This window comes from Bartonella sp. HY328 (assembly GCF_025449335.1).
Lineage (GTDB): Bacteria > Pseudomonadota > Alphaproteobacteria > Rhizobiales > Rhizobiaceae > HY038.
On the sequence record NZ_CP104883.1, the window covers coordinates 315001 to 372500 of the forward strand.

Annotated in this window: 35 protein-coding genes, 1 tRNA gene, 2 rRNA genes and 1 other RNA gene (2 of these 39 only partly in view); 24 read left to right on the top strand and 15 right to left on the bottom strand. The window is 41.1% G+C overall.

What is annotated here, in order from left to right:
* The 3 genes from N5852_RS01295 to N5852_RS01305 all read left to right on the top strand — a co-directional run.
* A 23S ribosomal RNA gene (locus tag N5852_RS01295) occupies window positions 1-1190 on the top strand; it begins 1623 nt to the left of the window's first position.
* 75 nt (window positions 1191-1265) lie between these two features.
* A 5S ribosomal RNA gene (rrf, locus tag N5852_RS01300) occupies window positions 1266-1380 on the top strand.
* A gap of 152 nt (window positions 1381-1532) precedes the next feature.
* Window positions 1533-1609 (top strand) — tRNA-Met (locus N5852_RS01305).
* Between the two features lie 720 nt (window positions 1610-2329).
* Here N5852_RS01305 and N5852_RS01310 read toward each other — a convergent pair.
* Window positions 2330-3067 carry a hypothetical protein gene (locus N5852_RS01310; protein ID WP_262098578.1) on the bottom strand — a complete coding sequence of 246 codons (738 nt, stop codon included), beginning with the start codon at window positions 3065-3067 and terminating at the stop codon, window positions 2330-2332.
* A gap of 1617 nt (window positions 3068-4684) precedes the next feature.
* Between N5852_RS01310 and N5852_RS01315 the strand changes: the two genes are divergently transcribed.
* The 4 genes from N5852_RS01315 (at window position 4685) to addA (ending at window position 13466) form a co-directional block, all read left to right on the top strand.
* The gene (locus N5852_RS01315) at window positions 4685-5833 is read left to right on the top strand and encodes an SGNH/GDSL hydrolase family protein (RefSeq protein WP_262098579.1); all 1149 of its coding nucleotides are present in this window, start codon (window positions 4685-4687) and stop codon (window positions 5831-5833) included.
* 214 nt (window positions 5834-6047) lie between these two features.
* A complete protein-coding gene (locus N5852_RS01320) occupies window positions 6048-6773 on the top strand; it encodes a nucleotidyltransferase family protein (protein ID WP_262098580.1) in 726 nt (241 codons plus the stop codon).
* Window positions 6774-6866: 93 nt separating this feature from the next.
* Window positions 6867-9965 (top strand): double-strand break repair protein AddB, encoded by a 3099-nt coding sequence (gene addB, locus N5852_RS01325; RefSeq protein ID WP_262098581.1) that lies wholly within the window; start codon window positions 6867-6869, stop codon window positions 9963-9965.
* Between the two features lie 3 nt (window positions 9966-9968).
* Window positions 9969-13466: a double-strand break repair helicase AddA gene (gene addA, locus N5852_RS01330; RefSeq protein WP_262098582.1), complete on the top strand. Its 3498-nt coding sequence runs from the start codon at window positions 9969-9971 to the stop codon at window positions 13464-13466.
* Between the two features lie 77 nt (window positions 13467-13543).
* On the opposite strand, the gene N5852_RS01335 is transcribed toward addA, so the two are convergent.
* The gene (locus N5852_RS01335; RefSeq protein ID WP_262098583.1) at window positions 13544-14545 is read right to left on the bottom strand and encodes a hypothetical protein; all 1002 of its coding nucleotides are present in this window, start codon (window positions 14543-14545) and stop codon (window positions 13544-13546) included.
* A gap of 487 nt (window positions 14546-15032) precedes the next feature.
* Here N5852_RS01335 and N5852_RS01340 point away from each other — a divergent pair, with 487 nt between their 5' ends.
* Both N5852_RS01340 and N5852_RS01345 read left to right on the top strand, forming a co-directional pair.
* Entirely contained in the window at window positions 15033-17507 is a 2475-nt protein-coding gene (locus N5852_RS01340; RefSeq protein WP_262098584.1) for a TIGR02302 family protein, read from the top strand.
* Window positions 17508-17702: 195 nt separating this feature from the next.
* Window positions 17703-18209, top strand: a complete 507-nt coding sequence (locus N5852_RS01345; RefSeq protein ID WP_262098585.1) for a TIGR00645 family protein — start codon at window positions 17703-17705, stop codon at window positions 18207-18209.
* A gap of 161 nt (window positions 18210-18370) precedes the next feature.
* On the opposite strand, the gene trxA is transcribed toward N5852_RS01345, so the two are convergent.
* The gene (trxA, locus tag N5852_RS01350) at window positions 18371-18694 is read right to left on the bottom strand and encodes a thioredoxin (protein ID WP_262098586.1); all 324 of its coding nucleotides are present in this window, start codon (window positions 18692-18694) and stop codon (window positions 18371-18373) included.
* Between the two features lie 769 nt (window positions 18695-19463).
* Here trxA and N5852_RS01355 point away from each other — a divergent pair.
* Together N5852_RS01355 and N5852_RS01360 are read left to right on the top strand one after the other, a co-directional pair.
* Window positions 19464-21560: a transglycosylase domain-containing protein gene (locus N5852_RS01355; RefSeq protein ID WP_262098587.1), complete on the top strand. Its 2097-nt coding sequence runs from the start codon at window positions 19464-19466 to the stop codon at window positions 21558-21560.
* A 624-nt stretch (window positions 21561-22184) separates the two neighbouring features.
* Window positions 22185-24122 (top strand): ABC transporter ATP-binding protein, encoded by a 1938-nt coding sequence (locus tag N5852_RS01360; protein ID WP_262098588.1) that lies wholly within the window; start codon window positions 22185-22187, stop codon window positions 24120-24122.
* A gap of 65 nt (window positions 24123-24187) precedes the next feature.
* On the opposite strand, the gene nth is transcribed toward N5852_RS01360, so the two are convergent.
* Window positions 24188-24892: an endonuclease III gene (gene nth, locus N5852_RS01365; RefSeq protein ID WP_262098589.1), complete on the bottom strand. Its 705-nt coding sequence runs from the start codon at window positions 24890-24892 to the stop codon at window positions 24188-24190.
* A gap of 472 nt (window positions 24893-25364) precedes the next feature.
* Between nth and pdxY the strand changes: the two genes are divergently transcribed.
* Together pdxY and N5852_RS01375 are read left to right on the top strand one after the other, a co-directional pair.
* Entirely contained in the window at window positions 25365-26225 is an 861-nt protein-coding gene (gene pdxY / locus N5852_RS01370) for a pyridoxal kinase (protein WP_262098590.1), read from the top strand.
* A 100-nt stretch (window positions 26226-26325) separates the two neighbouring features.
* Window positions 26326-26988: a carbonic anhydrase gene (locus N5852_RS01375; protein ID WP_262098591.1), complete on the top strand. Its 663-nt coding sequence runs from the start codon at window positions 26326-26328 to the stop codon at window positions 26986-26988.
* A 675-nt stretch (window positions 26989-27663) separates the two neighbouring features.
* Here the strand turns inward: N5852_RS01375 and N5852_RS01380 are convergent.
* The 7 genes from N5852_RS01380 to ffs all read right to left on the bottom strand — a co-directional run bounded on the left by N5852_RS01380 (window position 27664) and on the right by ffs (window position 34440).
* Window positions 27664-28875: an acetyl-CoA C-acetyltransferase gene (locus tag N5852_RS01380; RefSeq protein ID WP_262098592.1), complete on the bottom strand. Its 1212-nt coding sequence runs from the start codon at window positions 28873-28875 to the stop codon at window positions 27664-27666.
* A gap of 182 nt (window positions 28876-29057) precedes the next feature.
* Window positions 29058-29699, bottom strand: a complete 642-nt coding sequence (locus N5852_RS01385) for a 3-oxoacid CoA-transferase subunit B (RefSeq protein WP_262098593.1) — start codon at window positions 29697-29699, stop codon at window positions 29058-29060.
* 2 nt (window positions 29700-29701) lie between these two features.
* Entirely contained in the window at window positions 29702-30409 is a 708-nt protein-coding gene (locus N5852_RS01390; RefSeq protein WP_262098595.1) for a CoA transferase subunit A, read from the bottom strand.
* A 390-nt stretch (window positions 30410-30799) separates the two neighbouring features.
* Window positions 30800-31252, bottom strand: a complete 453-nt coding sequence (locus tag N5852_RS01395; RefSeq protein ID WP_262098596.1) for an SH3 domain-containing protein — start codon at window positions 31250-31252, stop codon at window positions 30800-30802.
* Window positions 31253-31674: 422 nt separating this feature from the next.
* Window positions 31675-31998 (bottom strand): YbaB/EbfC family nucleoid-associated protein, encoded by a 324-nt coding sequence (locus N5852_RS01400; RefSeq protein WP_262098597.1) that lies wholly within the window; start codon window positions 31996-31998, stop codon window positions 31675-31677.
* A 47-nt stretch (window positions 31999-32045) separates the two neighbouring features.
* Window positions 32046-34178: a DNA polymerase III subunit gamma/tau gene (locus N5852_RS01405; RefSeq protein WP_262098598.1), complete on the bottom strand. Its 2133-nt coding sequence runs from the start codon at window positions 34176-34178 to the stop codon at window positions 32046-32048.
* Window positions 34179-34343: 165 nt separating this feature from the next.
* Window positions 34344-34440, bottom strand: an RNA gene (gene ffs / locus N5852_RS01410) — signal recognition particle sRNA small type.
* Between the two features lie 69 nt (window positions 34441-34509).
* Here ffs and N5852_RS01415 point away from each other — a divergent pair.
* The 3 genes from N5852_RS01415 (at window position 34510) to N5852_RS01425 (ending at window position 36969) form a co-directional block, all read left to right on the top strand.
* Window positions 34510-34935: an HIT domain-containing protein gene (locus N5852_RS01415; protein WP_262098599.1), complete on the top strand. Its 426-nt coding sequence runs from the start codon at window positions 34510-34512 to the stop codon at window positions 34933-34935.
* Window positions 34936-35257: 322 nt separating this feature from the next.
* Window positions 35258-36181 carry an NAD(+) diphosphatase gene (gene nudC, locus N5852_RS01420; RefSeq protein WP_262098600.1) on the top strand — a complete coding sequence of 308 codons (924 nt, stop codon included), beginning with the start codon at window positions 35258-35260 and terminating at the stop codon, window positions 36179-36181.
* 173 nt (window positions 36182-36354) lie between these two features.
* Window positions 36355-36969, top strand: coding sequence for an inorganic diphosphatase (locus tag N5852_RS01425; RefSeq protein WP_262098601.1), 615 nt, complete (start codon window positions 36355-36357; stop codon window positions 36967-36969).
* A 189-nt stretch (window positions 36970-37158) separates the two neighbouring features.
* On the opposite strand, the gene N5852_RS01430 is transcribed toward N5852_RS01425, so the two are convergent.
* The gene (locus N5852_RS01430) at window positions 37159-37905 is read right to left on the bottom strand and encodes a MipA/OmpV family protein (RefSeq protein WP_410004240.1); all 747 of its coding nucleotides are present in this window, start codon (window positions 37903-37905) and stop codon (window positions 37159-37161) included.
* 622 nt (window positions 37906-38527) lie between these two features.
* Between N5852_RS01430 and N5852_RS01435 the strand changes: the two genes are divergently transcribed.
* The 4 genes from N5852_RS01435 to N5852_RS01450 all read left to right on the top strand — a co-directional run bounded on the left by N5852_RS01435 (window position 38528) and on the right by N5852_RS01450 (window position 41905).
* Window positions 38528-39100 (top strand): hypothetical protein, encoded by a 573-nt coding sequence (locus tag N5852_RS01435; protein ID WP_262098603.1) that lies wholly within the window; start codon window positions 38528-38530, stop codon window positions 39098-39100.
* 893 nt (window positions 39101-39993) lie between these two features.
* A complete protein-coding gene (locus N5852_RS01440) occupies window positions 39994-40755 on the top strand; it encodes a DUF4424 family protein (RefSeq protein WP_262099651.1) in 762 nt (253 codons plus the stop codon).
* Window positions 40756-40891: 136 nt separating this feature from the next.
* Window positions 40892-41287, top strand: coding sequence for a hypothetical protein (locus N5852_RS01445; protein WP_262098604.1), 396 nt, complete (start codon window positions 40892-40894; stop codon window positions 41285-41287).
* A gap of 132 nt (window positions 41288-41419) precedes the next feature.
* Window positions 41420-41905 (top strand): DUF8617 domain-containing protein, encoded by a 486-nt coding sequence (locus N5852_RS01450; protein WP_262098605.1) that lies wholly within the window; start codon window positions 41420-41422, stop codon window positions 41903-41905.
* Window positions 41906-42085: 180 nt separating this feature from the next.
* Here N5852_RS01450 and N5852_RS01455 read toward each other — a convergent pair whose 3' ends face one another.
* Complete coding sequence (locus tag N5852_RS01455) at window positions 42086-46864, bottom strand: NAD-glutamate dehydrogenase (protein ID WP_262099652.1); 4779 nt, start codon at window positions 46862-46864, stop codon at window positions 42086-42088.
* 920 nt (window positions 46865-47784) lie between these two features.
* Here N5852_RS01455 and N5852_RS01460 point away from each other — a divergent pair.
* Window positions 47785-51009, top strand: coding sequence for an autotransporter outer membrane beta-barrel domain-containing protein (locus tag N5852_RS01460; RefSeq protein ID WP_262098606.1), 3225 nt, complete (start codon window positions 47785-47787; stop codon window positions 51007-51009).
* Between the two features lie 261 nt (window positions 51010-51270).
* Here the strand turns inward: N5852_RS01460 and upp are convergent, their stop codons facing one another.
* The gene (gene upp / locus N5852_RS01465; protein WP_262098607.1) at window positions 51271-51900 is read right to left on the bottom strand and encodes a uracil phosphoribosyltransferase; all 630 of its coding nucleotides are present in this window, start codon (window positions 51898-51900) and stop codon (window positions 51271-51273) included.
* Window positions 51901-52452: 552 nt separating this feature from the next.
* On the opposite strand from upp, the gene ubiE reads away from it, so the two are divergent.
* The 3 genes from ubiE to coaBC all read left to right on the top strand — a co-directional run bounded on the left by ubiE (window position 52453) and on the right by coaBC (window position 56135).
* Entirely contained in the window at window positions 52453-53250 is a 798-nt protein-coding gene (gene ubiE, locus N5852_RS01470) for a bifunctional demethylmenaquinone methyltransferase/2-methoxy-6-polyprenyl-1,4-benzoquinol methylase UbiE (RefSeq protein ID WP_262098609.1), read from the top strand.
* Window positions 53250-54830, top strand: a complete 1581-nt coding sequence (gene ubiB / locus N5852_RS01475) for a 2-polyprenylphenol 6-hydroxylase (protein ID WP_262098610.1) — start codon at window positions 53250-53252, stop codon at window positions 54828-54830. Before ubiE ends, ubiB begins: the two co-directional genes overlap by 1 nt.
* A 63-nt stretch (window positions 54831-54893) precedes the next feature.
* Window positions 54894-56135, top strand: a complete 1242-nt coding sequence (gene coaBC, locus N5852_RS01480; protein WP_262098611.1) for a bifunctional phosphopantothenoylcysteine decarboxylase/phosphopantothenate--cysteine ligase CoaBC — start codon at window positions 54894-54896, stop codon at window positions 56133-56135.
* 105 nt (window positions 56136-56240) lie between these two features.
* On the opposite strand, the gene N5852_RS01485 is transcribed toward coaBC, so the two are convergent.
* Window positions 56241-57500, bottom strand: partial view of a M23 family metallopeptidase gene (locus tag N5852_RS01485; protein ID WP_262098613.1) — the 3' portion only. Its footprint extends 705 nt past the window's final position; only the last 1260 of its 1965 coding nucleotides appear in the window; the start codon falls outside the window, past its right edge — the gene reads right to left on this strand; the stop codon is at window positions 56241-56243.

Below are 57500 nucleotides of genomic sequence, written 5' to 3' on the forward strand. Positions count from 1 at the left end.
CGGCAAATTGCACGCGTAACTTCGGAAGAAGCGTGACCCTTTAGCGGGCAACCGTTAGGGGGTGGCACAGACCAGGGGGTAGCGACTGTTTACCAAAAACACAGGGCTCTGCGAAGTCGCAAGACGACGTATAGGGTCTGACGCCTGCCCGGTGCTGGAAGGTTAAGAGGAGATGTGCAAGCATTGAATTGAAGCCCCAGTAAACGGCGGCCGTAACTATAACGGTCCTAAGGTAGCGAAATTCCTTGTCGGGTAAGTTCCGACCTGCACGAATGGCGTAACGACTTCCCCGCTGTCTCCAACATAGACTCAGTGAAATTGAATTCCCCGTGAAGATGCGGGGTTCCTGCGGTTAGACGGAAAGACCCCGTGCACCTTTACTATAGCTTTACACTGGCATTCGTGTCGACATGTGTAGGATAGGTGGTAGACTTTGAAGCAGTGGCGCCAGCCATTGTGGAGTCTTCCTTGAAATACCACCCTTATCTACATGGATGTCTAACTGCGTTCCGTTATCCGGAACCAGGACCGTGTATGGTGGGTAGTTTGACTGGGGCGGTCGCCTCCTAAAGAGTAACGGAGGCGCGCGATGGTGGGCTCAGAACGGTCGGAAATCGTTCGCTGAGTGCAATGGCATAAGCCTGCCTGACTGTAAGACTGACAAGTCGAGCAGAGTCGAAAGACGGTCATAGTGATCCGGTGGTCCCGTGTGGAAGGGCCATCGCTCAACGGATAAAAGGTACGCCGGGGATAACAGGCTGATGACCCCCAAGAGTCCATATCGACGGGGTTGTTTGGCACCTCGATGTCGACTCATCGCATCCTGGGGCTGGAGCAGGTCCCAAGGGTATGGCTGTTCGCCATTTAAAGCGGTACGTGAGTTGGGTTCAGAACGTCGTGAGACAGTTCGGTCCCTATCTGCCGTGGGTGTAGGAATATTGATAGGATCTGTCCCTAGTACGAGAGGACCGGGATGGACGTATCTCTGGTGGACCTGTTGTGGCGCCAGCCGCATAGCAGGGTAGCTATATACGGAAGGGATAACCGCTGAAGGCATCTAAGCGGGAAACCCACCTAAAAACGAGTATTCCCATGAGAACCGTGGAAGACGACCACGTTGATAGGTCAGGTGTGGAAGTGTGGTAACACATGAAGCTTACTGATACTAATCGTTCAATCGGCTTGATCGTTCCCATTACCTATATCCAGTTAATAAAACAGCAGAAAATCAAAACCAGCTTCAATTTGTTCATGCCTTTCGCCGACCTGGTGGTTATGGCGGAGCGGCTGCACCCGATCCCATTTCGAACTCGGCCGTGAAACGCTCCAGCGCCAATGGTACTTTGTCTTAAGACACGGGAGAGTAGGTCGCTGCCAGGTCTGCAAAATGCATGAATGAATATAATCTCTTCACCATCAAAACTCCGTATTTATTCTTATCTGATCTTCCTTAAATAACCGTTCTAAACGCTTAATCAGATAAGGTCCTTTGCTCGAGCAACATCATTACTTCAAGCAAAGTCTATAGGTGACGCGGGGTGGAGCAGCCCGGTAGCTCGTCAGGCTCATAACCTGAAGGTCGTAGGTTCAAATCCTGCCCCCGCAACCAAATCCCCAGCAAAAATTTATAAACAGTGTTAAAACCTATTGTAATAACCGCCTCAGAGCGGTCTTTGGCGTTTATACATATAGGGTTACACTCGCTTAACTAGCGAAAAGATCCTATCTGCACTCGAAAAGCCTAAATACCCCCGCCAAAAACAAACATAACATCATCGTCGTCCGTCAAAATCAGCTCCGCTCAACAAAATCCAATCAAATTAGAAACAGCATATATCATAGCCCCAAAAGAAGCGGTCTGGCGGTCCTTGGTGTTTAAAAGGCTAAAGTGGAAATGTTAGCTAAATAACGGCGTAGTAAAGCGCCTAACCTTCCCATCAACAATGATAACTTCAACCCTATACGTGATAGGTGAGCAATGCGTATAAGTGCGATAGCTTTATCGAAAAGCTCATAATATATCGATATGGGGGGCAAAACCAGGCAATAAACAAACTTTCTTTTAAAAAATTTGACGCTAATCATAGAAATTGGCAAGATCATACAAGTGTCCGGTATTTTGCGCTCTAGTTCTATGGTGTATTGGATTTCTTAGGGGAATTTATTAACGTAGCAGAGTGATTGATAGTGTAATATTCAATATGCTTTGCAAAGATGCAGGGCAGAAAATAACCGTGCCACGGTGGTTTGTCTAGTTTTTACCTGTGATTTGCGGTATAGGATTTAGGTTGAAAGGCTAAATTTTACTTGAAATCCTGTTACTGACCTATCATTCGCTTTGATAGGCAAAATCGTTTTGGTAGTCGTAAACTTTTAAACAATGTTGATGAAAATTAGGGTTTAAAACTTCTAAATAGTATCCCAATTCTAGTCCGTAATTGACCTCAAACTCGTATTTTAACGGCCCTAGTATTAATGCACTTGTAAAACCTGTGGGTTGTCTGTGAAGTGGATCCACCAAAATGCTGAGACCACCATGGTACGCAAATTGTATTTGTTCCATTACTCGGCAATATTCGTCCGAATTAATAAATATGTTAATTGAGCATGTATCCGATTTGCCAATGGCAAAGGCCGACAATGTGGGTATAGAAAAACCACAAGTTTGGGCAATATGGCAGCATAATAGTTTTGCAAAATAGCGCTGCATATTTAGTTCGGCCGAAGGGGTAATACAAGCGATTCGCCAATTTATAATAGCGTTTAAATTTTCATACTTATGATATAGTGACATTAAGTCGTTATGGAAATAGTCAAAGGCAAGATCCGCTGGCTGGGTTAAATTGCCGTTACATGTAGCACAAATCGGGACTGTAAAATGGAATTCCTTTGATTTTGGACCCTGTGCGATCCTGTAACCATCGGCATTCGCAAACGTCCCGATCAACATTTGATCCTTACCAAAAATTTTTTTGATGCCTGAAGCTTTAATTTTGTGCTCGTGCGTCAATTGGTATCGTGAACCACAAAGGCAACACATATTGCTTGTATAGGTTTCGATAAGCATTTTGATCAATCCCCTCATCAAGTTAGAAGAAGTTGCACTATGCTAACACAAAATTGAACAATATTGATCATTCAATTCTAAGAAAAATAAGCAAAATCATTTTACAGCTAACACCTGGATGTATCTGACGTAGTGCCTTCCATGTATGTAAGGTAATGTACAATAACAATAAATGAGCAATTAGAAGTTACGAGAGGTTTCATTGCTAATTCAACCGTAAAAACTGCAGAATCGGTTGGTTGTCATCCTAATGCAATCGCTTGTGTTCTGCGTAATTATTGTATTTAATTGTGGTCAATTAACAAGATTGGGTGGCTCAATTTATAGGTGAGATCCGACTAGATGACAGTTATTTTAATGGTTGTCGCAAAAAAATGTATTTTAAAAATTGCCCTAAAAATACTAACTTACATTATTGCTTAATTTGTTAATGAAGAAAATCATATGAGCGAAATTAAAAACTTTTGACCTGCGCCAAATGACATTTTGGAAAATGCAATGTAAGCGTCAAAAGAGCATTTTAATGTATTCTTAAAAAAATACGAATTCAATGAAATACCCGAGCATCTAGATGGTGACTCAATGACCTAAAAATTATTCACAAATTATGGTCTAAAGTATTAGTGTTTACTTATCTTAAAAGTTTTAGCGGCTGGCATCGATAGCTAAAAAACTACTGGTGTGAAATGGATAAGCTACAGCTTAAAAGTTGCCTTTCACAAGTAAAACAAGTTGAACCTATCTAAATATTTTTTTTTGAGGTTCAGCGGCGGTTTTAGCAGGGGTAAACAGCAATACAGCTCCCCTTTATGTCCACGAGCTGCAATCGGAAGTAGCTTACTACCTTGAACACGAAGCGGCTGAGCTTAGGTGCGGTAAAATTAAACTAGATGAGAGTTATTTTATTGGAGTGTGTAAAGGCAAAAGAGGGCTTGGAGCTGGCGGAAAAATACCCGTTTTGGGATCATCAAAAAGCAATGGAAGTTCATGGTTTTCTTATCCCAAATGCCCGTACTGAAACGCTTTTACCGATTATTATACAATCAACTAAACTAGATTCCATTATTTATCGAAATACGCTTTTCTGCTTATGATGTTCTTGATGTATCTGCGTTTCACCATGAGAGGATCAACCATACAAAACCTTTGGGAAAAAATCTTTGTGGATGATCGAAATTATACCAATGGGAATAAAAACTTCTGGAGCCAAGCGCCATATGCGTCGTTTAAATAGCTCCCAAAAAAGCCCTTTCACCTTTACTTAAAGGCGTGTGAGAGATGTTTTAATCATCATTCAACACAGAACTTGATTAAATTATTACCAAGTTGGATGAAATAATTATACTTAACCCTTTTCTATGCCAGTCCCCACAATTTATACTTGGCTAGGCAAGACCATTTTATCATAAAATGACGCTGCACGATTTTTCTACCGCCAATGTCTTTGGTTAGATTTAGCCATTGGCGAGATTGGTGTTATTTTATCGGCTATGCAGTATAAAGACTTTTCTCTATGCAGTTGTGATGATAAAAGGTTAGAAAAGATGTTTGGCGTTTGGTTATAATAGCATTTTAATTACTTTGATAAGGTGCGATGTTGAAGAGGCGGCGGGAAATATGACTAATAAGAGCAGATTTTTGATATTGCTTGTTGCCTTGTTATGGATCCCAAGTTTGGTTCTAATAAACACTGTATCCATGGCTCACGCGCAAGAAAGAAAAACATTATTTGATTTACTTTTCGGCCCGAAGCAAAGCGCACCACAAGCTATACCAAAAAATAACAACCAGCCTATGCGCCGAAAGCCGGTCAACAAAGCACCACAAAAAACAAAGCCCATCGCTGTAACATCTATCGTAACGCCGCAGATTGAAAAATCTCCCGATGCAAAAAAAATTCTATTTATTGGCGATTTTGTTGCTAGCGCAATGAGTGACGGACTTAGCGAGCTTTATGCAGATAATTCCAATTTTAGAATAATAAAGCGGACAGATGGCTCTTCAGGCTTGGTAAGAGAAGATCATTATAATTGGCATGATAATATCAGTAAAATCGTTGCAGAAGAAAATGCAGATATCATAATCTTTGTTATTGGTGCCAATGATCGTCAATCTATAAAAATAAACAAAAAAACGCTGGAATTTAATAGTGAGGATTGGAATAAAATCTATCAAGAAAGGGTTGCGCTTATCGCTAAGGATTTAGAGGCAACACAAAAGCCGTGGCTTTGGGTGGGCTTGCCTAGCTTTGGTAAGTTGCAACTACATCAAAGTTCAGGCCGGTTTAATGCCTATTACAACGCAGCTATTGGTAACACAAATGGTCAATTTGTCGACATATGGAGCGGATTTGTCGACGACAAGGGGAGTTTCGCGCTTTCCGGATATGATATGAACGGGCAAACAGCGCGTTTGCGTACCAATGACGGCATTGCTTTTACGCCGGCCGGGCGGCAAAAACTCGCCTTTTATGTTAAAGCTGCAATTGAAGCAATCTTTAATGAGCAATCCGTTCCATCGCTATTAGACCAAGGCAATGAGCACATTGAAGTAATCAACGCTCCGCAGGTGCCAAATGCTCAGTCATTAGAGGTTGTTGCCCCACGTAAAAAAATTGAACGTATCCCCCCGACTAATCTAACCGATTTTTCTAAAAATAGTACGGAGCTATCTGGGAATACTAAAAGCGGCAGCCCAATTGCCAAAAAGCAAAGGGAGGCATATGAAGAGCAACGTGGACGCGCTGATTACTTTGCCGCACCATAAAAAATAGACGATAGCACCGGCACCATTTCGCTTGGACATATTCTATTTTTATAGCAAAAGCCGCAAAATTCTCTGTTAAATTTCCTGTAAATATGACCGGATTTTTAAATAATTTGCCGATCATATGTATGCAATTGATTATTGGATATTATATTGCCTTATATCTTTACGTTGTTTAAATAAACACAAAAAATATTATTAAGTGAAGGCTATTATGTCCAAGATTGAAACTGCAATGATATTGGCTGCAGGATTTGGCACACGTATGCGGCCGTTGACCCTTACGACGCCAAAACCCTTGGTAGAAATATTTGGCAAACCGATGCTGTTGCGCAATTTGCAGATATTGCAAAATGCAGGCATTAAAAAAGTCATTGTCAATATTCATTATCTTGGCGAAAAAATAGCAGATTATATCGCACAGCAAAAATTTGATGGTATGGACATCATCATTTCCGATGAACGCGAACAATTGCTTGATTCAGCTGGCGGTATAATCAAAGCATTACCCCTATTAGGTGACCAGCCATTTTTTGTCATGAACTCGGATTCATTTTGGGTTGACTATCTCCAATCAAATCTTTTGCGGCTAGCCGATTTTTTTGATGGCGATAAAATGGATATGGCGATGTTGGTTGTGCCGCGCCTTGCCGCGCCAGGCAATGAGCGAGGCGATTTTTTAATTGATGATGATAGTAGACTTAAGCGCGCGCCTGCTTTTGTTGATAATTCGGTTATTTATCCCGGTTGCTTTATTCTTAATCCGCAAATATTGGATAGAGGTAATCTTGAACCCCATTCATTAAACCATTATTTTGATAAGGCAATTGCCAATAACCGACTTTACGGACTGCCGCTTCTTGGCGATTGGTATACGGCTGGCACAATGGATATGATTAAAGTAGTTGAAGATTTGATGAAAAGCCGTCATCAAGGTTAAATATGGTCGCTAAGCCATAGATAATAGTTTGCTTGTTTTGCATATCTATTAATGTAAAATAATGCATAATTTATAAAGTTCAAAGGTGAAGATATGCGAAAGCCTAGGCTTTTTTCAATTGCGTCTGGCGTGCCATTTCTTCCAACCTTTGTTGATGCCTTAACCAATGGCACATTGCTTGACGGCGATAAGATTGATAATCCGTTAAGCCTTGCCAATGTTACCATTTATGTGCCAACGCGCCGTGCTGGTCGTGCGCTTCGTGCCGCTTTTGTCGAAAAAAATAAAACAACAGCCAGTTTTTTGCCTATTATTCGCCCATTGGGTGATGTTGATGATGAGGGGCCTTTATCGCTTTTATCAGGCGAAAAAATATTGGAAAAAGCGCCGCCTATCTCTACCATTGAACGACAATTATTATTAGCGCGCCTTATTCGTCCATGGCGTGAAAATCTACCCCAGCATTTACGCCAATTATTCGGCCGTGAAGATATTACTATTCCAGCCAATACTGCTGATGCCATCTGGTTTGCTGGAGATCTTGCTAAATTAATGGATCAAGTAGAAACTGATGAAGCAGATTGGGCAGGCCTTAAAGATATTTGTCCCGACCTTGTTGCTGAATGGTGGCAAGTAACGCTTGATTTTTTAAGCATCGTCACAGCAAGCTGGCCTGAAATTTTGAAAGAACGCGGCCAGTCTAATCCTGCTTGGTGGCGCAATCAAATGATCCGCGAACATGCTTTAAGCCTTAAAAATAATCCACCCAAAGGCCCCGTTATAGCGGCAGGCTCAACGGGCTCTATTCCAGCAGCGGCAGAACTTTTAAAAGTCATTGCCCATTTGCCTAATGGTGCGGTGGTTTTACCGGGGCTTGATCGCGACCTTGATGACAAAAGTTGGAATTCTTTAAGTGATACCATTTCCGATCCATCAATCTTTGGTAATCCACAATATGGTTTGAATTTACTCTTGCAAAAAATTGGTGCATTGCGTGACAGCGTTGAGCATATTGGTGAGATCAGCATCGACAAACGCGCAAGAGAATATATTGTTGCACAAGCCTTTCGCCCTGCTGCGACCACCGACCAGTGGTCAAAACTCAACTTAAATTTGGTTGAAGAAGCTTTTGCTAATTTCTCACTTGTGGAAACCGCAAGCGAGCGTGAAGAAGCGGTTACCATTGCCGTTGCTTTGCGTGATGCCATCCATGAGCCTGATAAAACCGCTGCCTTTGTGACTGGTGACAGAAATCTTGCCCGCCGTGTTGCGGCAGAATTAAAACGCTTTGGCATTTATGCCGATGATTCTGGCGGCAAGCCATTAAGTGAAACGGAACCTGCCGCGCTCATTCGCTTATTGTTGGATTGTATTTTCTCTCCCGGTGATCCGGTGGCATTTTTGTCATTGTTGAAGCATCCGTTAACGCGGCTTGGTAAACCACGCCATCAATTACGCCGCATGGTTGAGCGCTTTGAGCTTTTCGCCCTGCGTGGCGGTACAGGACGCATATCTTTGGCCAATTGCCCTGCTTTTATTGCCGAACGCTTGCTTAAAATGACCGAGCTTGATAGCCATAATTTTGATCGGATTGATCCCTTATTAATTGAAGAAGCGCAAAGTTTTGCTGGTCTTTTGATGGAAGCTGCAAAACCACTTGCTGATTTTGCCAAGATGGAAGGGGAAGTCACCATCTTACAAGCAGTCGAAGCAACTATTGCCAGTTTTGAAAATTTCGGCCGTGATGAAGATGGAACGATTGAAAAACTATATGATCGCGAAGCTGGGCAAGGTCTTATCAATTTTATGCAAGAATTAGTGGCTGACCGCTCGGGTCTTACATTTCAAGCAGCAGAGTGGCCAGAAGTTTTTGCGGCAATTGGTGCAACAATTAGTGTGCGTATGCTACAAGGTGGCCACCCGCGGCTTTATATTTGGGGTGCGTTAGAATCGCGCTTGCAAAATGTCGATACTATGGTGATTGGTGGCCTTAATGAAGGTGTGTGGCCGGGTTCTACCCGTAATGACCCTTTCATGTCGCGGCCGATGAAAGCCACTATTGCCCTTGATCCGCCAGAGCGCAGCACCGGTATTGCCGCCCATGATTTTCAAATGATCCTTGGCAGCGAGCGGGTAATTATGACCCGTTCAGTTAAATTGGATAATGCGCCATCAGTGCCATCACGCTGGTTGCAGCGGCTTGAAACGGTGATAGGCCAAGCAGATATGATTAAACTGCGCGCGCGCGGTGCCAAATATCTTTATTGGGCAAGAAAGCTTGATGAAGCCGATGACGTGCCGTTTATTGAGCGGCCAAATCCAAAACCTTTATTAAAATTACGGCCCAAACATTTTTCAGTAACTGAAGTCGAAACACTGCGCCGCGATCCTTATGCTATTTATGCCAAGAAAATTTTACGGCTAAAACCCCTTGATCCGCTTATTCGCGATCCTTCGGTCGCAGAACGCGGTACGCTTTATCATGCCATTGTTGCAAGTTTTAGCGAGCATGTTCCAGTGCTTGATAGTGAATTAATGATCAATATGCTGAGTGATATTGCCCGTGAAGAATTTGATAAAATGCAATTACCGCTTGATGTTGAAGCGATTTGGTGGCCGCGTTTTCGTATGTTAATGCCGCAGCTTATTGCGTTTGAACAAAATTTATCACCGCGCAAGCGCTTACCAGAAATTAAAGCACGCGCGGTTGAGATTAATGGAAGCGGCATTAGCCTTTCAGGACGTGCCGACCGTATTGATATGCTAGATGATGGCGGCGCAGAAATTTTAGATTTTAAAACAGGATCTACCCCGTCAATCAAACAAGCCGCAACCCTTATGGCACCACAATTAGCCCTTGAAGGAGCTTTATTGCGGCGCGGTGCTTTTAGTGAATGTGAAAAAGACAGTGCACCAACTGATCTTATTTATGTGCGTTTAACCGGCAAAGGCGAAGTGGAAGCGCAAACTATTTTAAAAGATGGTGATAAAACAGCTATGGAACTATCCGAGCTTGCATGGCAGCGATTGCATCAATTGGTCTTACTTTATTTGGATGAAAACCAAGGCTATTTATCGCGTGCTATGCCGCCATTGGTTAATTATGTTGGTGATTATGATCATCTTGCCCGCATTTGGGAATGGTCTGCAAGCGGCGATAGCAGCCTAGACACCGATGATTTGGGGAGTTAGGCCATGAAAGCAACAAGTAAAATTTCCGGCAAAATCCCCACCAAAGCCTTGGAAGCACAAGCGCAATCATCTGATCCCAACACCAGTGTATGGGTGTCGGCCAATGCTGGTTCTGGTAAAACCCATGTTTTGACCGAGCGTGTCATTCGTATCTTGCTTACAGGTACTCCGCCATCACGCATATTATGCCTTACTTATACCAAAGCGGCGGCGGCGGTAATGCAAACGCGTATTTTTTCGCGCCTATCGCAGTGGACGCGCATTAGCGACGAGGAACTTGGCGAAGCACTGCAAAAATTAGAGCATAAAAAGCCTGATGCATTGCGCATTACAGCCGCACGCAAATTATTTGCCCATGCGCTTGAAACACCGGGCGGTTTAAAAATACAAACCATTCACGCTTTTTGTGAAGCACTTTTGCATCAATTTCCCGTTGAAGCCAATATTGCTGGTCATTTTGAAATGATTGATGATATGCGCCAAATCGCCCTTATTGGCGAAGCAAAGCGCCTTATCCTTGAAACTGCTTATAAGCGTAATGATGAGGCATTAAGCCAAGCTTTTGATCTTATTTTATCAACAGTCGGTGAGTTTGGACTAGATCGCTTATTGAGTGAGGCAATATATAAACGCCAATCCTTAAGCGAACCACTTTTACGTTGGCGTGAACAAGGAATTGAGTTTTTTCGTCAAATTTTTGGAGTTAAAGCCAGCGATAATCTTGAAAATTTAAGCTATGCTTTAAAAGAAGCCGCTCTTTATTCGCCCGACCGCATTGCTTTGTTTTTAAGCGCTGGCGGCAGCAATATGGAAAAATTTTGTGATCGCATCGAGGCTTTGGCAAATGAGACCAATTGGCGAAATTTCAAAGATCTCGCTCATGATATTTATTTTACTGGTCAAGGTAAGGCTCGCAGCCCAAAAACAATTTTTACCAAAGCCGTTCAAGCTGTCGCACCAGACGCAATAGATGAATTTGGCGAAAAGCATGACCATGTGTTGCAGCTCATCGATGCCATTTGCGCGGTTGATCTGGTGGGGCTTAATCAAGCGGCCTATGTGCTAGTGGACGCCTTAAACAGTCTTTATAACCGCCTTAAAAAGCGCCGTGGCTTTTTGGATTTTGATGACCTTATCTATAAAACCGTTGCAATGCTTAAACGCAAAGGCGCAGGCGAATGGGTACAATATAAGCTTGATCGCGGTATTGACCATATTTTGGTTGATGAAGCGCAAGATACGAGCCCAGCACAATGGCAAATAATTCGGCTATTATCAGAAGAGTTTTTTTCTGGCACAACTGCCCGCAATGAACGGCGCACCTTATTTGCGGTGGGCGATGAAAAGCAATCCATTTATTCTTTCCAAGGGGCAATACCTGAAGACTTTGCCCAAAATGGCCGTGCGGTTGAAAAGCGCGCCCTTGCTGCCAAGCTTGGTTTTAAAAAATTGCGGCTCGATTTTTCTTTCCGCTCAACTGCTGATGTTTTAAACGCGGTTGATCATGTTTTTGAGCATCCACAAAATTATCAAGGCTTAAGTGCTGAAAATGAAAAGACCATTCATGAGCCAGTGCGAAAAGATGAACCCGGCGAGGTTGATGTTTGGGAAGCCTTAACGCCTGATGAGGTAAGTGAGCCGGAAGATTGGCGCGAGCCAGTCGATCAATTGGCGGCTCCCGCTATTAAATTAGCGCGGCAAATGGCTTTAACCATCAAGCATTGGCTTGATAATGGCGAGGTTATTGCTGGCAAAAACCGCTTGATTACACCGCGTGATATTATGGTCTTGGTGCGTAAACGCGACCAATTTGTTCATGCGCTTTCTCGTGAACTTAAAAATTTGCATATTGCCGTTGCAGGGGCGGATCGTTTGCGCCTTGCTGATCATATTGCCGTTCGTGATCTTGTTGCCTTGGGGCGGTTTGTTTTACAGCCCTATGATGATCTATCATTGGCCGCAGTGTTAAAAAGTCCAATTTTTGGATTGAATGAAAATGATCTTTTAAAAATTGCAGCAGAACGCAATGACCTACTCTATCGCGCATTAGAACAGCAAGCGGGCAATGACTCCAAATATCAACGCGCTTATGATTTATTGGAAGAATTGCGCGGCCTTGCTGACATTACTCCGGTTTATGAATTTTATAGCCGTATTTTAAGTGAGCATCATGGGCGGCGTGATATTTTAGCGCGTCTTGGCAATGAAGCCAGTGATGTGCTTGACGCTTTTATGGATTATACGCTTGCTGTGCAAAAAACTGGACTTCCGGGCCTACAAGCATTTTTGGAAACCTTAGCTGAGGCACAGCCTGAAATTAAGCGTGAAATGGATCAAAGCCGCAATGAAGTGCGTATCATGACAGTACATGCGGCCAAGGGTTTAGAAGCAGCAGTGGTTTTCCTTGTTGATTCTGGCAGCCGTATTTGGAACAGCCAGCACGAGCCAAAATTGATCGAGGTGGATAGCACAGCCAAAGGGCAAACAATTGAGCCGGTTTTATTGTGGCAACCATCAAGTGATTATAAAACCGCTTTAATTGGTGAAGCTATTGATGGACTTAAGCAACGGGCTGCGGAAGAATATCGCCGTTTGCTTTATGTTGGCATGACAAGAGCTGAAGACCGTTTGATTGTTTGCGGCTATAAAAGTAACCGCCCAACCACAGGCACATGGCTTGATCTTGTAAAAGATGCCTTGCAAAATGAAATGGTAGAAATTTCTTCGCCCGTTGACGGGATAACCGCCTATCGCTATCAAATAACACCGCCGCAGCTTGGCATGTATAATAAAGAAAAAGTGGTGGAAGAAGTTATACAGCATTTTGATATGCCCGATTATCTTTTGCAACGCGCACCAGCAGAACAAGGCTTGCCGCGCCCATTATCACCATCAAAAGCTAGTATTTTGATTGAAGATGCGCCCAATATCGATCCTCATGGCATGAGCATTTCACCAATTTTTCAAAAAACTGCGCAAAGCCAAGTGCCAACGAGCTTAGAGCGTGGAACACTTATCCATAGTCTATTGCAATATTTACCTGATGTTGCAGAGGATAAAAGGCGCACACTCACGCAAAATTATCTTGCTAAACAAGCAGGCCATTTTGACGAAAAGTCACGGCAAAAAATGGAAAAAATGATTTTCGATGTATTGGATAATCCACAATTCAAGCAGCTTTTTTCTCAGCAAAGCCAAGCTGAAGTTGCCTTAATGGGCGTTGTTGATGTGCGCGGTAAACCGCGTCCTGTTTCTGGCCAGATTGACCGTTTAGTGGTTGATGACGCACATGTTGTTTTTGCTGACTTTAAAACTGGCCAAGTACCAGATAGCATAAATGAAGTGCCAGATGGATATATTTTACAAATGGCGCTTTATCGTAAATTGCTCGGTGAAATTTATCCCAATAAGCAGTTTAAAGGCTTGCTGATCTATACTAATGGCCCTGTTGTTTTTGAAATGGATGAAACGCAAATGCGCGATATGGTAGATAAATTATGATAATTTTATAATTTTTGAAACACCAAATATTTTACCGCAGCACTGCCATTGCATCCATTAATATTGTGGTTTTCTTACTACGGGCAAGATTTATAAAGCCGTCTCTTATCTTTTTCACTTTTATTTACTAAATCCGTTTCATCGCTATTTAATGTTTTATCACTGCTACCGGTAAGTGGCGGATAATATAGCCAGATGATCTCTTGATCAGATAACATTTTATTATAGATTTCTTGCCATTTTTCCCTTTGTTCGTCGTCATATTTTATGAGAGCACGAATAGAAGGGACGTATCCCTTTTCAGCGTTTTTTCGCATAACAGCGAAAGCTTGGTCGCGTGTCATTCTCCATTCTTCATAGGTTTTTATATCACCTTCTATTGTTATAGCAGCCTTCATATGAATCGCCTGTATGTTTCCCGTATTGGCAGCTAGGTTGATAAGCTTGATAGCTTCTTTTGGTAATTCTATTTTTTGAGAACCAGTATTGGCAGCAAAAGCTTTTACAAGTAACGCTTGCGGAAATTTACCATCAACTGCTTTTGCTAAATACATTTTAGACTTGGCGCTGTCTTTGAGTTGAGGATCATCTATATTATATAGCTCCGCCAAAAGGAAATTTCCCTGATTGGGTTCGATCATACGCAATTGCTCTGCCCAATAAATTGCTTGATCTGATAATTTTTTGTCAGCTACGCCTTGATTAGGCAAATAACCGTTTAAGCTTTGCTGTGTTTCCATAAAATAAAGCATTGCCAGATGATAGGTGGTTTCTCTATAAATGGGATCATTTTCAAGATATTTATATGGGCTTTGGCTCGCCATTTTAAAATATTTTATGGCCTCCGGTATATCTACATTATTGCGCATAAAATTGATGTTCGTAACATTCCAATAGTCAAAGGGAAATGGTTGATACAAAAATTTAGCTAATTCAAGGCTGGCCGCTAAATCACCTTGATTGGCCTTTACCTTCAAAGCACAAAGGGTAGTTTGGTCATATTCCTTACTGGGTTGATCTGCCTTAACGCAATAAAGTGAAAACAGTAATAATATGACAGAATAGGTAATTTGTCTCATAATAACCCTCGTTTAAAGAGCGCCCTAAGCCCTTGGCTGCTTTCTTGTGATGAAGTCTTTATCGCTCTTTTTTCGATATTATTATAACTTATCGACGATCATAAAATAAAAATGCAATGCAATTTCAAAAACTATACGCTGTCAGGGTGAGTACTTATTAATTTGAACGACATGATATGAGTTTAATTTTGAAATAATTTCTTTGCAACCTGTCGGTCTACCCCTATCATGCAGCTTATCATTGCTATTGGCAAAGGGTAAAATAGCGAATATCGGCTAAATAATATCCCTATTGTTAAACTGGTGTTTTTCCATCACTATAAGGTCTTTGATGTTGCCTCTATCGGCAGCAAGAAATAAGCTTTAAAAAATAAAAGCATAATGTTTGTCTTTTTAAATCAAACTTAAGACAAAAACTTGTATAAAGACTGACTTTGATACTTCTTAGCCATGTTACATGGTGAAATCATGCCATACGGATGGAATTATGACCGCAAAAGTTGAAAATCAGGATTGGCAAGCAAAACTGGCGCGCGTGCGCCGGCTGACCTTTGCAATTATGATTTTTGAGCGCTTATGGCCGCTGATTTTGCCGATTATTTTAGTGGTTTTGAGCTTTTTTGCGCTTTCATGGTTTGGCATTTTCAAATTGGCTTCCGGCCTCATGCAATTTGGTATGCTCTTTATTTTTGCGTGTTTACTCTTTTGGTGCTTGCTAAAATTATTTAAATTTAAATCACCCAGCCATGGTGATGTTGATAAACGTATTGAAGAAGCAAGTGGGCTCAATTTTCAGCCAATTCTCGCGCAATATGATGCGCTACCGCCAACAAGTGATAAAGTTGCGCAAATATTGTGGCAAGCACATCGCCAACGCTTGGTTAAATCTTTAAATAATTTACAAAGTGGCTATCCATTTCCCAATATTCCGCGCCAAGATCCTTATGGTTTGCGGTCAATTATTGTTTTGGGTTTTGCTGTTGCTTTTGCCTATAGTTTTAGTCCATCCTCTGGGCGCATTGATGATGCATTTTATTTTGGCAAACATGCCGATTGGTCCAATATGCGCGTTGATGCGTGGGTTACGCCGCCTGAATATACTGGGCGCGCTCCGATTTATTTAATCGAAAACAATACATCTTCAGAAACTGACGGGCAGTTTGATGTGCCAATTAATAGTATTGTTAATTTGCGTATTAGCAGTGCTGATACGCGCTTAAAACTTACTGCCAATTGGCATGATGGTAACAATACGCCTAAAAGTGAAGACATTGCGGCGAACGCCGATGATAATAACGATGTTATGGCCTTTGATGTCCAATTAAGCAAAGCCGTTACGCTTTCCTTGACTGGGCCGCATACTGATTTAAGCTGGAATTTTAATGCAATTGCCGACCAACCACCACGCATTAGCTGGGATGGTGATCCCAAAAGGGCAATTAATGGTTTGCTTGATTTAAGCTATAAAATTGATGATGATTATGGTGCGGTTAAAGCTTGGGCAACGATGGAACTCGCAAAAGATGATGAGGGCAAGATCCCATTATCTAAAGGGCATCAGCTTTTCCCAGTGCCTGATATTATTTTAACTTTACCGCGCAATGGTAAGGGAATTACTCGCACATCGAAAGATTTTGCCGCAAATCCTTGGGCAGGCGCGAAGGTTTATATGACGTTGCATGCACAAGATGCGGCCGGTAATATTGCATCAAGTGAGCCTAAGGAGTTGGTTTTGCCGCAACGCAGTTTTGGCAATCCACTTGCCCGCGCTCTGATTGAGCAGCGCGGCCTATTAATTGCTGACACTGCCAATAAAGATCATATTCTTGATATGCTTTATGCCGTGCAAATTCGTCCAAAAGATACGATTAAGAACGCCACAACGGTGATAGCTCTTGCGAGTGTTAAGCGTCGCCTTGCCAATGCTAATAATGACGAAGAATTTCGCAATATTGCCGATTATTTATGGGATATTGCCGTTGGTGTTGAAGGTGGCAGCTTAAGCGCAGCAGCGCAAAGACTAAAAGCTGCTCAGCAAGCCTTGCGTGATGCGTTGCGTAATGGTGCAAGTCAAGAAGAGATTGAGCGTTTGATGGCAGAGTTGAAAAATGCCATGTCCGCTTATATGGATGAGCTTGCGCAAAGTGGCCAAAAATTGCAACAACAGCCCGGTCAACAAATGCAAGACTTGAGTGAAGATGAATTGCAAAAGAAGTTAAAGGAACTCGAAGACCTTGCCAAAACCGGAAATCGTGCTGCGGCAGAGCAATTATTATCTGAACTTGAAAAAATGATGGATAATATGCAAGTCACCCAAAGTGAGGGTGGCAGTGGTAGTGGTAAGGGCGAGAATAAAGATAGCGCAAAGCAAGAAATGCAGAAAAATATCGATAAATTATCGGATTTAATGCGCCGTCAACAAGAAATGCTTAATGACACCAATAAGATGACTGGCGAACATCAACGTGGTGAAAAATCTGACGAGGATTTTGCTAAAGATCTTGATGATTTGAAAAAGCGCCAACAGGATTTATCCAGTGATTTAAAAAATCTGCAAGAGGATTTAAAAAAGCAAGGCATGAAACAAGGCGAGGGTCTTGATGATGCGGGACAAGCGATGGAGCAATCGCAGGAAGCGCTAGATAATGAAGATGGCGAATCGTCAACCCAAAGCCAAGCCGATGCTCTTGATGCCATGCGTAATGGTGCGCAGGAAATGATGGCTGAAATGCGCGAAGCTTTGAAGAAAAAAGGTGAAGGCGCACCCAATGACGACCGCCAGATTGACCCATTGGGACGCGAGATGGGCGGCGAGCAAAACCAGCATGGTGATAATGCTATTCCAAGTGAAAGTGATATTCAAAAAGCACGACGCATCTTGGATGAAATAAGGAAACGCCTTGGCAATCTCACCCCAGAAATGGAACGCCAATATCTTGAACGCTTATTGAACTTTGATTAAATAGGTTTAGGGCACATCTATTTATTGCTGAAGTGCTATGTGCTATGAATTTTTGTTTTAGCAAATTGAGGTGACGCAAAAGTCAATTCAATTTTTGTAGGAAATATTGTAACGCTATTGAGTGGATAAATTTTATATAATATCAAACAAAAGCAATGAAATGGTCATTCATTGCCATAATAAACGGGATAGATAATGAAGCGCATCGAATTATTAATTGAAGCAATTATTTTAGCCTCGCGCTGGTTGCTGGTTGTTTTTTATGTCGGGCTTGCCTTTGCCCTTGCAGTTTACGCGCTTTCTTTTGCAAAGGAGCTATTTTCATTCGTTCGCCACGTCTTTATCTTGAACGAAAAAGCAACCATTCTTGAAATGCTAAGCCTTATTGATGCCGCGCTTATTGCTAGCCTTGTGGTAATGGTCATTATCTCTGGTTATGAAAATTTTGTTAGCCGCTTTGATGAGGGCGAAAATGATGTCCATTGGCTTGGCACAATTGATGCTGGCTCATTAAAGGTTAAGGTTGCTTCGACCATCATTGCAATTTCTTCTATCCATTTGCTGCAAATATTTCTCAACCTGCCTTATGATTTTAATAAAAACCATGTTAAATGGTACACTATTTTGCATATTACCTTTATTGTTTCCGCGCTATTTCTTGCCTATATTGACAAGCTTACCGCTAAGAAAGATAAAAAGTAAAACTTATATTTGCAAAATAGCAAAAAGATTTTACTGGTTTAATGGTGATAACAATAATAAATCCCATTGCAATATTGATTGCAATGGAATTTAATTTTTAATGAAGACCAATCACTTAGCACAATATGATATGCAAAAAATCAGCCTTTTAACTGCAATTTTTATGCAATCGATGATTTAATCCAATCAGCAAGACGGCTTTTAGGAGCAGCACCAACCATATTTGATGTCACTTCGCCATCCTTGAACATTAGTAATGTAGGAATAGAACGAACACCAAATTGAGTTGCGAGTTCAGGGTTTTCATCAATATTAATCTTGGCAATACGGACTTTGCCTTCTAATTCTTGTGAAATCTCATCAAGAGCTGGAGCAATCATTTTACATGGTTGACACCATTCAGCCCAAAAATCCACAACAACTGGCTCATTTGACTTTAATACGTCGCTTTCGAAATTTGTTGTATCCACGGTTACAGTTGTCATGTTGATATCCTTATATAGGCCTTGATCTTTCGGAAAGGTTTAAATCAGTTCATCTTTATAAAAAAGAGCGAACGGATTAATTTTTATATTTTCATGCATTTTTGCACGGTTAAATGCATATTTAAATCCATGAATCTAACATCCTGCATCTAATATTGCGATAGCCAAGAACTAATAATGGCTGACCGCAAGTCTTGCGTCAAGACCAAGCTTGTCGCATTGCTGGCATAAACGACGTTCTAAGAAAAATTAGATTTTACAATTATTATAGTATAACATGGATTTGAAATTTCCCTTAGAATTATTTTCTACTTTTAATTCTAGTCTATATAAATAATTATATAATTTAGGCGTTTTGGCAAAACAAATATTCGTCAATGCATGATAGTCGCAAAACCATTCTATGAATTATCAATGTAATTGCGAAAATATTGCAAAATAATGCTGAATGATGGTAGTTTTTAAAAAAATTTATAATGTATTTAAAACTGTAAATGAACTTGATGACCATATTAAAAAATTATAATCTTTGCCATATTTTGCCGATAAATTGCCCTTAAGACATTTTAAAATATGAAAAGAAAGATTCTTTTGCTTTACGACTTGCGTTAACTGGTTTAGGCATCACGTCAAGTTTTGACGATTACTTATCTTTATCAGACTTTACGCTTTTAAAATTTTTATGCTCTATCATCATTTTAGGAAATTAACTCTGTGACATTAGCAATAACCTTTAAATATCAATTCCAAATCACAAAAAGGTGGCCTAATGCACATTTCTGAGGATGATCGTGTTATAAAGCTAACAACAAAAAAAGGCAAAAAATCCAAAACAAGTGGTGGAAAATCATCATCACCAAAGCGGCGTAAGTCAAAAAAACAACGCAGTTTTTTTGGCAGAATTTTTTATTGGAGCTTTGTCTTAGGACTATGGGGCGTTATTTTTCTTGGCGCTTATATAACCTATGTCTGGCTGAGCATGCCACAATTATCCACTTGGACAATTCCTGATCGCCCACCCAATGTGCGTATTGTTGCGCGTGGTGGCGAGTTGATTGCTAATCGTGGTACAACCGGTGGTGAAGCTGTCACGCTAAAAAATATGAGTCCGTGGATTGGCAAGGCGGTTGTTGCAATCGAAGATCGGCGTTTTAATTCCCATTATGGTGTTGATCCGGTGGGTATTGCCCGTGCAGTTTATACCAATGTTACCAATGGTCGTGGTAAGCAAGGTGGTTCAACCCTCACGCAGCAATTGGCGAAGAACCTGTTTTTGTCGTCCGAGCGCACGCTTGATCGTAAAGTTAGGGAAGCGCTTATTGCTTTGTGGCTAGAGCAAAAGCTGAGCAAAGATCAAATTCTCGAGCTTTATCTTAACCGTGTTTATCTTGGCTCTGGTGCTTTTGGCGTCGAAGCTGCTTCACGACGTTATTTTAATAAATCGGCTAAAGATGTAACCTTGTTGGAAGCTGCAACTCTTGCTGGTCTCTTAAAAGCACCGTCCAGTCTTTCGCCAGCGCGCAACCCCGAAGCTGCCTATGCACGCGCTAAACTTGTGCTTGCAGCTATGCGTCAAGAAGATATGATTAATGACACGCAATTGCAAATTGCTCTTGCGGAACCAATGGTCAAAGCTGCGTCTTATTGGTCGGGCGGTGAAAATTATGCGGCTGATTATGTGGTAAGCCAATTGCCATTTTTAATTGGTGAAGCTGACCGTGATATTATTGTTGAAACCACTATTGATTATGGTTTTGAAAAAGCCGCTGAAAAAGCAATTACTACACAATTATCAGCGTCTGGTAAAAAGAATAATGTTTCGCAAGCCGCGCTGGTATCGATTGATAAAAGCGGTGCAATCCGCGCATTAATTGGCGGTGCAAATTATGCTGACAGCCAATTTAATCGCGCCACCGATGCGCGCCGTCAGCCCGGCTCAACTTTCAAGCCTTTTGTTTATCTGGCAGCGCTTGAGCAAGGGCGCACGCCAAATTCGGTTCGCAATGATGCACCAGTAAAAATTGGTAAATGGACACCGCGCAATGCTGGCGGCAAATATATGGGGCAGGTCACACTGACAACGGCACTTTCCCACTCGTTAAATTCGGTTGCCGCGCAATTGATTATGGAGGTTGGCACCGATGCGGTTATTGAAACCGCGCATCGTCTTGGTGTCCATTCTGGCCTTAATGATAATGCATCAATTGCCCTTGGTACGTCAGAAGTTAGTCTTATTGAAATGACCGGTGCTTTTGTTCCATTAAGCAATGGTGGTTATAAACCGCAAATTCATATTGTTCGCCGCATTACCGATACTAAGGGCAAAGTGCTTTATGATATTGGAGAATTAAGTGGCAGCCGTATTATTGAACCGCAAATTGTTGGCATGATGAATGCCATGCTTGAACAAACCATTTTAACAGGAACTGCGAAACGCGCTAATATTGGCAGGCCTGCCGCCGGTAAAACCGGTACCAGCCAAAATTCGCGTGATGCATGGTTTATTGGCTACACGGCGGATTATGTCACTGGTGTTTGGTTTGGTAATGATGATGGCAAGCCGATGAAGGGGGTAAGCGGAGGTGGGCTTCCGGTCAATGTTTGGAAAGACTATATGGGGGTTGCCGAAAAAAATATGCCGATACGGGATCTCTTGGCAAGTTACCAAATTGAAAATGCTGTTCCTGGTGGCAATGATCTCTTACCTGATGATAATGATATCCCATCACCCTATAATGAAAATGGCTATCATTATGGTGATAGTGATGATAATTTTCCACCACCACCCGCCCCTATCAATCCGCAAGCGAACCAAAATGTCGAAATCAAGAATAAAAGCTTGATGGAAATATTGCGGGAGGAATAAGGAATATAATTTGTAAATGCGTGGTGGCTAAGGCTTCAAGGCTAATCTAGCAACCACGCTTTTTTAGTGTAAACAAGATTTTTAAGGTAATATCGGTTAAGGTAAGTCGGATTATGACAAGATAAAGGGATGTCTTAAAAAATATAAATCTAGAAAATAGTTAAAGACTGCCTATATAAATATGGATAATGATCCGCTCGCCTTTTACTTTATAAATCCGTAACAAGCATACTGCTTTTATAAATGAGTTATTTAAACTCCACGCTGTTTGGGTCTTTAGCCATTAAACGCATTGTTATATAGGGTAAAACAAGATTTGCGATTAATTAATTCAAAAAGAATTAGAATCGCAAGGATCAATTGTTCTTAAGTGTCACTTAAATTATTTTTTTCTAAAATTTACATAAAAATTCATCTAATAGATGAGCATAATCTTGTTGTGAGTCCCTTAAGATATAGTGATTGTCGTTACAATAAAGGCGAAAAAACAATTAATTAGCCATATTTTAAGACCTCAATCAAATAAAAGACTTGATCGGTCTTGATTAACTCATGCATGGCTTGAAAGTTGAACGCATTGCCGATAAAATGCGCCAACAGAAATAAAAGGGTATTTTGACCAATATGGTAAAAAGAACACAAAAATTGTCTGAAAATGATATTAAATTGATTAAGCGCTTGCTCACTGAAAATTTCCGCAAGCATTTCTATAATTATTTTTTGGCAATTGTTGCTATGCTGGTTATTGCAGCAGCCACTTCTTATAGTGCTTATATTATGGCCCCGATGGTAAATGGTCTGATTGTTGATAAAAATAAAGGCCATGTTTTCATGGTGGCAGTTTTTATAGCTTGCCTTTTTATTGTAAAAGGTTTTGCAACATTTTTTAATTCACTTTATCTGGCGAAAGCAGGTAATAGTGTTGTTGCTGAACAGCAAAAGAAGGTCTATGCACGCATTTTATCGCAAGGTGTTTCTTTTTTCCAAAAAAATCCACAAGCAGATTTGCTCATGATGGTTACCAATTTTTCACAAATGGCTCGTGGCGTCATTGATTTATTAGTAACAACTTATGTACGCGATTTGGTATCAGTTGTCGGCCTATTAGCCGTTATGCTTTATCAAAATTGGCTTTTGACAACAGTATCTCTTGTTGTCGGACCTTTAGCGTTTTTGGGAGTGCGCGTGCTAACCAAAAAAGTAAAAAAAATCATGGCTAAGGAAATGGCATCGTTAACCGCTATTATCCAAATCATGCAAGAAACTGCAGTTGGTATTCGCGTTTTAAAAGCTTTTGCGCTTGAACCAAAGATGCAAGCACGGATGGATAGTGCCATTAGTGACGTAGAATCGAGATCTAATTCTATTGCATTTTATAGTGCGGCAACAGCGCCAGTGATGGAAACCCTTGCCGGTATTGCCATTGCAGTAGTTATTGCATTTTCGAGTGTAATGGTGATTGACCATGGTGCAAAACCTGGTGAATTAATGTCGTTTATTACCGCGTTGCTTCTTGCTTATGAGCCAGCAAAACGCGTTGCTAATACCCGAGTCAAACTCGAGACTATGATGATTGGTGTGCGAATGCTTTATGCTGTTATGGATCATCCCTTAACTTTGACGGAAGCAAAAGACGCAAAGACTTTGACCGCATCAAAAGGTGAAGTGTGTTTTACAGATGTAAAATTTGCTTATCCTGATGGCGATGACGTTCTTCATGGCATTAATTTAGCAATTCCAGCTGGCAAAATGACAGCATTGGTTGGACCATCGGGCTCTGGTAAGTCCACAATGATTAATTTGATCATGCGTCTTTATGATCCAACGCAGGGGAGAATTACAGTTGATGGTCAAGATATCAAGGATGTAACCTTTACTTCATTGCGTGATGCAATGTCTTATGTCGGACAAGATACATTTCTTTTTAAAGGCAGTGTAAAACACAATATTAGTATGGGGCGCCCAGATGCGAGCGATGAAGAAATCATTGCGGCAGCCAAAGACGCTAATGCCCACGAATTCATTATAAAATTGCGTGATGGTTATGATACGGATATTGGCGAAAATGGCGGCAACCTTTCCGGTGGCCAACGTCAGCGTATTGCCATTGCACGCGCTATGCTGCGCAATGCACGCATTCTCATTCTTGATGAGGCAACTAGTGCTCTTGATTCTGAATCTGAAGCATCGGTGCAACAGGCTTTAGATCGCTTGACTGATGGCCGTACCACAATCGTTATTGCCCATCGTCTTTCGACCATTGCCAATGCTGATCAAATTGTGGTTATGCAACACGGCAATATCATTGAGCAGGGGACACAGGGCCAATTGCTCGCCAAGGAAAACGGTGTATATGCACGACTTCATGAATTGCAATATCGCAATGGTGGCATTGGTAGCAATGAAAGTTTGGAAGATCTTATTAACGAAAGCGATGACCTATCAAAAATAGAAGAATATAGGTTGACAACGGCAGATATTGACAAAGAAAGAGCCGAACAGGATGATCTTCAAGAGGCGCCAATTGGCACACGCGGTGGGCCGGCGATCCAACGTGGCTAAACGTTGACAGGAGGTAAAACTTAAATTTCCATTAAGGGGTGTTTTGTTCAAATACAAAATACCCTTTAATTTATCACCACAATAGGTGCGGGGATTGCGTTTGTCTTTACCGAAGCTTGGCAAATATCAGCTATAATACATGCTTTACAATCAGGTGTTCGAGCTTTACACACATAGCGGCCATGCAAAATTAACCAATGATGCGCATTTTTTAAATAGGCTTTTGGAATAATTTTTAATAATTTTTCCTCCACCTCATCAGGCGTTTTTCCCGGCGCAAGACCAAGGCGATTAGCAATACGGAAAATGTGGGTATCGACAGCTAAGGTCGGCTTGTCAAAAATAATATTTAACACTACATTGGCGGTTTTTCTGCCAACGCCAGCAAGGGTGGTCAAAGCATCAAGGCTATCTGGCACTTGACTATGAAAATTGGCAATCAAAGATTTAGATAGAGCTATTACATTTTTAGCCTTGCTACGCCAAAGCCCAATGGTACGAATATAATCGCCTAAACCTTCCTCACCAAGATCAACCATTTTTTCTGGTGTATCTGCAATCTTAAACAAATCCTTGGTTGCTTTATTTACACTAATATCTGTAGCTTGCGCTGATAGCGCAACCGCAACAAGTAAGGTGTATGCATTGGTATAACGCAATTCACTTTCGGGATTGGGGCGCTGTAGTGAAAAACGATGAAATATTTCTTCAACTTCTTTTTTGGTATATAAAGAGCCAGCAATACGGCGCGCTTTTTTAACTATGGTCATTATAGAATAATTTCAATCTCGGTGGAGTTATACAACTTTATTTAAACTTAAAATATAAAAAATCAACAATAACATATAATGATATTTATCATATCCAGAAAGGCGAAGACGTCGTCTGTAAGTTTATGGTGCTATGGTTTTCATTAAAGTTGAATAAATTTATATAGCTTGCACCACAAATTGCAGATTATTAAAAAGCCGCGCAAAGCATTAATAAAATCAAATGCGATATCATATTAATTGGGGGGAGCGACTTTGGTTATCAGAACTCTTTTAATTTAAATGCGGATAGAATTTGCGAATTTAAAAATATTCTAGAAAAGGCTTTTATCTCGCGATATATTCTGGCACTAATAGGTCTATGATAAAATAGGACTCAATAATAAATCAGAATACATATTTATTCTAACATGAACTAGACATGCTCTCAAATAATGGAATAGCGACAAATTTTTAAACAGGAGCACAAAATATGGAAGTGATTGATCAGAGTAAAACCATATTGCTCATTTCAAGTCATGTCATTCGCGGTACGGTTGGTACGCGCTCATCTGGTTTTGCATTAGAAACGCTTGGCCACCATGTTTGGTCATTTTTAACTGTAACAATGACTTGGCAGCCCAGACATGGGCCAGCTCATCGTTTGAATATTCCAATAGAAGATTTTGCTACATTTGCAAAAGATATTGCCAATAATCCCCATTCATCTGAAATTGATGCGGTGATGACAGGTTATTTCGCCTCAGCCAAGCAAGTAGAAATTGCAGCCCAATTAATAAAACAATTAAAACAAAAACGGCCAGATTTAACCTATTTATGTGACCCAGTCATGGCTGATGAGCAAGGACTTTATGTCCCTGAAGATATAGCTAAAGCAATTAAAGCGCATCTTATCCCACTCAGTGATATTTTAAAACCTAACCGTTCTGAGCTTGAATGGTTGGTTGGGCATAAACTTGATACCAATGATGATATTATTAAAGCCGCGCGCGAAACAGGTGTTGATATTGTCTTAGTAACATCTGCAGCCGCCATGTTAAAAAATGCAACAGCTAATTTGCTAATTCATAGCGATGAAATATGGCTTGCCGAGCACCGTTTGGTTAAAGATCCAGTGAATGGCTTAGGTGATCTCACATCGGCTCTTTTTTTAAGCCATTATCTTGCCGGCATGGGCGTTAAAAGTGCTTTACAATTTACAACCGCTTCTGTGTTTGATTGCCTTTGTGCAACTTTGCAAAAACATTCAAATGAATTAGTGCTTGAACAGACCTATCCATTATTCATGGGTCCCCACTCGCAAATTAACCTGCGCGCTTTATCAATGGTATAGATAAAATGGTGGAACCATCCGATGAGTGTCGGCGTTTACAAAATGTTTATGATTTGACACCATGAAATCGTCCAGAATTTGAAAAGATATAGAGGCAAAAATGAACGCGTTTCCAGAACATTTGCTAAATGGTTATAAAAATTTCGTACAAACGCGCTTTAGCAGTGAGCGAATCCGTTATAGAGAATTAGCTGTTGAAGGGCAAAAGCCCGAGGTTATGATGATTGCTTGTTGCGATTCACGAGCAGCACCGGAAATCATTTTTGATACAGATCCTGGTGAAGTATTTGTCATGCGTAATATCGCAAACCAAGTGCCACCTTTCCAACCTGATGGTGAATATCATGCAACATCAGCAGCGCTTGAATTTGCTGTGCAATCTTTAGAGGTGAAGCATATTGTCATTCTAGGGCATGGCCGCTGTGGTGGTATTCGTGCAGCACTTGACATGGATAGCAAGCCTTTGTCGTCAGATGATTTTATTGGCCGCTGGATGGGCTTGTTAAAGCCATCGGCAGAGGCAGTGAGCGGTGACAAGTCAATGACTGCGGCCGAGCGACAAACTGCGTTGGAACGCATTTCCCTACGTTATTCGCTTGCTAATCTTTCTACTTTTCCGTGGATTGCTAAGCGTCAAGAAGCGGGACTATTGCAACTTCATGCTGCATGGTTTGATATTCTGTATGGTGAATTATGGGTGCTTGATAAAGAAAGCGGACATTTTATAAAGATTGAAACGGACGAAGTGCTTTTAAGCGCTTAACACTGTTATAATACTGAGTTTATTGGTTTAAACTATGTTTCTGCATAGTAGAGGCAAAAATGTGCTTTTGCCTAAACATTTTATAATGCTAACTATGTAGCCGCTATATCTTGCTTTTTAAATCTATTTTTATTGAGAGTCGTTTCCGACGAGCTGTTTTGAATATCTGCTCATCGGAAACCTTTCCCCTGCCACAACATGATCTTCAATTTTTGTATGAACGCCCCCGAAATATACAAATCCTTAGCAATTAAGTTCAAAGAGCTCTTTTGCTATAAGTGATGATGATTATGTTTGCTAAAGCCTATAAGAAACTATTAAAGTACCATTGTCTATCACTGAAATTGGGTATTTTAAACTAAATCGTAGTTAAATAGAAAGAATTTTAGAGAAATAAAGCTAAATTTATAGTTTAACTGTAATTAATTATATACTTAATTACTAATATTATTAAAATATTTATTCAAATATTGGAGTTTAACCTGTTTAAACGAATTTTAGCCCTATTGCAAATTCTAAGTGGTTGGGCTTCGTATCGAAAATAACAAGATGGAACAAGGTTGTTTAGTTTTTATTTAAATTATAGTTTAATGGAAAATATGCGGCGAATATTTTCCTATATGTTGACCAGAATATAGTTTTGGTCAACATATAGGTTTTAAAGCAAAAGTGATTTTATCGCTCAATACACATGGCAATGCCCATGCCACCGCCAATGCATAAGGTGGCCAAGCCTTTTTTGGCATCACGGCGTTGCATTTCAAATAATAATGTATTTAAAATACGTGCACCTGATGCCCCAATGGGATGGCCAAGTGCTATTGCACCACCATTGACATTGGTTTTTGCATTATCAAAACCAAGGCCGTTGCAAACACTTAAGGCCTGAGATGCGAAGGCCTCATTCGCTTCGATGAGATCAAGATCATTAAGAGTCCAGCCGGCACGCTGTAAGGCTTTTTGCGTTGCAGGTATTGGTCCTGTACCCATAATTGCTGGATCAACACCAGCGGTTGCCCAAGATATAATGCGGGCGAGCGGGGTTATATTGCGGCGCTCTGCTTCTTCAGCGCTCATAAGCAATACCGCTGCTGCGCCATCATTAATCCCAGAGGCATTCCCTGCTGTTACCGTACCTTGTTTATCGAAGGCAGGACGTAATTTTTGCAACTGCTCAATTGTTGCACCATGACGAATATATTCATCATCGCTGACAATTGTATCTCCTTTGCGACCCTTAATTGTTACTGGTATAATTTCATCTTTGAAACGACCAGCATTTTGGGCAGCTTCTGCCTTATGCTGCGATTTTAAGGCAAACTCATCTTGTTGTTCGCGGCTAAAGTTAAACTGGCGGGCGATATTTTCTGCAGTAATTCCCATATGATAATTGTGAAAGGCATCGCGTAAGCCATCATAAATCATTGTATCGATAAAGGCTCCATCGCCCATTTTTATGCCTTGCCGTAAATGAGCAGCATGGGGTGCCTGAGACATGGATTCTTGTCCGCCCGCAATAATAATATCGGCCGCACCGGTTGCAATTTGTTGCATGCCAAGCGCCACGGCGCGAAGTCCCGATCCACAAAGCTGGTTTATTCCAAAGGCGGTACTTTCTTGGCGAAGTCCAGCTAAAAGAGCAGCTTGGCGCACTGGATTTTGACCGCCAAGAGCGGTTAATACCTGTCCAAAAATAACTTCATCAACCGCTTCGGGGGCAACATTTGCGCGCTCCAATACCGCTTCAATGACAGCCTTGCCAAGTTCATGGGCCGGTAGTGAAGATAAAGCACCATTAAACGATCCGACTGGTGTACGAGCGGCGGATGCAATCACAATAGAAGAGGCTGGAGAAGAGGCCGGAGAAGAGGCCGTAAACTTTGTCATAAAACACTCTTTTCTGCGTAAAGCTATAGGGAATTAGCATAGGTTCGAAACTTAGAGCACTTTTGTTTTCCCTTGGGGTAAAAAATGCTCTAACTAATATTATTTGATAAAAGTCGTAAAATTTGTTTGCAAAAATATTTTAAGATTAAAATGAGTAAACAATTTCATCTTAACGCTAATATTTAAAGTGCAACGTCAAATTCGGCTTCTGTTTTGGCTTTTATTTCATCAATAGACACGTCATCAGCAAGTTCAATTAAGGTCATTTTAGCGGCGCCGTGGCGGGCAACTTCAAAGACACCAAGGTCGGTAATTACCAAATCAACACAGCGTGCACCCGTCAAAGGTAGGTTGCACTGCTTTAATAATTTGGGCTGGCCTTTGGCTTCGTGTTCCATAACGACTACAACGCGTTTTACGCCTGCCACAAGATCCATTGCGCCGCCCATACCCTTGACCATTTTGCCAGGAATCATCCAATTGGCAATATCGCCGCTTTGTGAAACTTGCATTGCACCAAGGATCGAAAGGTTCATATGACCACCGCGGATCATGGCAAAGCTTTCAGCGCTTGAAAAATAGCTGGTGGTTGGTAGCTCGGTTACGGTTTGCTTTCCAGCATTAATAAGATCGGCATCCTCTTCTCCTTCAAACGGGAATGGCCCCATGCCAAGCATGCCATTTTCACTTTGAAGCTGCACATCCATACCAGCTGGAATGTAATTGGCAACAAGGGTTGGAATACCAATACCTAAATTAACGTAAAAGCCATCCTGCAATTCTTGCGCCGCACGTTGAGCCATTTGTTCTCTTGTCCAAGCCATATTTATGCTCCTTCCCGTGGGCGAGTGGTTCTTTGTTCAATATGCTTTACTGGATTTTTTTCATAAACAAGGCGCGATACATAAATACCGGGGGTATGAATGTGATCTGGGTCAATATCACCAGCTTCAACAAGATGCTCAACTTCAGCGATGGTGATTTTAGCAGCTGTTGCCATCACGGGATTAAAATTGCGTGCAGTCTTGCGGTAAACAAGATTACCTTCTTTATCACCAGTATGGGCATGAACAAGCGCAATATCAGCAAAAAGACCGGTTTCCATGACGTAAGTTTCGCCATTGAAATCCTTAAGCTCTTTACCTTCAGCAATTATAGTGCCAACGCCAGTTTTGGTGTAAAAGCCAGGAATGCCAGCGCCGCCAGCGCGGATACGCTCAGCAAGTGTCCCTTGCGGATTAAACTCAACTTCCAATTCATTGTTAAGATACTGTTCAGCAAAAAGTTTGTTTTCACCAACATAAGAGGAAATCATTTTGCTAATTTGTTTGGTCTCTAGCAGTCGACCAAGACCAATACCATCTACACCGGCATTATTAGAAATAACGGTTAGATTTTTTACTCCCGATAATTTAACTGCATCAATAAGAGTTTCAGGAATACCACATAGCCCGAAGCCACCACACATTAGCGTCTGGCCATCGGATAAAAGCCCTGCCAGTGCTTCAACAGCATTTGGATAAAGTTTTTGCAAATCAACCTCCTGGCTTTATTAGCCTAGATTTAAAAACACCCTTTATTATTATGACTATCTCAACACTTTTGGCAATCTACATTTCGTTAAAAAGATAAGATTTTGCTTAAGGTTAAAAGCTATCATAGTGAAGGTATTTAAAATAATGCAAAAAGGATTAAGTCGTATTCTAAACAGTTTATTCAATTAAACTTCAAAAAATTTTGCGATTCATCATAAAAATAAATCATAGTATAAATTTAAAATTTAAGTTTACTAAGAAATATGACTTTCAAAATCTAAAAGAAGATATTGCGGACATCACATACAAAAAGACCTATCTGATCGATCATGAAATCAGATAGGCCAAGTGGTTAGCTTTATTATAGCTAACGGGGATAAAAAAAATTCTTAACGCAAATGTTGTGGTGCAATTTTAGCAACATTGATGCGATTGTGATTAGCAGCTTTTGCTTCTGATTGTTCAGGAACAATAGTGATTGAGATGTTTAAGCCAGCAGAAGCAGTACGGCCACCTGTTGCGCCCGCACTACCAGTTGCACCACCCGCACTCATTGAACGAGCTTGGCTATTTGCTGCAGCCAATTGGCCTGAAAGCTTGTTGGTTTCAACCCAACCTTTTTGGTTGCCAGCAGTTACATAGCACCAAGCTGAATTACAAACACCAACATTAACTTGTGTCCCCTTAGCAATATTGCTTGTTACAGCTGCACTTGATGCAGGTGCATTATGCAATGATAAGGCAGGGGCTGAAATTGTGGTTGCTTGTGCTGAAAGCGCGCTACCGATTACAGCAATTGCTAGAGTTGAAGCAGCGATGATTGATTTTGCAAAACGGTTCATGATCTTTATCCTTAAATTTTTATGGAAGAACCGCTCAAACCTTAATTTTAAACAAAGCTTCTCTATTCGCGAAAACTCGTTTCGCGCTTAAATGCTTCAAATTTTGACAAGGTTAGATCGTTAACGGGAAAAGCTTTTGACTTCCTATTGTTAAATTCTTCCGGGTTGTTTGGTTAATTGTTTAAGCTGCCTTTTTAGTAAAGGTTGGCTTTTTTGCCATTTGTCAGCGTTCTTGCATCGATAACGGCTTAGCTGGCAAAAGGTTCCAAAAAAAGTTTACAAAAAGTAAATAATTTTTTATTTTTGTGAAAACATGTTTAGGGAATATGTAAAGATCAAATAAATTCAGTGTCTTATATAAAAAAAGCCCAATGATCGTTTGACAATCAATGGGCTTTTTTAAGAATTATTTTGTCAAAAAATCAAAATGGCAATTTAAAGCCAGGAGGAATTGGCAGACCTGCTGTCATTTCTTGAGTTTTTTGCGCCATTGCAGCCTCAATTTTGCCTTTAGCTTCATTGTGGGCAGCCATGATAAGATCTTCCAAAATTTCGGTATCTTCAGGTTTATTAAGCGAGGGATCGATTTTAATAGCCTTAATCAGCCCTTGACCAGATAATGTGACACTGACCATGCCACCGCCAGATGTGGCAGTTACTTCCATATTGGCCATTTCGTCTTGCATTTCTTGCATTTTGGCCTGCATTTCTTTGGCCTTTTTCATCATGCCCATCATGTCGCGCATTAATAACTCCTTAAAATATTCACCGAACCATAGCTTAATGCTAAAGTTTATTCTTCTTCCATATCGGCATGCTCATCGCTTAAGTCAATATCGTCAGCGCTTTCATCTTCCAGCTCGATATTATTTAACCGCACATCAACAATTTTTGCACCGGGAAAATGCGCTAAAATCCGACCAACATCCGGGTCAGCTTCAGCATCTGATAAAAGTTCATCACGATGGGCTTGTTCGGCTTCAGCCATTGTCATGCCACCGCCTTCTCGCAATGCAGTTACCGCCCAACGCTCTCCCGTCCATTCTAATAAAGTCTTGGTGATAATAGTTGAAAGATTACGTGGTGCATCATCCGTTGGTACATATTCCAACACGCCTTGCTTGACGGTTATTGGCCGTACATATTCTTTTAAATAAAATTTAAAATGCAAATCGCGATTTTCATCAGCAAGCGTGATTAGATCATTAAAGCGCTTTATTTCAGGCTTTTTTTTTTCGCTTTTTACTTGCCCATCAATAGAGGCTGCACCCTGCGCTTCACTTTCATTTTGCTGATTTTGAGGTTGTTCAATTTCAGGCTGTTGTAAAACCTCAACCTTAGGCTCTTGTGTTGCCGCTTGTTGCTTGTCGCTTAAAGGCGAGTTTTCTTCAACTGATGAAGAACCGTCTAATTCATCAACGGTGGAAAGCGGTGCAACGCCTTCATCTTTCACTGCATCAGGAACTTGCGTCTTTTCTTCAACCTTGTCTTCTACTTGTGGGATTAAAGCTGATTGCTTATCCACTGGTGCTTGCTCATGATTTTTATTATCTAAGCCAGTATTATCTAATTGAGTGGTTGTTTCTATGGCCACATTTGCAGCATTCTCAACTGGTGGCAAGGGTTGCAGAGCAGGAGTTTGCTCAATTTTGTTTTGCCCATTTGGACTTATTACGTTTGCGCTTTGTGGTGCAGCTAGTTGTTTGGGCGCTGCCTTTTGCAGGGCGACAGCCATTTGGTTCAATGTGATATCCGAAGTTTTACCATCTGCAATAGCTTTTAACGCTTCATCAATTGTTGGTAAATCGGCTGCATGAGCCAGCCGAATAAGCAGCATTTCGGCCGCTTGCAAGGGGCGTGGTGCATTATCAGCTTCGCTAATACCTTTTAACAGCATTTGCCAATTGCGTGATAAGGTGCGGATAGAAAGTTTGCTAGCAAAGTCTGCGCCACGACGACGCTCTTCTTCAGAAAGCGACACATCCTCAAGCAATTGTGGGGTAAAGCGCAAGCGGGTTACCAAGTGATTGAAGTCGGCAAGCTCGGTCAAAATCACGACCGGATCAGCACCGGCATCATATTGACCTTTAAATTCTTGCAAAGCCCCAGCAATATCCCCACTCATAATAAGCTCGAATAGGTCAATGATACGAGCGCGATCAGCAAGGCCAAGCATTGAGCGAACCGCTTCAATATGAACGCTGCCAGCACCGTGAGCAATAGCTTGATCAAGGATGGACAAAGCATCGCGCACTGATCCTTCACCGGCGCGCGCAATCATCGCCAAAGCTTCGCTATCAACGGCAATATTCTCAGCAGCCGATATTTTTTGCAAATGCTGGGTCAAGGTCGCAGAATCGATGCGGCGTAAATCAAAGCGCTGACAACGACTTAATACCGTAATTGGAACTTTACGAATCTCGGTGGTTGCAAAAATGAACTTCACATGAGGTGGTGGCTCTTCCAATGTTTTTAGCAAACCATTAAAGGCCTGCGTTGAAAGCATATGCACCTCATCGATGATATAGACTTTATAGCGTGCTGAAACAGGGCGATAACGCACTTGTTCAATAATTTCGCGGATATCATCAATACCGGTATGGGAGGCAGCATCCATCTCAACCACATCGACATGGCGGCCTTCCATAATGGCTTGGCAATGCTCACCCATCACCGATAAATCAATGGTTGGGCGGTCGATAGTGTTGGTTTTATAATTAAGAGCGCGCGCCAAAATACGAGCAGTGGTGGTTTTACCCACACCGCGTACACCCGTTAGCATCCATGCTTGCGCAATGCGCCCAGCCTCAAAGGCATTAGTAAGGGTGCGCACCATCGGTTCTTGGCCGATAAGATCAGAAAAATCTTGCGGACGATATTTGCGGGCAAGAACGCGATAAGCTTGTTCTGCCGTATTATTGTCCATGCTATCAATCCAAATATCTGAAAAAAGGTTGGCTAAAATATTTCTAGATTTATGGCATTTTGCCAACAGCTTTGCAATTTATTTATTTGCAAAAAAATTGCGATTTACACAGCCGAAATATCCAAATCCAATATGGTAAATGATGAGCTGCAAAGCTTAAAACAGGTGGGAAACTGGCTCGGTGACCCGACCCAGATTCGTTAGGGCTGCTTCCTTCCGGACCTGACCCGATTGGCGAGTGGTTCGTCCACCACCAGCTTCCCACTTGTCATATCGTCAATTTAAGCGCAAAAAGCAAGTATTGATTTTTAAAAAATGGTAAGAAAATACAATGAATAGTCAATTTTCTCTTGATAATCGCTTAGAAAACGACACAAAACTGATCTGTTCCATGAATATTTGCGATTTACGCCTGCTAGATGATAGCCGTTGGCCATGGTTGGTTCTTATTCCAAGAATCGCTAATGCTGTGGAATTGCATATGCTGGATGCGCAAAGCCAAAGCGCAATTTTTGCAGAAATAATGAGTGTATCGCAAGCTTTGCATAAAATTTTTCCCAATACAAAAATTAATACTGGTGCGCTTGGTAATATGGTGCGGCAATTGCATATTCACATTATTGCACGCTGTGAAAATGATGCAAATTGGCCAGGGCCAGTTTGGGGCGTTGCAGGAAAAACAGCTTATGATGATGAGGCTGCCTTTACTATAATGGATAAAATCAAACATGCTTTAGGGAATGATGAGCTTAATTAAAAAAGAAAAATAAAGTTACGGTAAAGCTAAAAAAGGCAAAAATTATATGATTTTAAGTAGATTTTACAGGAGGTTAATCTATTTTTAGAAAACCCGATTAACCTATTTAATAGCTTTTAAATATCGATCATTTTAAAAAGTTTGTCTTTGCTGATGAAATTTTTAAATGCTGACATATGTAGAATAGAACGAGCAAACACAAGATGCTTTGTTCTGTAAATTCTGTTCATCTGTGCTTAGGATCAAATAGGCTTATTTAGTTTAGCCTGTAGACGTCAAGGCATTCTTTTATTTGTAATATTGCAGTTTTCGGGGGAATGATATGCCAGCACCAATTTCTTTTTCAAATATTGCTTTTACTGGTAATCCAATTATCCGCGATTCTGAAAAGCGCAGCGATGATTGTGTGGAGCTTGCGCTAAAAACTGCCGAAAGCTTAATAATATTGTTTGTAAATGGTCTTGTCGTACAAAAGGAAGATACGCCATTACTTGCTCTTGACGAAGTCCAGCAATTTGATCCCGATTGGAAAAGTGCCGTTTATCTTGGACAATATCGTGGCCGTTCGGTTCTTGCTGCCCATAGTGATATCCAGATTGATGATTTAACCGAGCCGTTTATTGCCAGTAATTTACGTGGTCTTTATGCGGATACAAAAATTGCGGCACCTTTCGTTGGTGCTTTGGCGCAAGCCTCATCCTTATTAAATTGGCATGATAATAATGGTTTTTGCGCGCGCTGTGGTGGTGAAACGGTGATGCGCGGCGGTGGCAATCGGCGTAGTTGTAGTAGCTGCGGTGCTGAGCATTTCCCACGTGTTGACCCTATTGCAATTATGTTGGTAACGCGCCGGGATAAATGTCTTTTAGCCCATAATCATAATTTCACCGAAAAGCGTTATTCTTGCTTAGCTGGTTTTGTTGAGCAGGGCGAAACCTTTGAAGCAGCCGTGCGGCGAGAAGTATTTGAAGAAGTGCGGGTTAAAATCGGTGAGGTTACCTATATTGCAAGCCAGCCATGGCCTTTTCCGCAAGCCTTAATGCTTGGCAGTTTTGCTGATGCCCTTAATGATGATATTTTCATTGATGATAGTGAAATAGCCTCGGCTCAATGGTTTGATCGTGCAGAAGTAAATAGCATGCTACTTGAAAAACATCCGCAAGGTTTTAACTTGCCACCTATAGGCTCCATTGCCAGTTACCTTATTCGCCGTTGGTTACATAAATTTACTAAAGGTAAAGTTTAGAGGCCCTATCGACAGCAGATACGTAAAGATTTAAGATGCTTGGTTTATTAAGACACCTAACGAATTAGGGGCTGCCCCTAATTTAACGCTTGTTCTATCGCGCCTGTGTTTTGTCATGAAACTGCAATGTCATGACGATAACACTTAATGGTATTTAGAATGACGAGGTCGTTATGTTAAAAATTTTTCGTATTTGCGCAATTGGGGCGCTGGTTTCTATGTCTGCTTTATCTGCTTTTGCACAAGTGCATCTTGATCACTTACCGCAAAGTGACAAGGTTCCAGACGAATTTGTCGCTGTTATTGAAATACCGCAGGGCAGTAATGTAAAATATGAAATTGATAAGGAAAGCGGGCTTATTTTTGTTGACCGCTTCCAATCTATGCCTGTGGTTTATCCTGCCAATTATGGTTCAGTGCCAAGCAGTCTTGCTGGTGATGGTGATCCTCTTGACGTCATTGTTTATACTCGCAGCCCAATTATGCCAGGTGCAGCCATTAAAGTACGCCCGATAGGCATGTTAAAAATGATTGATGGCGGCGAAACTGATGATAAGATCGTTGCGGTGCCAACATCAAAAATTGATCCAACCTATGACACTATAAAAGAGCTTAAAGACTTACCAGAAATTGAAGTTTTACGGCTTGAGCAATTTTTCGCCATTTACAAGAATTTACCCGAAGGGCGTAAAAAAGTTGAGTTAAATGGCTTTGAGGATGCGGCTGCGGCTCGTATAGCGATTAAAACCGCTGTCGATGCCTACAAGGAAAAAAATACCGCGCATTAGAGCGCATTTCGATCTGATTGAATCAGATCGGCGCTCTAATCCATTGTTTACACCGCGTTTTTATCCAAAAACCGCTTCACACTTTTCGGAAAACGCTCTAAGCTTAGCAATAGCAAACTATAGGAAAAAATAAAAAGCGCTTATGTGAAACAAACACAAGCGCTTTATTTATGCATTAATGTTTAACTCTTAATCAAGAGTGAAGTCAAAACGGTAGCTACCTGATACACCAACGGTGAATTGGTTTTTAGAGCCGCGCTGCTTAACAAGGCTAGAATCGGCCGCAGGACCGGTTAAACGATCATATTCAGCAAAAAGACTGGTGGTGATCTTGTCAGTGGTTTTCCAAGTCACCGCACCGCCAGCACCAACTGAGCCAATGCCGCCTTTTGGATTATAAGGCTTGAGGCCGGTTAATGGTGCGCGAATTTCATCTACACCATAAAACGCTTCATAATAATCTTTTGAAGCAACAAACATTCTTGGGCCGGCTGAAACGCGAACGGTTGGCGTAACATCGTGGAAAGCATCAACGGCGATATCAGCAACAACCCCTTGGTGAGAGCGAATACCGTGGCGCACTTCAACACGCGCGCGCATCCAATCAACAGGATAAAGCTCAGCGAAAAGACCTGCTTCACCGCCGAGTTTAACACGTTTCATACCCTTTAGATCATCCGATGTGCCGCCATCACGCTGCCAAATAATCTTACCAACAATACCAGCATTAAATGGACCCGAAGAAATGAGACCAAAGGAAGGATTATCATTACGTGAGGAAAAGCGCGCCTCAGAACCGGTGCGGCCAATTGAAAAAATCGGCGCAAATTTAAATTCGTTCTTAGAATCACCTTCATAGCTGGGGGCACTATAAGCCGAACCACCTAAGGTAAGGGACCAGTTACCAGACCAAAAATGTGCTTTTTCTTGCGGCATAGCAATGCCATCATTATAGCCACTGCTATTATTACTATAGCCGTTATTATTGTAACTATTGCCGCTATTATAATCGGCAGCCATAGCGGGTAGCGCGGCAAATGATGCGGCTGATAAAAGTGCAGCAGTAATTATTTTTTTTGTGCCGCTTCGTAAGTGATGACCTAAAAACACGTTATAAAACTCCAATATAAACCCCGCCTTGTTTTCACGATTCCGGTGGTCAAGATTAACCATATTACCTGAAAGTCAAAAAGAAAACACCATCATTGTCGGCAATAAGTGTAAAATTTGATTTAAATAATGAAATCAAGTTTCATATTTTAAGCCGAAAAGTGTTTTCTTTTATTTTATGGTTTCCAAGGGGTTAAAATTATTTTTCAAGCTACGCAACAAACCAAATTATAAATAAGCAACGGCAACATCAGTTTGTAAGTATTCCTTATTCAATTTTTGCGCGACCAATGGATTTTTAAAAAAACTAACCATCTGATAATTATGTAATTTTTATAATTCTCCACAATGTAATTAAGATATTTACTTATTAAAATATCCTATTTTTAAAATATGTTTGAACACTGTTCATTTATAATTTATGATTGATATATGATAGAGGATAAAAATGCAAGAAAAAAATAGTTTTGAAAGCTGCATACCAGCATTGAGCCGTGTCGAGCGCCTTTTTAATATTGTAAGTTTTACAATCATTGCCTGTATCATCGGCGCAGCCATAACCACCTACCAATATCCAAAAAGCCAAGCAAAGTCGTTTTTTTGGGGTGGTGAAACATTATGGCAAGCAAGTTTTGCGCCAATCATTTGGATATTTTTTATTGCTTTGCCGGCAGCCCTCGCAATAAGTTTCCTTTTTCGCCATCAATATAAAATCTGGCGTATTGGCTCTTATTGGATGATGGTCACAAGCATTATTTTTGGCATTTTTTTTGCTATAATGCCTGTTATACGAACGATCCATACCAGTCTTACACAATTGTTTTGTGGCTTTTCCTCGGCGTTTCGTGTTTTATTATTGGTAGAAAATAATATAAATAAATCCTTTAATTCTTGCCTTGCACAAAACAATGTTAATCTTAATCAGGTTTATGGTCTTTCAATCTATCTAATTTATGGTGCGGCTATTATCAGTTTTGTTACCTTAAGCTACTTAATCATTGTTAAGGTCAGGAAAAAATAGTGCTAGACACTAAGGCCTTGCCTACTAATATCTACAATATATCTGTAGCTTATATATGTCGCTTGTAGATATAATCTTCAAACGGCTCTGTTTGTAGGTTGCATAATCGCCCTAACTTAGTATTGGCCGCTGATAAATTGGAGCGTGAAGCCTATTACCGGCATATAAAAAGGGAAAGACGGGCTTTTTTATCATTGCTTCAAAATAATAATCCGGATGCAAAAGCATCCGGATTATCTCCTGGGCCGGGATGACAGATGGTAAATTGCGGGGCACCTATCTGCCGTCATTACATGCAGGATATCATATAATGGCATTACAACTATAGGGTGTAAAATGATCTTTGTCAAATAAATTAATCGGCTAATTAATTTTTTTAATCATGTTTTTAGGAAATGGCTTTTTTACTTTGCAAATTACACCTAAATATCAAAGATGTTTAATAATATTAAATTCGAGAGGTGCAATTTTGATCATTTATATCCCCACCCAACCGCATTTCCAAGGCTAAATATGCGTTAAGTGAGGGGGAAATGATAAATCCCGTATAGGTTGTATACAAGCAGTCATATAGGCCTTGGCAAAACAACTAAATTAAAGGTAGAGTAGCATAAAATACCCATACTTGAAGCATATTTTGTTGTTTAGGTATTTTTGTTTTTATTTCAGCCTATAGCCGGAAATTTTTGCTATTTAAACGAATGTTACATTTTTAAGTTTTATAGCAGCTTTGTATCAAGGGCAGACAATATAAGTTGATAGAAAGAAGAGGGGGAAGAGACAATCGTGGTGTTAAATCATATGAAAATGATCGTCTATTTTTTATTTTTATTTTTTGCTTATCCACTTAGTACATTGGCCAATGATACTGAAGGTTATTTTGCTGCTGGTGGATTGGTGTTAAAAAAAATGAATACATTGAGATGGTTTCAGAAGAACTTTATATTTCGGCAGATAAAATTGAAGTTTATTACGTTTTTAAAAATACATCCGATAAAGATATTAAAACGACGTTTTTTTTTCCTTTGCCGCCCCTTATCATCGTTGATTCCCGCATTTTGAATGCACAAAGAGATTTGGCTGAAGGTAATATTGATTTTCATGTTTGGATAAATGGTAAGGAGGCTTCAACTAAATATCATAAAGAAGTTGCACGCGGTGCGGAGCGCGAAAGATTGAGACGAGAATATGTAGATGGCTATGATAAAAATAGTATTTTTATGCTTCATGCCTTTTACTGGGAGCAAATATTTCCTGCAGGAAAAATAATAAAGGTGCGGCATGCATACACGCCAATGGTGGGTACGGGTGTTCCACAAGCTATTGAACACCTGATTGATGGTACTATAGACTATGATAAAGCCTATTGCCTTGATAAGACTTTTAAATCAGCATTAAAACAGAAAATGAAACTAGGATATAAAAGTGTCCATTTAACAAATATTGGCTATATTTTACAAACTGGTGGTAATTGGGCTGGAGGAACAATTGGGGATTTTCGTCTTGTTGTTGATAAGGGGAAACAAGATAATCTACTCAGTTTTTGTGGTGATAATGTCAAAAAGATAAGCGCGACACAATTTGAAATACGGGCAAAAAACTTTAAACCAAAGCAGGATTTAGGCATTCTCATTTTTTCAGATTGGATGAAATGATTAATAAAAATATTACAAAAACCATCATAGACATTTTAAACTTTTTTGTGAATTTAATTAAAACATATTTATATTGTTTATTAAATACATTGTTTTTTAAATATAATGGCAAATAAAGCATGGGAAGTATTTTATTATGTTTGAATTTATAGCTTATATGCCACCCAACAATATATTATATGAGTTTAATGCACCTTTTGTAATAAAAAAGGACAATGATAATTACATATTATATATCAGCAAAAAGCCAATCAATTATAGTTTTGTATATAATAATGATGTCAGTAATTTATTGCCGAATAAAATTGATAAAAAATCTGATATCTACAATAAAATTGCATGTGCTTTTAATATTTCACAATATAATAATGTTGCGTTAAATGATATTTTTGCAACTTCTAATTATAATTTTTATTCTTATAATGGTAAATACTTGGAGATGATAAATTATAATGATTGCTTGATGGCAGTAAAGTTTTATGCAGCGTCTATATATAAAGAGACTTTTCCTGATTACAAAATATTTGAATAAAAATACTTAGAATATGAGAATTATTATAGACCTCTTCAAGCAAGTGTAATTGTTGAAAAAATAAGAAATCCACTTGCTAGCGTTATAGGTACAGGTGTTACAAATATTATTATAGTAATTATGGATAAATAAATGCCCAAAATAATCTGCGAGTGCGGTGAAATACTACGTTATAGTTTAATCCCAAACCCCATAGAGTGGTTGACAATTGATAAATCACAATTTTGCAATTTTTGGTATAAAGATTTAAAAGATGAATTGTATATAGCGTTTAAAAGTCTGTTGCATTGCAATAATTGTGGGCGGTTATCGTTTTTTTGTGACGGTTTTCAAAAAGAGCCACATATATACTCAATTGAAAAATATAAGCATGATGAATTTATTGCCAATAAATCAGAGTTTATTTGTAAATGTGGAAATAAAATAGGCTGTGAAAATGAGATACAGAATAAATTTTTAATTTCTGATGTGCTTTATGATAACTATTCTGACCATTTTACAATAGATGAAATGCAAGTAATACTAAAAAACATGATACATTGTGATCATTGTGACCGATTATGGATTTATTGGCTTGGGCGTGAGACGACGCCAATTTGTTACCAACGGATGACTTAATCATAAAGGCCGATTGAAATTTAAATAACACTGATGACAATCTTAACTGCCATATAGTTTTCGCTGTCGCATTCGGGCTGCCGTGAAAAAATATAGATATTTTCCATTTTGGTATAAAATTGAACCACTACTGGTTAAATACGACCAGTAGTGGTTCGACTCAATTTTATTCTATTCTCGTTAACTGTTTTTACGCACCAAGTCTGCCATCATGCCTGCTGCAACACTAAAGCGAGAAATATTAAGATCCCCCTCAATCAGTGTATTCATCCGATTAATGATAGCTTCAACATGGCTGCCTTCGGCTTCAAGCCAGCTTTGGGCTGGATTTTCAGCGTCGTTAAAGTCACGCAAGGCTTTCATCACCATGCGGCGCAGCGCATCAATAATGCTATCATTGGCCTGCGCCAACGCCATGCCATCATAATAGTCAACCACGGGTATGGTGCGGCTAGCATTTTCAATGCGGTTAATACGGAATATTTCAGCAAGTTTGAAATAAGTTTGTGCTGCACGAATAAGGTCGGAACCAGTTTGATAGGCTACCAAAGCAATGTCAGGTACAACTGATGCCGTTTCCAGCATTGCAAGGCGTTTAGCAAGAGCATTTGGTGCGCCTTGTGCCTCAAACTCTGCTGCTACTTGTATCATTTGTTCACGCATATAATCAGGGATTAGCGTTTCCAATTGCGGCTCAATAGCCATGCGTGCTTCGGTCATTGACTGGATATGCTCATTTAATGGCTTATCCAATTTGACATTTTGTAATAACCAGCTGGTAACTGCAAACATCATGCGCGAAATAGCCGCGTAGAAACTATTTTGCACAAGGCCTGGTACTTTATTATCAAGCGCATCAATTTCAGCATAAAGCGAATTTAAGTCAAAACTGTCGCGCACCAAAACAAAGGCGCGAATAACCGATTCGGCTGAATGGCCAGTTTTGTCTTGTAAGCGATTGACAAATGTCGGCCCACCACGATTAACTACATCATTGGCAAGCAATGTTGCAATAATATCGCGGCGTAATTGGTGGTTGCTGATTTCCTCGGCATATTTTTCGCGCATTGCTGGTGGGAAATAATTAAACAATGCAGTTTCAAAATATGGATCTTCTGAAAGTGGATTGGTTGCAATTTCCGCTTGCAAAGTAATCTTAGCATAAGCCATGATAACCGATAATTCGGGACGGGTTAAGCCAATTCTCTTTGCTTGGCGATCAGCCAAGGCTTCATTATCTGGTAGGACTTCAACGCGGCGATCAAGCAGTTTTACCCGTTCCAAATCATGCATGAAGCGGATTTGATAAGGCAAGTCAATCACTGCGCGTTTTTCCGCTAAAGAAAGGGTTAGCGGTTGCAAATAATTATTGCGCAAAACAAGGTTTGACACGTCATCGGTCATGCTTTTTAGCAAAATATTGCGATCAGGACGGCTCAGTTTACCTTGGCGCATGGCGCTTGCTAATGCGATTTTGATATTCACTTCAACGTCAGAACAATTAACGCCGGCAGAATTATCAATTGCATCGGTATTGCAACGTCCACCTTTCATTGAATATTCAATGCGGCCGCGCTGGGTCATGCCAAGATTAGCACCTTCACCAACCACTTTTGCTCGGATTTGTGAGCCGGTAATACGGATAGCATCGTTAGCATGATCGCCAACTTGCGCATCATTTTCACCTGATCCGCGAATATAAGTACCGATACCGCCAAACCATAAAAGATCAACAGGTGCTTGCAAAATAGCATTGATGATTTCAAACGGCGTGCCGCTCGTTTTGTTAAAGCCAATAGCTTTAGCAGCTTCTGGGGATAAGGTAATGGTTTTTAGCGAGCGGGAGTAAACACCGCCGCCATTTGAGATTTTTTGCTTATCATAATCCTGCCAGCTTGTGCGAGGTAGGTTAAACAACCGCTCACGCTCAGCAAAGCTTGCATCGGTATCAGGATTTGGATCAATGAAAATATCGCGGTGGTCAAAAGCCGCGACAAGGCGAGTTTTGGTTGATAGCAACATACCATTGCCAAATACGTCACCTGACATATCGCCAACGCCAACTGCACTAAAATCTTGGGTTTGAATATCGTGATCAAACTCACGGAAGTGGCGTTTTACCGCTTCCCAAGCGCCTTTTGCGGTAATGCCCATGGCTTTATGGTCATAGCCAGCAGAACCGCCGGAGGCAAAGGCATCATCTAGCCAGAAATCATTGGCTTCACTAATGGCATTAGCCGTATCTGAAAATGTTGCTGTACCCTTATCAGCAGCAACAACAAAATATGGATCATCACCATCATGGCGGATAATATCTTTTGCCGCAACGACCTTGCCATCAATAATATTATCGGTGATGGAAAGCATGGCGGTAATATAGATGATATAGGCTTGGCGAGCAGCTTCACCAATGGCAGCACGGTCATTGGTTACTGGCAAGTGATGGGGATAAAAACCACCTTTTGAGCCAACAGGTACAATCACCGCATTTTTAACTTGCTGGGCTTTGACAAGACCAAGAACCTCGGTCCGGTAATCTTGCCGGCGATCAGACCAGCGTAGACCACCACGCGCTACAGGGCCAAAGCGTAAATGCACACCTTCAACCGCTGGTCCATAAACAAAAATTTCACGATATGGACGCGGATCAGGTAAAATATCAATCAAATGCGGATCAAGCTTGAAGGCAAGGGTTTTGCGTTCGCTACCATCAGCTTCGCGCTTATAGGCATTAGTGCGCAAACTTGCCGCTATCAAAGTGCGGAATGAACGTAAAATACGATCATCATCAAGGGTTGGCACATCTTGCAATTCGAGCTCAATACGATCACGTACTTCAGTTTCTTTTGCCTCATTGCCATGATGAGGGCAAGTAGGATCAAAGCGCAGGCGGAAAAGACTATAAAGATCGCGGGTAATATTGGGGAAGTTATTGAGCGCGCGTGCAAGGTTATCCTGTGAATAAGGAATACCAGCTTGCTGCAAATAACGACCATAAGCACGCATGATAACTATTTCGCGCCAATCAAGCCCAGCTGATTGAATTAAGCCATTAAACGCATCATCATCAGCATCTTCTGCCCAAATGGCTTCAAAAGCTTCAGCCAATTTTTTGCCAATTTTTGTAAGATCAACCTTGGTTTTATGGGCGTTTTCAAGTTCCATATCATGAAGGAATACGGTTTCGCCAGCACCGTTGTGCAATTCTAACGTTTGTTCGGCAATGACGCGGAAGCCCATATTTTCCAACAAGGGTACGCGCTGTGATAGTTCAAGCGCATCGCCAAGATGGAATAATTTTAGTGAAACAAATTGCGGCTCTTCTTCTATGTGATGATAGAAATTAACCTCAAGCGGATTGTTTTTTGAAAGCTTTTGAATTTCAGCCGCATCAAGCAAGGCACTATCAGCACTAAAGCTGTTACGATAGCTTTGTGGCAAATCCATCGCAAGACGAACAGTATCCATATTAATGCGCTTTTTGCTGGCAGCAAGTTGGACGCGATCTTCCCAATTGCGGATAAGTCCACTAACATCTTCTTCAATTTTTGCTTGTGAAAATTCAGGAACAGATCCACCCTTACGGTGAATGATATAATGGACGCGAGTTAGACCATTATTTAAAAATAGCGGATAAAATTCAAAAAAGTCGCCATCAAAAACTTTGATGAGATATTGGCCTAATTTTTCGCGTGCTTTACTGTCATAGCGGTCGCGCGGCACAAAAACAAGCACTGATACAAAATGGCCAAATGGATCGGGGTCGGCAAGAACGCGGACGCGCGGACGCTCTCCAAGCTCAAGAATTTGTTCCACATTGTTCGTTAATGTATCAACGTCAATACGAAACATTTCATCGCGCGGATAGCCTTCCAACACGTTGATGAGACTGCGGCCAGAATGGTCTTCCATATTAAAACCAAGACGGTTGATAACCGCTTCAGCTTTGGGCTTCAAATAAGGAATACGCAAAACAGAGCTTGTATAAGCAGGTGCGGTGAAAAGGCCAACAAGGCGTAATTCGCCGGCAATATCGCCTTGATCGTTGAATAATTTAACGCCAATGTAATCAAGCCAGACACGGCGATGAACGCGCGAACGGATACGCGCTTTGGTCACAATCATCAGGTCAGGGCTTTCCAAGAAGGACAAAGCCTCACGGGTGATTTCTTCCATTGCATGCTCACGCAGAACACGAATGGATGCATCGGTTAAAATGCCAAGTTCGGTACTTGCTTCACCAAGATTAGCTTCGCCTTTATTGGCTTTCTTGGTTTTATCGCTATCAAGGTGATATTCGCGCATGCCAAGCAGGGTAAAATTATCATTTTTTAGCCAATTTAAAAAATCAGCAACACGCTCGGCATCACCGCTGCGACCACGAGGGTGGTGGGCGCGGTAATGACGAGCAACATCATCAAGCGTGTCAAGCATTGGTTGCCAATCACGCACCGCAGCAGACACCTGCTCTAATACATCACTTAAGCCTTGCTTTAATGTGTCGCTTTGCTCTTGCAGCATTAGCGGTACATGGATTTGCATCAAGCTCTTGCGTTGTTTGCCTCTTGGGGCAGGGCCGCTTGCTGTTTCACGGCTAACGCTTAAAGATTGATCATCATTTTGTGCAACATCAATAACTGGATGAGAAACAAGATAGATTGATGGGGTGTTTTCGCTAATTTCAGCCATGACAGAATCAAGCAAAAAGGGCTTATTGTCATTAACAAGGGTAATAATGCTAACCGGCTCACCAGAACGATTGCACGCATCATTATCTATGCGAATAAGCGAAGCACCATTTTCATGGGCAAGAAGCGCCTTTTGGGCAATGAGCGCCGCATTGGCTAGCTCTCCTGATGCATAAGCTGTAATATCTTCTTCTGGAACATGCTCAAACAACAAAGCTTCAAACGCCGCATTGGCTTTATCTATATTTGTTAGCTTGATTTCTTTGTGCATTAATGGCGCTGCACCCGATGTCATGATCAATTCAATCTCCCAATGATCCTGTTTATCCGCATCATCTAACTTGAAAAATGGCAGTCGTTATTAGCCATAAATTAGATTCTGCAAATGACTATAGTGATTGCTTACATATAAGGCAATCTGATTAATTTTTCGCCAATGCTTTATTGACGGCAAATTCTTATAAAAATATGCGAACATATTGATTTAAGGCCTGTAATTAGGGCTTTATCGTGATGAGTTTTAAAAACTTACTTTTATTAGTCAATAAATCACAAAAAAATGATAAATATAGTATTTAAATTAATGCCTAAAATTTAATCATATTTAGCAAGTTGTAGAAACAGTAATCTATCTTGCGATTAATCATCTTCAAACTTTTAATTTATTCTAAAATAAGTGCCGAAATCTTTAAATATTCTATAAGTTTATATTAGTTTTTTATCATGCGTTTTGCATAAAATAATTTTGAACCTGTCAGTTGTTTTTCATTGCGGCTATTCTATCTAAACTCGCAAGATAATCTTATTATCCAATAAATCTTAGAATATTTAAAAGATTCATTACATAATTTGGATTTTTATTAATATAATAAATTTATTATATGCAATTATTGCAATTTAAAAATAATAAATAATTATTTTTGGATTTAATTTTGATTATTTATAATATGAATATGTATTAAAAAATTTAATAATACATAAATTGTTTTGTTTGGTGAATGTAAAAATCTTTAAAATTGATAATTAAGTTGAGTGCTAAGAAGGCAGCTTAGCATGATGGTTGACATTATAATTTTAAACGTGGGAGTAGCTATCGTGAATTTGTTAAGTAAACATTTTAGTTTAAAAGGTTCGGTATCATATTTCGCTATAACTCTAGCGTTTAGTGGAACAGTGTTTGGTGGCCTAAACATGCCAGAAGCTTTGGCCCAAAATACAATCAACTATACGGGTGGGACAGATAGCACAAATCAGCTATTTAGTGATCCAACTGGTAATAATAGTCAATTTAAAAGTCTTTTCGGGAAAAATGTGGGCACGAGCCAAAATATATTGACGGAAAATATAATCACAATCGGTGATGCAACTGCTGCAACCAAAGTGACATGGAATACAAATCCAGATAATGGCTCAGTTATCGCGCCTTATGTTATTTATGGCGGGATTGATGTGGAAGCGGGTAGAGTAGCTGGAAGTGGTAATGGCGTTGCTGGTAAAGATATAATCAATAACACAATCATTATGAATAATATTGCCTATGACTGGAGCGGAGTTGGCAATAAAGCGCCTGACGGTGTTAGCGGCTCTGACACAGCATTGGGTGGCGGCGTTGGTGGTATGGGCGGCGGCAGTGTCTATGGTGGGTTGAGTATTGGTAGTGTAAGTGACAGCGGTTGGAGCGGCGGTGCTAATAGCGTGTCTGGTGGTATAGGTGGTTCTGTGAGCGGCAATCAAATTATGCTAACCAATGTTCAGCTAAAAGGCGGGCCAGGCGGTGCTGGTGGTGCTGGCGGTGCAGGCAGTGACGGCGGCATGGGGGGCGCAGGTGGTGTTGGCGGTATGGGGGGCGGAAGTATTTATGGTGGTGTGAGTATTGGCGGCGCTGGTGGCAGCGGTGGCCGGGGTGGTACAGGCGGTGCTGTAAGTAGCAATGAGGTTACATTAATTAATGTTATTTTAGCAGGTGGTGCAGGTGGTAATGGCGGTGCTGGCGCGACTGGTGGCAATGGTGGCAGTAGCGGCGGCGGCGGTGGTGGCTATGGCGGCTTTGGTGGCGCTAGCATTTTTGGCGGCTTAAGCCTCGGCAGTACCGGCGGTGATGGTGGAGGCATTGGTGGTACCGGCGGTGTTGTGCAAAGTAATAGAGTTACTTTGATTGATGTCACATTGACCGGAGGGGCAGGGGGGAACGGCAATTTAGGCGGCACTGGAGGCATTGGTGGTATGGGCGGCGGCAGTGTTTTTGGTGGGCTGAGCCTTGGAGGTGGTGGCGGTGGTGATGCCGGAATTGGTGGTGCAGGTGGTTCGGTGAGCGGCAATGAAGTTATATTAACAAATGCTCAGTTGATTGGGGGTAATGGCGGTTCTGGTGGTGATAGCGATTATGGTGCATTAGGTATTAATGGGTTAAGTGGCGGCAGCATTTATGGTGGGGTGAGCTTTGGCGGCGGTAGTGGCTTTAATCAGATTGGAGGTGCAGGCGGTAATGTGAGCGGCAATGAAGTTACACTAACAAACGTACAGTTAACGGCAGCCGCTGGAAATTCTTCAGGTTTTCGCGGCGGTAGTGTTTATGGTGGATTGAGTATTGGCGGTTCTGGTGGCATGGGCGGCAAAAGTAATAACAATGGCTTGATTGGCGACGGTGGCTTAGGTGGCGACGGTGGCTTGGGTGGCATTGTTAGTGGCAATCGTATTAAGATTTCAGGGGAAACGTGGATTTGGGGTGATATTTACGGTGGCTATAGCCACGGCGGCGCCAAAGGTACAGGTACAGGTACAGGTAATGGCACTCCGTCAGTTGACGGTTTAGGCGGTGCGGCTATCAATAATATCGTGACATTAGAGGGCAATGAGATCAAAATTGGTGAGCGCGATGGCAGTGGCAATATAACATCTTACGGCTCTATATGGGGTGGACGAAGTGTGAATGGTGACGGCACAGAAAGTAACGACTTCGCTAAAGTTATTTCTGGCAACACATTAAACCTTGTTGGTTATCGTGGTCACGTTAACGGTATCTACAATTTTGAGAATTATAATTGGACATTGCCAAATGATGTTCAAAATAATGATGTACTCATCACGGTAACAGATCCGGTTCAGATGGATAATACCACACATACAGTTTTAGGCATGCAAGAAGGCGGTACCAATCGTCTTTATGTTGGTGACACAGTCACATTAATTAGCCAAACACAAGGTACTTTGGCTTCCAGCAATATGATTCAGCATTTTTATCAAGGCCAATTCATTTATTATGATGCTACACTCACACAAACTCAAAATCCTGATAAAGCTCTTGTTCTAACAATTGGTACAAAAATTGATAATACACCTGCGCCAGAGCCTACACCAAAGCCGACACCCGCACCTGAGCCAGATAGAAATGAAAATGCTGCACGGGTAAATCCGCAATCTAAATCTTATTCCGAAGGACGCGCAGCGGCTTTAGGTTTTGTCAATCAAGGTGGCGATCTTATTTCAATGGGGCTAGGCGGTATTCGCGGGCAAGCTTTTACTCAAGGGTCGAAAAAAACAATCATACCTTTTATGATTATGAATGGCTCATCTCAGCGCAATAAGACCGGAAGTCATGTTGATATTAAAGGCTTTAACATGGCTATTGGTGTAGCAACGGGTTTTGAATTTGGTGTAGGTCATAAGACAACCCTTGGTGCTTTTTTTGAATATGGCCGTGGTACCTATGATACCTTTAATAGCTTTACCAATTTTGCTTCGGTTTATGGGGATGGTGATACGAATTATAAAGGTGTAGGTATCTTTGGCCGTTTAGATTTTGCAAATACTGGTCTTGGACATGTGGCTAATCTTGCTGCAGATCAAGCTGATGGTGTCTATATTGAAGCATCAATCCGTGCAGGGCGTACTAGCAGCCATTTTGACGCTGGCAATAATATGGCATCATTTGGCATGCTTGAAGGCACCTATCGCGGTTCATATGATAGTAAAAGCCACTATTATGGTGGTCATGTTGCTGGTGGCTATGTCTTCAATTTTGATGAGAAGCAAACGCTTGATATTTATGGCCGTTATTTATGGACACATATGGATGGCGATACCGTTAGCATTGGAAATGAAAAGCTACGCTTTGACAGTGCAACCAGCTCGCGTATTCAAATAGGTGGTCGTTATGCTTATGCTTATAACGCACAGCTTAAGTCCTATATCGGCGCGGCCTATGAATATGAGTTTGATGGAAAAATTGCTGCTAAAGCCTATGAATTTAGTCTTGATAGGCCGTCATTAAAAGGTAGTAGCGGCATATTTGAAGTTGGGCTTAATTTTCAGCCAATTGCTACCAACCGGGCTTTAAGTATTGATTTAAATGCTCAAGGCTATGTTGGGCAACGCCAAGGTGGCGGCGGTGGTTTAAAAATTAAATACCAGTTTTAAAAAAAGCTAAAAAATCAATCTAAATTATAAGATTAGAAATGAAGACGATCAATATGGGTGAATGATGTTCAAGCGCTAGCTTTTCTTCCATTAGCAAAATGCTTCCGGATTTTTGCTTGTCTGGTTATTCTTATCTTCTTTACTAAAAAATATTTGGCGCGTGCTAAAATGGCTGTGTCTTTTTAATTTTACTATGTTCAGTTTCAGTCAAAAGCACTGTTATAGTTACTATAGCAGTGCTTTTGGTGTTTTATGATAAGTCTATTTGGTGCCAAACATCCGATCGCCTGCATCACCAAGGCCTGGTAAAATATAACTATTTTCATCAAGCCCATTATCTATTGACGCGGTGTAAATATCAACATCTGGGTGTTTTTCTTGCAGAAATTTCAACCCTTGTTGAACGGCTAAAACACAAACGAATCGGATTTGGTCAGCGCCGCGCTCTTTAAGGCGTGAAATTGCGGCAGCTGCCGAATGCCCTGTCGCCAGCATTGGATCAACCACGATGACCAAGCGTTCACCTAGATCTTCTGGTGCTTTGAAGTAATATTCAATTGGCTCTAACGTAGTATGATCGCGGTAAAGTCCAATATGGGAAACCCGTGCCGATGGGATAAGCGACAACATGCCTTCTAATAGGCCCTCACCCGCGCGCAAAATTGAGGCAAGTACAAGTTTCTTTCCATCAAGCACCGGTGCTTCCATCGCCATCATAGGTGTTTCAATGGCTGTTGTGGTCATACGCAAGTCGCGTGTTACTTCATAGCCCATGAGTAAAGCGATTTCACGCAATAATTGACGAAAATCACCAGTAGACGTTTCTTTTTTTCGCATCATGGTTAGTTTATGGGCAACGAGCGGATGAGAGATAACATGAACTTGTGACACGGTTATTTCCTAAGTTTTAAGTTTGCAATTGTAGTTTATATATGATGAGCGTATTTGATTGGGTTTAAAAATCAAATGGAAATTAAAAAATTTATCTTCAAGAAGGTGTAAATTTTGTCAAAATCTTATATCATGCTTTAGCACGTTTTTAAATGACGCATGGTTTAATATAAATATTTTAAAATAAATTTGGCGTTAAAATTAATGGCTGTTTTCTGCATTTGCACTGATATGCAAAAAAAGCAATTAAGGTTTAGCGCGGCTTATGTGTCATTGCCTTTTATCGAGCATTGCAGTTCAGTGCAGTCTATAGTAGATAGAATAAATAATTTGAATTTGATGAAAAAGTGAAACATTGCTATAATGGATTTCATTGCTGTTTTGCGCATTCACTAGATAAGATAGGCAATTTCATCAAGTTTATAGCTTTTAAAGATGTGCCCATTTAAAAGGCTTTGTAAAAGAACTCGTTTTTGGTTTTTCTAGGGTAAAAACGCGTTTTTTAGTGATGATTTTGGGCATGGTGAGAACATATCAAAAGGGTTTTTAAAAATGGCAACCGAAGATATCAAGGATAGCAATTCCCGTGTGGGCTCACTTGGTGGTATGGAAAATTCTTTTGGCTTTAAAGCTGTAAAAGAAGAAGAAAAACAGAATATGGTCAATAGTGTTTTTCATTCTGTTGCCCGTAAATATGATATTATGAATGATGTAATGTCGGTAGGTATGCATCGTTTATGGAAAGATGCCATGGTTGCATGGCTATCACCACCGCATCTTGATGGTTGGACAGTGCTTGATGTTGCAGGTGGTACTGGCGATATTTCATTTAAAATTATTGAAGCATCTGGCCGTCATGCCCATGCAACGGTTTTAGATATTAACGGCTCAATGTTGGAAGTTGGCCGTGAGCGCGCCGAGAAAAAGGGGTTGCTTAATCATTGCAATTTTGTTGAAGCCAATGCAGAAAAGCTACCCTTTGATGACCGTCAATTTGATGCTTATACGATCGCCTTTGGTATCCGCAATGTGCCGCATATTGATAAAGCCCTTTCTGAGGCTTTCCGAGTGTTAAAGCCGGGTGGTCGCTTCATGTGTCTTGAATTTTCTGAAGTTGAATTGCCAATTCTTGACAAGGTTTATGATCTTTGGTCTTTCCATGGTATTCCGCGCGTTGGGCAAATGATTGCAGGAGATGCCGATTCCTATCGCTATCTTGTCGAATCTATTCGTAAGTTCCCGCGACAGGATGATTTTGCTGACATGATCCGCACGGCTGGATTTTCGAAGGTTAGTTATCGCAATCTCACTGGTGGCATTGCCGCCATCCACTCAGGCTGGAAAATTTAATGTCAAAATTTCTTGCATCCTTGCGTTTGATGCGGGCTGGTTATGTTCTTGCTCGTGAAGGTGTGTTAAGTGCCCTTCCAGCCGATGGACTAACAGGGTTGCCAGCCTTAGGTCATCGTGTTGCTAAATGGATGTCACGTGGTAGTGCAAAAAATAGCGAGCGTTCCGAGCGTATTTCTAATGCAATGAATAGGCTTGGCCCGTCTTATGTCAAGCTTGGACAATTTTTAGCAACCCGTCCTGATATTGTTGGCCGTGATGTTGCCGATGACTTATCGCTCTTGCAAGATAAGGTCAAAACCTTTCCACAAGCTGAAGCCATCGCGCAAATTGAAGGCTCGCTTGGCCGCAAGATTGATGATCTTTTTGTTGAATTTGGCGAACCAATTGCCGCCGCATCAATGGCGCAGGTGCATCCGGCTTGGATTTTGGATGACAATGGCAACCGTAAAAAAGTGGCGGTTAAGGTTATTCGCCCTGGTATTCGTCGCCGTTTTGCCCAAGATCTTGAAGGATTTTACCTCGTAGCAAGAACGCAAGAGCGTTATGTTGCAGCATCGCGGCGGTTACGCCCCGTTCAAGTAGTTGAAAATCTTGAACAGACAACCCGCCTTGAAATGGATTTGCGCTTAGAGGCTGCGGCTCTTTCGGAACTTGGCGAAAATACTAAAAATGATCCAGGTTTTCGCGTTCCAACGGTTGATTGGGAGCGCACGGGCCGTGATGTTTTGACGATGGAATGGATTGACGGCATTAAAATGTCGGATCGTGATTCCTTGGTTGCAGCTGGTTTTGATCTTGAGGCCTTATCGGTCACCCTTATTCAATCTTTTTTACGCCATACTTTGCGCGATGGTTTTTTTCATGCCGATATGCATCCGGGTAATTTATTTGTCGATAAGGATGGTATTATTGTTGCGGTTGATCTTGGCATTACCGGTCGACTTGGCAAAAAAGAAAAGCGTTATCTTGCTGAAATTCTTTATGGTTTTATTAAACGCGATTATTACCGCGTTGCAAAAGTCCATTTTGAAGCAGGTTATGTACCATCGCATCACAGTATCGAAAGTTTTGCACAAGCTAACCGCGCGATTGGTGAGCCAGTGCATGGCCAATCGGCCGAAACTATTTCGATGGCACGGCTTTTGACGCTGCTTTTTGAAGTGACCGAGCTTTTTGATATGGAGACGCGGCCAGAACTTATTCTCTTACAAAAAACTATGGTTGTGGTTGAAGGAGTGGCGCGCACCCTAGATCCTCATCTTAATATGTGGAAAGCTGCCGATCCTGTAGTATCTGACTGGATCATGCAAAATTTAGGGCCTTTAGGTTTAGTGAAGGATTTGCGCGATAGTGCCATTGCAGTAACCGATCTCGTGCGCAAAACGCCAGAACTTACCAAGCGTTTTGATGACATTACTGCCGGCATGGCACATATGTCCAAACATGGCATTGTTCTTGATGAGGCAACTTTAAAGCGTCTTGCTCGCTATCAATCACGCAGCGGACGGTTCATGCGTTATGCCATTTATATTATTGCCGCTTGCATCCTTTATATCACCTTAAGAATGATATTTTAGCTTCTATTTCAATAGTGGCTTTGGCTGTATAAGTCATAGACAACCACATAAGGCGTGTATGCAATGGATTTAAACGATAAAAAAATATTATTAATTATCGGCGGTAGTATCGCCGCCTATAAATCCCTTGATCTTATTCGCCGCTTACGAGAAAATGGCGCAAATGTCACTGTTGTTATGACAAAGGCTGCACAAGAAATTATTACACCATTAGCGGCTGGTGCTTTGAGTGCCAATCACGTTTACACTGATCTTTTTTCGCGGCTTGATGAGCAAGATGTTGGCCATATCCGCCTTGCTCGCAATCATGATCTTATTATTGTTGCACCTTGTAGCGCAAGTCGCATGGCAAAAATGGCAATAGGTATCGGCGATGATCTTGCTGGTGCAATAATTTTGGCGCGAAATTGCCCAATCCTTTGCGCGCCAGCCATGAACCCGATGATGTGGCAAAATCCAGCAACCAAGCGAAATCTTAAAATCCTTCAAGATGATGGTTTTTTCTTTATTGGGCCTGAAAAGGGTGAAATGGCTGAAGCCCATGAAAATGGTTTTGGCCGCATGAGTGAGCCATTAACTATTGTTGAGGCTGCAAAAAATATTTTATTAGATAAAGACAACCGTCCCTTATCTGGCCGTCATATCATTGTGACATCAGGCCCCACCCATGAACCAATTGATCCGGTGCGTTATATTGCCAATCGCTCTTCGGGAAAACAGGGACATGCAATAGCCAAGGCTCTTGGTCATTTGGGCGCTAAGGTAACACTCGTTTCTGGTCCCGTTACCGTGAATGATCTGCAAAAAACTCCTTTTTTGGATATTCAAACTATTCATGTAGAAACAGCTCATGAAATGCTGCAGCAAGTTGAGATTGCTTTGCCGGCGGATGCTGCTATTTTTGCTGCAGCCGTTGCAGATTGGCGCATGGATAGCCCAAAAAATCAAAAAATGAAAAAGCAGCAAGGGCAAGATAGCCTTACTCTTTCCTTGGTACAAAACCCAGATATTCTTGCAACGATTGCACATGGCGATAATCGCCCAAAGTTGGTTATTGGTTTTGCCGCCGAAACCAATGATTTGATCAGCAATGCTCAAAAAAAATTAGAAAAAAAGGCTGCGGATTGGATTATCGCCAATGATGTTTCAATTAATGAAAAGGGCGAAAGCATTATGGGCGGCGATCAGAATCATATTTATATTGTGCAAAAGGATAAGGTTGAAGAATGGCCGCTTCTTGATAAGTGGCAGGTGGCCGAAAAATTAGCCGAAAAAATAGCCGATTATTTTGCGGCTCATGGATGATAGTTTAATAAGTTTCTTCTCTATCTTATATGATCACATATGTGTAAAAGGGCGGTATAACCGCCCTTCATTTTGTCGATAATGCAAAAATAACTCAATTTCAGCTTATGAATTTGAAAGTGGGGCTGATGAGGCCACTTGCGTGCTGCGTGGTCCATTTTTCATTAAAGTATCAATATGATCGCGTTCACGTTTGAAAGCGATAAGATCATCGCCGCGAAGAGATTCTTCATCAGGAAGGCGAATACGCATTGGATCGACTTTAGTGCCATTAACAACAATCTCGTAATGAAGATGTGGGCCAGTTGAAAGTCCGGTAGAGCCAACAAAACCGATTACTTGACCTTGGCGTACATGCATGCCGGGCTTTAACCCTTCTGCAAAGGCACTTTGATGCGAGTAACTGCTAATATAGCCGTTGGCATGTTGGATTTCTGTGTGGTTACCATAACCGCTACTCCAGCCTGCTTTTAACACTATACCATCACCGGCAGCAACAATTGGTGCTCCCCGTGGTGCCGACCAGTCAACACCGGTATGCATGCGCACATAGCCAAGAATCGGATGGCGTCTTGGGCCAAACGGCGAGCGAAACACCCCATTGGGAACTGGTTTTCTTAATAAGAATTGTTTGGAGTTACGCCCTTCACGGTCGTAATAATCGATTTTACCATCTTGTGATTGGAAGCGGTAGTAGCGTTTCACCATATCACCAAATGTCGCGGCAACGTATAAAATCTCGGGGCTGCTGTTGCCAAAAGTCTTATCTGGTTTTGGATAAAAAACCTCTAATGAATCAGTAACCGCGATATTGGACTGCATATCAATATCATTGGCTAACATACGCACTAATTGTCGTGCACCATCTTCACCCATATTATAAGAAAGAGCAGACTGCACGACCGCATCATAGACCGTTGGCAATTTATCAGCAGAAACGCGAATAATCGGCATGTCACCATCAAGAGCCGAGGTTAAAAGTGCAGTGGTTTCGGGTTCCTTACAACGAATGAAATTATCATGGTCATCAAGGGCGATACTCATAATATGCTTTTTGTCTTGGTAAATACTTGCGCGGACAATCGTTCTTTTTCCGGTTTTGTCGGTTTCAACGCCAAGACGCAAAATACTACCGGCAATAAGTTCATCATCCTCCACCATCGCACCAATGGCATCAGCAATACGATTCGCATCAGAGCCGCTAAAGTTAGCACGGTTCAAAATATCGATTATCTTTTCATTGCGGATAAAGGGTAAAATATCTTCTGAATAATTTTCAGTGGCTTGGCGATTGATTGAGCCCATGGCGATCGATACGTTTTCTTGGAAAACCCGTACATCAAGTGTGTCGTTAAAACTAACAGA

Coding starts and splice junctions, on each gene's coding strand:
- N5852_RS01310 (WP_262098578.1), bottom strand. CDS start 3,067: ATGCTTATCGAAACCTATACAAGCAATATGTGTTGCCTTTGTGGTTCA.
- N5852_RS01315 (WP_262098579.1), top strand. CDS start 4,685: ATGACTAATAAGAGCAGATTTTTGATATTGCTTGTTGCCTTGTTATGG.
- N5852_RS01320 (WP_262098580.1), top strand. CDS start 6,048: ATGTCCAAGATTGAAACTGCAATGATATTGGCTGCAGGATTTGGCACA.
- addB (WP_262098581.1), top strand. CDS start 6,867: ATGCGAAAGCCTAGGCTTTTTTCAATTGCGTCTGGCGTGCCATTTCTT.
- addA (WP_262098582.1), top strand. CDS start 9,969: ATGAAAGCAACAAGTAAAATTTCCGGCAAAATCCCCACCAAAGCCTTG.
- N5852_RS01335 (WP_262098583.1), bottom strand. CDS start 14,545: ATGAGACAAATTACCTATTCTGTCATATTATTACTGTTTTCACTTTAT.
- N5852_RS01340 (WP_262098584.1), top strand. CDS start 15,033: ATGACCGCAAAAGTTGAAAATCAGGATTGGCAAGCAAAACTGGCGCGC.
- N5852_RS01345 (WP_262098585.1), top strand. CDS start 17,703: ATGAAGCGCATCGAATTATTAATTGAAGCAATTATTTTAGCCTCGCGC.
- trxA (WP_262098586.1), bottom strand. CDS start 18,694: ATGACAACTGTAACCGTGGATACAACAAATTTCGAAAGCGACGTATTA.
- N5852_RS01355 (WP_262098587.1), top strand. CDS start 19,464: ATGCACATTTCTGAGGATGATCGTGTTATAAAGCTAACAACAAAAAAA.
- N5852_RS01360 (WP_262098588.1), top strand. CDS start 22,185: ATGGTAAAAAGAACACAAAAATTGTCTGAAAATGATATTAAATTGATT.
- nth (WP_262098589.1), bottom strand. CDS start 24,892: ATGACCATAGTTAAAAAAGCGCGCCGTATTGCTGGCTCTTTATATACC.
- pdxY (WP_262098590.1), top strand. CDS start 25,365: ATGGAAGTGATTGATCAGAGTAAAACCATATTGCTCATTTCAAGTCAT.
- N5852_RS01375 (WP_262098591.1), top strand. CDS start 26,326: ATGAACGCGTTTCCAGAACATTTGCTAAATGGTTATAAAAATTTCGTA.
- N5852_RS01380 (WP_262098592.1), bottom strand. CDS start 28,875: ATGACAAAGTTTACGGCCTCTTCTCCGGCCTCTTCTCCAGCCTCTTCT.
- N5852_RS01385 (WP_262098593.1), bottom strand. CDS start 29,699: ATGGCTTGGACAAGAGAACAAATGGCTCAACGTGCGGCGCAAGAATTG.
- N5852_RS01395 (WP_262098596.1), bottom strand. CDS start 31,252: ATGAACCGTTTTGCAAAATCAATCATCGCTGCTTCAACTCTAGCAATT.
- N5852_RS01400 (WP_262098597.1), bottom strand. CDS start 31,998: ATGCGCGACATGATGGGCATGATGAAAAAGGCCAAAGAAATGCAGGCC.
- N5852_RS01405 (WP_262098598.1), bottom strand. CDS start 34,178: ATGGACAATAATACGGCAGAACAAGCTTATCGCGTTCTTGCCCGCAAA.
- N5852_RS01415 (WP_262098599.1), top strand. CDS start 34,510: ATGAATAGTCAATTTTCTCTTGATAATCGCTTAGAAAACGACACAAAA.
- nudC (WP_262098600.1), top strand. CDS start 35,258: ATGCCAGCACCAATTTCTTTTTCAAATATTGCTTTTACTGGTAATCCA.
- N5852_RS01425 (WP_262098601.1), top strand. CDS start 36,355: ATGTTAAAAATTTTTCGTATTTGCGCAATTGGGGCGCTGGTTTCTATG.
- N5852_RS01430 (WP_410004240.1), bottom strand. CDS start 37,905: ATGCCGCAAGAAAAAGCACATTTTTGGTCTGGTAACTGGTCCCTTACC.
- N5852_RS01435 (WP_262098603.1), top strand. CDS start 38,528: ATGCAAGAAAAAAATAGTTTTGAAAGCTGCATACCAGCATTGAGCCGT.
- N5852_RS01445 (WP_262098604.1), top strand. CDS start 40,892: ATGTTTGAATTTATAGCTTATATGCCACCCAACAATATATTATATGAG.
- N5852_RS01450 (WP_262098605.1), top strand. CDS start 41,420: ATGCCCAAAATAATCTGCGAGTGCGGTGAAATACTACGTTATAGTTTA.
- N5852_RS01455 (WP_262099652.1), bottom strand. CDS start 46,864: ATGCACAAAGAAATCAAGCTAACAAATATAGATAAAGCCAATGCGGCG.
- N5852_RS01460 (WP_262098606.1), top strand. CDS start 47,785: ATGCCAGAAGCTTTGGCCCAAAATACAATCAACTATACGGGTGGGACA.
- ubiE (WP_262098609.1), top strand. CDS start 52,453: ATGGCAACCGAAGATATCAAGGATAGCAATTCCCGTGTGGGCTCACTT.
- ubiB (WP_262098610.1), top strand. CDS start 53,250: ATGTCAAAATTTCTTGCATCCTTGCGTTTGATGCGGGCTGGTTATGTT.
- coaBC (WP_262098611.1), top strand. CDS start 54,894: ATGGATTTAAACGATAAAAAAATATTATTAATTATCGGCGGTAGTATC.